Raw genomic sequence first — 55562 nt, 5'->3', positions numbered from 1 at the left:
CATACGACAGCGCCATCACCGAGGCGCGGGCGAGGTTCTCGCGGGCGGTCTCGTCGTCGATGTCGAGCAGCGGCTCGTAGCCCCAGATCGGGGCGAGCATGGCCAGGCCAGCCTGCACGTCGACGCGCACATCGCCGGTGTGCACCGGCAGCGGGAACGGCTCGGCGGGCGGCAGGCCGCGGCCGAACTCGCCGTCGACCAGCAGGGCCCACACGTCGCCGAAAGTCACCTGGTCGGTGACCAGATCCTGGATGTCGACGCCGCGATATCGCAGCGCGCCACCGTCCTTGTCCGGCTCGGCGATGTCGGTGGTGAAGGCCACCACGCCTTCCAATCCGCTGACGAAATCCTGTGGTACCGAGCTGGTAGTCATGGTGACTCTCCTTGCAGGGGCATGCCGATATTTCTGAACCCTAGACCCGGTCGTACCGCGGAGTAATCTCGCCCCTATGCGTGACCTGGACCCCGCCGCGACCACCGCGCCCGACCTCGCCGCGATGCGTGTCGACTACGGCAATCCCCTGATCGTCGCCGCCACCGAACCCGATCTCGACGAGACCTGGGTGGCCGGTGGCTGGGAACCGTTGCTGCGCAGCTGGATCGAGCAGGCGCGAGGCGCCGGCGTCGCCGAACCCAACGCGATGGTGCTGGCCACGGTCTCGCTGACCGGCCCCGCGCCGCGACCGGTGGCGCGCACGGTCCTGTGCAAAGGACTCTCGCCCGAGGGCGTCACCTTCTATACGAACTACGACTCGGCCAAGGGCACCCAGCTCGCCGCCGATCCGTACGCGGCGGCGAGCTTCGTCTGGCCCGCGCTGGCCAGGCAGGTGCATGTGCGCGGCGTGACCGAGCGGGTCTCGGCCGAGGTGACCGCGGCCTATTGGGCGGCGCGGCCACGGGAGTCACGGCTGGGTGCGTGGGCTTCACAGCAGTCGCGGCCGGTGTCCTCGCGAGCCGAACTCGATCGCGTGCTGGCTGAGACGACGGCGCGATTCGCCGAGGTCGACGACATCCCCGTGCCCCCGTTCTGGGGCGGTTACCTGCTGCGCCCCGACGAGGTGGAGTTCTGGCAGGGCAGGCACGGCAGGTTGCACAACCGGATCGTCGTGCGGATCGACGGGCAGACCACAGCGATCGAGCGCCTGCAGCCGTAACCGGTGGTGGCCGATGTCACTGCGCGCAAACATGGGATGACCGTGCCGCAGTGGCTAATCTGCGCCGAGTGAAGCTGCTCGCCGATACCGAACCCCTGCGTAATCGCGACTATCGCAGGTTGTGGACGACCAATATCGTCACCGTCATCGGCGCGCAGCTCTCGGTGGTCGCGGTACCGCAGCAGCTGTTCCAGATCACCGGCAGCTCCGGCTACGTGGGCCTGGCCGGCTTGTTCGGCCTGATTCCGCTGGTGGTGTTCGGACTCTGGGGCGGTGCGCTCGCCGATGTGATGGACCGGCGCACCCTGCTCGTCTTCACCACGGCGGGCACCGGTCTGACGGCGGTCGCGTTCTGGGCGCAGGCCGCGCTCGGCCTGAACAATGTGTGGCTGGTGCTCGGGCTCTTCGCCACCCAGCAGGCGTTCTTCGCGGTCAACCAGCCCACCCGCAGCGCCCTCATCGCCCGATTGTTGCCGCCGGAGCAGATGGCATCGGCCAGTTCGCTGAGCATGACCGTGCAGAACGTCGGCATGATCGCGGGGCCGGTGCTGGCCGGTGTACTGATCCCCGTGATCGGCCTGCCGATGCTGTATCTGATCGATTCGAGCGCCCTGCTCGCGACGCTGTGGGCGGTGTGGCGACTGCCGCCCTTCCCGCCGACCGGCGAGCAGCGCCGGGCCGGGCTGCGCGCCGTACTCGACGGTTTCCGCTATCTCGGGGGCCAGCGCATCCTGCTCGCCTCGTTCGTCGTCGACATCATCGCCATGGTGTTCGGCATGCCGCGCGCGCTGTTCCCGCAGATCGCGCACGAGACCTTCCACGATCCGGCCGAGGGCGGGGTGGCGCTCGGCCTGCTTTTCGCGGCCATCGCGGCGGGTTCGGTGATCGGCGGGGTGTTCTCCGGGTGGATACCGCGGGTGCGCAGGCAGGGGCTGGCGGTGATCGTGTGCATCGCGCTGTGGGGTGTGGCGATGGTCGGCTTCGGGCTCGCGGTGGGGTTGGCCGGGCACTGGTTCGGACTGGGTGTGTGGCTGTGGATCGCCGTGGCCTTCCTGGCGTTCGGCGGCGCGGTCGACATGGTCTCGGCGGCGTTCCGCACGGCCATGTTGCTCAACGTGTCCACCGACGAGATGCGGGGACGGTTGCAGGGCGTGTTCATCGTGGTCGTCGCAGGTGGGCCGCGAATCGGTGACGTTGCCCACGGTTTCGCGGCGGCCAGCATGGGTACTGCTGTAGCGGCTGCCGGTGGCGGCGTCCTGGTGGTGATCGGAGTGGTGCTCGCCGCGCTGGCGTTCCCCGCCTTCGTTCGCTACCGCGTCACTCGCGCACCCTCCACTGTGGCCGCGAATTGACTTGTGCGGCAATCGGATTCGGGCATCGGATTCGCGCGCCAGGCAATCGTTCGACACCGCCGCGTCGAGGGTGCGGAAAACGGGATCGGCGCAGGTCCCCGGCTATGCGTCGACCTCACCGCCGCACGTGACCGGTGTGAGAACAGGACAGGACAACCCTGATTGCTCGTCCTGACCGAACAACAGCTAGCGTTAGCGCAAGCGCACCTGTGCCGACCGCACCGGTGCCTACGGTTCTAGCCTGAGAGGGATCCTTCCGTGCCCGCTGAGAACATCACCAACGTCACCGAAGACGCCAAGGCGGTACTCCAGTACCCCGGTGGCGAGTTCCCGATCTCGGTCACCAAGGCCGCGGAGGGTAACGACGGGCTCGACTTGGGCAAGCTGCTGGCCAGCACCGGTTACGTCACCTATGACCCCGGTTTCATGAACACCGCGTCGACCAAGTCGGCCATCACCTACATCGACGGTGAAGCGGGCATCCTGCGCTACCGCGGTTACCCGATCGACCAGCTGGCGGGCCGCTCGACCTTCATCGAGGTCAGCTACCTGCTCATCTACGGCGAGCTGCCGACCCAGGCCCAGCTCGACGACTTCACCGATCGCATCCGTCGCCACACCCTGCTGCACGAGGACCTGAAGCGGTTCTTCGACGGCTTCCCGCGCAACGCGCACCCCATGCCGGTGCTGTCGTCCGCGGTGAACGCGCTGTCGGCGTACTACCAGGACTCGCTGGATCCGCGCGATCCCGAGCAGGTCGAGCTGTCGACCATCCGCCTGCTGGCGAAGCTGCCGACCATCGCGGCGTACTCGTACAAGAAGTCGGTCGGTCAGCCGTTCCTCTACCCCGACAACTCGCTGTCGCTGGTCGAGAACTTCCTGCGGATGACCTTCGGCTTCCCGGCCGAGCCCTACGAGGTCGACCCCGAGGTCGCCGCCGCGCTCGACATGCTGCTGATCCTGCACGCCGACCACGAGCAGAACTGCTCCACCTCGACCGTGCGCCTAGTCGGCTCCTCCGACGCCAACCTGTTCACCTCGGTGTCCGGTGGCATCAACGCGCTCTGGGGCCCGCTGCACGGCGGCGCGAACCAGGCCGTGCTCGAGATGCTCGACGAGATCAAGGCCAGCGGCGGCGACGTCAAGGAATTCATCCGCAAGGTCAAGAACAAGGAAGACGGCGTGAAGCTCATGGGCTTCGGGCACCGCGTCTACCGCAACTACGACCCGCGCGCGACGCTGGTCAAGCAGGCCGCCGACAAGATCCTGTCGAAGATCGGTGGCGACGACCAGCTGCTCGATATCGCCAAGCAGCTCGAAGAGGCCGCCCTCACCGACGACTACTTCGTGTCGCGTCGTCTGTACCCGAACGTCGACTTCTACACCGGCGTCATCTACCGCGCCATGGGCTTCCCCACCCGCATGTTCACCGTGCTGTTCGCGATGGGTCGCCTGCCGGGCTGGATCGCGCACTGGCGTGAGATGCACTCCGAGCCGCTGAAGATCGGCCGCCCGCGTCAGATCTACACCGGCTACGGTGAACGCGACTATCGTGCGATCGACAACCGCTAGTTTCGAACCAGCTGTTGTTGGCAAACTTGTTGGGTACAGCAATCTATCGAAGGGGATAGCCCGCATGACCAAGCCGGAGATCGAATTCCAGGAGGGCCCCGCGCCCACCGAGCTCGTCATCACCGACCTCATCGAGGGCGAAGGCAAGGAAGCGGTGCCCGGTGGCACCGTCGAGGTGCACTACGTCGGCGTCGAGTTCGATAACGGTGAGCAGTTCGACTCCTCCTGGGATCGCGGCGAATCCATCACCTTCCCGTTGCGCGGCCTGATCCAGGGCTGGCAGGACGGCATCCCCGGCATGAAGGTCGGCGGCCGTCGTCAGCTGGTCATCCCGCCGGAGCTCGCCTACGGCGGCGCCGGCTCGGGCCACGCCCTCTCCGGCAAGACCCTGGTCTTCGTGATCGACCTGCTCAACGCGAACTGAATCCAGTTCTTCGGCCCGTGTCTCCCCAGGGAGACACGGGCCGTTGCTGTTTCAGGGGTAGGAGATCGGCCTCTCGATCCGCCGGGTAATGTGCCCCGCGTATGACGGAGCCCCGATGGCTCCCGTGTGATTCGTTTCCAATGCGTTGTCCATGACAGTGACTTGTTCGATTCGCCCGGGGCCGGGTTCTTCGGGAGTTTCGGGAGGGAGATTCTCGATCATGTTCCAACACAAGGTTGTTCGCCGCGCGCTGGCTGTGGCGCTGCCCGTCGCGGTGGCGGTGAGTCTGGCCGGCGTCTCGTCCGCGGAGGTCGATCAGCAGACGCGGTACGCGGCGGGATTGTCGAGTGCGGGGGAGGGCTATCGCACCACGGTCGCGCCGGACCTGCGCACCGTTTCCGCCTCGGTCGACGAGGGCCGGTTCCTGCTCGCACCCGACCGGGGCCGGGTCATCGTCGAGTCGGCGACCGGCGATCCGATCGGGGAGGTCCCCACCTCGTTCACCACGGTCAGCGGCAATGTGATCGCCATGGCGACCGAGATCGCGGCCGACGGGCGAAGCATGACGGTGACGCCGCGGCCCACCTCGGAGGCGAGCGACGAACTGAAGACCATCGCGACCACCCCCACCGCGAAATTCCCCGACCCGGTCCAGAACGCCGCCGCCGTCGGCGCCGGCGTCGGCGCGCTCATCGCCGCCGTCGTCTGCATCCCGATGATCACCACGATGATCCTCTACCTGCCGTGCGTCGGCCTGGTGGGTCTCCCGAACGCGTTGATCGGCGCGTTGATCGGCGCGGTGGTCGGAATGGCCGCGCCGAACATCATCCCGCAGGTCCTGCCCTGACCCTGAAAACCACTGCGGCCCGGTCGGATCCACCGACCGGGCCGCAGTGTTTTCACTCCCGGACGACTTCGACGGGGTCGGTGAGGGCCAGAGCCAGGGCGGATTGTTGGGACTGGCCTCGTGGGGGGAGGGCTTCGAGGGCCTTGCCGGTTTGGGTGTTGAGGTTGCCGACGATGTTCTGGAGGGCGCCTACGCCGCCGGTGAGTTGTTCCACGGCCGAGAGGAGTTGGGCGCCGCCCTGTTCGGCGAGGGTGGGCAGGCCCTTGGCGAGTTCGGCGCCCTGGGTGAGCTGGTCGCGGGCGCTGTTGAGGCGGGCGACGACGGTGCGCAGGAGGGTGCCCAGGTCGGTGTTGGGATCGACTGCGGCGCCCGTCAATTCGCTGAGGCCGTCCAGTTGGGTGCCTGCCTGGTTCGACACTCCTCGTAGTGCTTCGAGTTTGGTGATGATGTCGGCGAGTTGGGGGTCGCCCGCGAAGGGGAGGGCCTTCAGCAGCGGCAGGATCTGGTCGAGGCCGGAGCCCATGGCCGTCGCGCCGGCTTGGACGCCGGCGATGGTGACGCCGGTGGCGCCGAGAGCATCGGCGAGCTGGGTGGCCTGCTTGGCGGCGCCGTCGACGGTCTGGTTCAGCAGCTCGATGGCCGAAGTGAGTTGGCCCGCGCCCTCTTTCGCATAGTCGAGGAACCCGAGCATCTGTTCCGCACCGCCACTGAACTGGCTCGCGCCGTCGGCGGCGGCGTTCACGCCCGCACTGAGCAGCTGCGCGGTGAACTGGACGGAGGTCATCTGGTTGCGTGCCTGCGAGACCGCGGCCAGCGCGGCGTCGACGCCGGACGCGCCGATCCGGTGGGTCACCACGTCCACCGCGCCGTTCACGATGTTCGCGTCGGCGCCCTCGTGGCTGGTGACGGTGACCTTGGCGCGCTTGGGTTCCGGGGTGGCGAGGGTGGCCATCGACGCGGTGAGATCGGCGGGCAGGGTGATCACGGCGGCGAAATCGTCTTCGTCGATCTCTCCGGGCTTCGCGACCGTCCATTCGTAGCCGCCCGCGTCCTGCACGGCCTTGGCCACACGCTCCCCGGTGGGCCCGGAATCGGCGTTGACGAGCGCCATCCCGGTCGGCGTCGCCTCCTCGCCCGTGCAGGCGACGGCACCGACCGCCAGCGCGAGAGTGGTGGCAAGACAGAGCAGACGCGCACGTTTGTCGATCACATCGGTGAAGGTATCCCCGGATTCCGGTGCCGGAGGTGGGAGATGTCTGAGAGTTCTTTGAGGAAGGGCTGGTTGCGGGTAGCTGTCGGTGTGCCGGCCGAGCGGGGTGAGCGGTCGCTCATCGATAGCTGACTTTTCAAACTATGCCTTGTGTCACAACGGGTTACGCAATCCTGTGGTGGTTCGGTACAACTCTCGAGTCAATCGACATCGAGATTTTTTCGATTCGTCCGGGGGGTTCGGGGATTCTTCGGAAGCATCGGGAGGGAGCACCGAATCATGTTCAAGCACACCATCACTCGCGCCGGTCGCCGCGCGGTCTTCGCCGCGCTGCCGCTGGCCGTCGCCGCCTCGCTCGTCACCACGGGCACTGCGGCCGCCGACGTCACCGTCGAGCGTCAGGGCGAGATCGCGACCACGCTCGGTAGCGAGGGCGTTTCCGAGGGCGTCGGCTACAAGACCGTCGTCTCGCCGGACCTGCGCACCATCTCCGCGACCGTCGACAACGGCACCTTCGTGCTCTCGCCCGACTCCGCCAACGTCGCCGTCATCTCCGCCACGGGCGCCAAGGTCAGCGAGTTTCCGCTGACGCTGGCCACCGCGGGCGGCAACAACGTCGCGCTTGCTTCGGTCATCTCCGAGGACGGTCGCACCCTGCAGATCGCCCCGCAGCTGTCCGCCGCCACCACCGACGAGCTGAAGAGCATCGCCACCAATCCCGAGGCCGGTAACCACGACCCCGTCCAGAACGGTGCGGCCGCCGGTGCCACCGTCGGCTTCCTGACCGCGGCGATCCTGTGCATCCCCGCACTGGCCGCGTTCATCATCGGCTACTTCGTCTGCGCGTTCACCTCGGGCGTGTCCATGGCGATCACCGGTGCGGTGCTCGGCGCGGTCATCGGTCTGGTCATCCCGGACGCGATCCCGCAGGTTCTGCCCTGATAAAAGCTTCAGTCGCTGCGCGTTAACTGTGCGGTATTCTCGCGAGTATCTTCACCCGTGCCGGGTCAGGCGCGGAACTCACGAGAGTGGAGGTTCGATGTCCGACACCGACGATGCCAAAGCCAAGGCCAAGGCCGAGGGCGAGAAGATCGAGGCGGAAGCGAAGAAGGCAGCGGCCAACGTGAAGGCTGCTGCCGAGCGCGCGGCGGGCAGAGTGAAGGACGCTTTCAAGAGCGACAAGTAGTAGCGAGCTCGGCCCCGCACCCACCATCAGGATGGGTGCGGGGCTTTCGTGTTTCTACCGGGCCGGGCGAGCGGGCAGGTCGATGACGAGGCGGGCGCCGCCGAGCGGACTGTCCTCGAAGTACGCCAGCCCACCGTGCAACTGAGCCTGCTGGGCGACCAGCGCGAGGCCCAGACCCGAACCGCCCTTGGCGGCGTTGGTGCCACGGGCGAACCGTGCGAAGACCGCCGCGCGTTCTTCCGGCGCCACGCCGGTGCCGTTGTCGTCGACGGCGATGACGATCCGACCGTGCGGAGTGCGGTGCGCCGACACGGCGGCGGCGGTGGCGCCACCGTGCTTCACCGAGTTGGTGAGCGCGTTGTCGACGGCGAGGCGCAGGCCGGCGGGCAGGCCGCGGGTCACCAGTTCGGCATCGGTGTCGATGCGCACCGACAGGCCGGGGTTGTGGCGCATGGCGTCGTGGGCGGCCTGGTCGCACAGGTCGGCGACATCGGTGGGGACGTGATCGGTTTCGGCGGTGAGATCGCCACGGGCGAGCCGTTCGAGCGCCGACAGGGTTGTTTCCACCCTGGTCTCGTTGCGGGCGAGGTCGTCGAGGATCTCGCGGCGCTGTTCGTCGGTGAGGTCGAGGGTGCGCAGGACCTCGAGGTCGGTGCGGATCGCGGTGAGCGGGGTGCGCAGTTCGTGGGCGGAGACGGCGGCGAAATCGCGGGCCGTCTCCAGCGCGGCGGCGGTCTCGGCCTGTGCCTGGTCGACGCGGGCCAGCATGGTGTTCACCGCGTCGGCCAGCTTCACCGCCTCGTCGACACCGGAGCCGTCGACCGGTCGATCGTGCGCGTCCGGCTCGCCGCCCGCGCTGCGGGCCGACACCTGCCTGGTCAGCTTCACGATCGGGCCGACCGCGCGCCCCGCGAGCAACCAGCCCAGCGCCGCCGCGGCCGCCACCGCGATCGCCGCACCCGCGAGGACCCAGCGCTGCTGGTCGTCGGTCGCCTTGGTGGCCTCGGTGGTCGGAATCGCCAGCGAGACAGTGCGGCCCGCTGGCTGGTTCTCGGTGGTGGTCAGCACCCGATAGGGCTGGCCGTGCAGCTCGACGGTCTGCGAGCCGGGGGGCAGGTCCGGCAGTTGGGTGGAGCTCGACGCGGTCACCTGGCCGTCGTCGCGCACCGTGAGCGCCATGGTGTTCTGCAGGCCGGTCAGGTTGACGAAACCGGTTGCCAGCACCGGCTCGATCAGCACGATGCGCGAAGCGATTTCCAGTTGCTGATCGGTTTGGGTCACATTATTGCGTTCGATTGCTTGGAATCCCACGAAAGCGGCGATCGTGACGATGATGACCGCGCCTGCCGCAGCCGCTCCGGCGACTCTGGTCCGGAGCGAAAACGATTGTCTGCGACGACGTTTCGGTGGTTCGGGGATCATTTCGATTCCCGGAGTACGAAACCCACCCCGCGAATCGTGTGCAAAATCCTTGGCGTGTCATCTATTTCGAGTTTCCTGCGCAGGTATCCGACGAACACATCGACCACATTCGTATCTGCTATGAAATCGTAACCCCACACCAATTCCAGCAGTCGCTCGCGCGTCAACACCACACCGGCATTCCGGGCGAGCGTGGACAGCAATTCGAATTCCCTTTTGGTGAGCTCGATTTCGCGACCGCGCAGGAGAGCGCGATATCCCGCGACATCGACCAGCAGCGGGCCGACGGTCAGCGCACCGGGCGCTACGGGGTCGGGCGTGTCGGTGCGACGGCGCAGCAGGGCCTTGATCCTCGCCACCAGTTCGGCGAGCTCGAACGGCTTCACCAGATAGTCGTCGGCGCCGGATTCGAGGCCCGCGATCCGGTCGTCCACCGAGGCGCGGGCGCTGAGCACGCAGATGGGTACGTCGTTGCCCATCGCACGCAGAGCGGTGACGACGCCCGCACCGTCGAGGACCGGCATGTTCATGTCGAGGACCACCGCGTCGGGCGCCTGCTCGGCGACGGCTCGCAGCGCGGCGCCGCCGTCGCGCGCGACCAGCACCCGGAACCCGGACAGTCGCAGGCCACGTTCGACCGAGGCGAGAACGTCCTCGTCGTCATCGACGACGAGGACCGTAGATGAAGTCACGAGGGTGATCTTAGGTGGTCACGGGGCCGGGGAAACCGGGTCGTTGTCCTGTTCAGGGGTGGCGGTTGTGGTGATGCTGCCGAGTGGGGGGTTGGCGAGGATGCGGTCGGCGAGGGCCGTCAGGACGTGGGGATCCTCGATGGTCGCCGGGGTTTCGACGTGTTCGCCCGCGGTGAGCTGACGGATCGTCTTGCGCAGGATCTTGCCCGAGCGGGTCTTGGGCAGGCCGGTGACGATGATCGAGTCGTGCAGGGTGGCGATCGCACCGATCTGGGCGCGGACCCGGTCGTCGAGTTCGGCGCGCAGTTGCTGCTGGTCGATGTCGACGCCCTGCTTGAGCACCACATACGCCAGCGGCAGGCTGCCCTTGAGCTCGTCGGGCATGCCGATCACCGCGCATTCGGCGACGGCCTCGTGCCCGGCGATGGCGGCCTCGATGCTGCCCGCCGACAGTCGGTGCCCGGCGATGTTGATCACGTCGTCGCTGCGGCCCAGGACGTAGAGGTAGCCGTCTTCGTCGAAGTAGCCGGAGTCGCCGGTGAGGTAGTGGCCGGGGAAGGCCGACAGGTACGAGCGGATGAAGCGTTCCCGGTCGCGCCACAACCCGGTCAGGCAGCCGGGCGGCAGCGGCAGCCCGATGACGATGTTGCCCTCGGTTCCGGTGGGCACCGCGTTGCCGTTCGCGTCGAGTACCCGCAGCCGGTAGCCGGGCACCGGCACACTCGCCGAACCCGGCTTGACGGGCAGTTCCTGCAGGCCGAGCGGGTCGGCGCAGATCGGCCAGCCGGTCTCGGTCTGCCACCAGTGATCGATCACCGGGGTGTCGGGATGCTCGGCGAGCAGGGTGTTCGTCGCCCATTCGAGGGTGGCCGGATCGAGGCGCTCGCCCGCGCAGAACAGCGCGCGCAGCCGGGACAGGTCGTAGCGGTTGGCCGCGGTGGCGTCGGGGTCGGCACGGCGGATCGCGCGCAACGCGGTGGGCGCGGTGAACAGCACCCGCACGTCGTGCTCGTCGATGATCCGCCAGTACGCGCCCGCGTCGGGGGTGCCGACGGGCTTGCCCTCGTAGAGCACCGTCGTCGCGCCGACCAGCAGGGGCGCGTAGACGATGTAGGAGTGGCCGACGACCCAGCCCACATCGGAGGCGGCCCAGAACACCTGACCAGGGCCGACGTCGTAGATATTGCGCATCGACCAGGCCAGCGCTACCGCGTGTCCGCCGTTGTCGCGCACCACGCCCTTCGGCTTTCCCGTGGTGCCCGAGGTGTAGAGGATGTAGAGCGGATCGGTGGCGGCCACCGAGACCGGATCGGCGGGCGCGACGCCGTCGACGCAGGCATCCCAATCGACCCAGCGGGCGGCGACGGTCTGCTCCGAGGACGGCAACACGTCGGTGGCGGGCAGGGCGGCGGGAAACTCGATCGTGGTGAACTCGGGTCGCTGCTTCACGATCACCGTGCGCACCGACGCGGTCTCGGCGAGGTCGAGCGCGGCCATCACGATCGGCGGGTAGTCGATCCGGCGATGGGGTTCGTGCCCGCCCGAGGCGGTGACGATCAGGACCGGCTCGGCGTCGTCGATGCGGGCGGCGAGTTCGGGCGCGGCGAACCCGCCGAACACCACCGAGTGCACCGCGCCGATGCGGGCACACGCCAGCATCGAGATCACCGCTTCGGGGATCATCGGCAGATAGATCACCACTCGATCACCGGCCACCACACCGAGATCGCGCATGGCCCCGGCGAACTCGGCCACTTTGTCGAGCAATTCGGCGTAGGTGTAAATCGTGGTGGTGTCCGTCATAGCGGAGACATATATGAGGGCGGGTCGATCAGCGTGTCCACCCTCGTCGACAGTGCCCCCTCGGACGTGGCGGTCGAGGGCGTTCACACAGGTATTGAGGCGGGCGTCGGGGAACCATCGAGACGATCGCTTATCGGCGGCATCGACGATCTGCTGGGGTTCGACATCCCACTCGATGCTCTGAGCTGCGGCGGACCAGAAGTCGGCTGGGTCGACCAGGCTGGTCTGATAGACCGGCCGGTACTCGTGTTCGGTGTCCAACCCCGTGACTCCCTAGCCTCGCTTCGATGCCCGCTCGATAGATCCAGATGATTGTGGCAGACTTCACGCGACACCCGAGGGGGTGCCGCGACCTTTGGTTTTGCCTACAACGGGCTGGTCATGGAGCGGACCTCGACCGGGAGTCAGCCAAGAAGTTATTGATCCGTTAGAATCCGATGTCACTTATTCGGGCAGTCGTAGACGCAATTTCTCGGCCAGCCGTAGTTCTCGGCCAGCAGCCACTGGCGAGCCACCATCGCGCCTGTGGAGGTTCGCCTCAGGCGTACGGTACGAGGCCAGTTTGGAAAGTGAGTGGGAGATGCGTGACGCCGCTAGGTCCGGCAGTAAACGCTGGGCGCTCGGCAACTGGGACCTGCGTTGGAAGGTTACGGCCGTGCTTGCCGTGCCACTCGCGGTCGCGGTCGGGCTCGGCGTGTCGAGAATTACCTCGGAGTTCTCGGAAGCCAACCGGCTGTCGAGCATCAATGAGCAGATCGACACGATTCCTGCGGTCACCGCGCTGAGCGCGAGCACCGCGAAGGTCGCAGGCAGCCAGATTGTGCCCGCAGGCCCGGGAATCAGCTTGGTCACCGAGAAGGACCTCACCGAGCTCGACGCCGCCATCGCTGCAGCCGAAGTCGCCCACGGCAAGTTGATCGATCTGCCGAAGGCGCACTCCGCGCTGGAACGGATGATCACCCAGGCCAAGACGGTGCGTGGGCAGGGCACGGCGTTGACCACGTCGGCCGAGCCCGCGCTGGCCTCGGTCGAGCAGATGCGTAAGGAAAGCGTCGACATCGTCGAGACGACCGTGGCGCAGGTGAGCGATCCAGTGATGGATACGGCCAAGCTGCGACTGGTCGACTCTCTCAACACCCGCTCGCTCCTCGTCGACGAGCTCGCCGGGCTCTCCGAGATGCTGCGTGGTCTGCCGACCGGATCGCAGAATTTTCTCACCGGCGTCAGCACCGAGAACCACCTGCTCGAAGTGCTCGCCATCCGCTTCCCGGCCGGTGACCGGGTCATCGCCGACCTGAAGGCACAGGCCGACGTCCGGAAGAACCTGATCAGCAGTCCCGAAGTGCAGGCAGGCAAGTTGCCCGTCAGCGACCTGCGCACTTCGCTGTACACCAGCCTCATCGGCTACGAGGGCGTCGTCAACGAGGCCACCAAGGCGATCGAGTCCTCGATGGACGAGCTTGCCGGCGCGGCCGCCACCGGGGCGTGGACCTATACCGCGGTCGTCATCGCGACGATCCTGGCCGCGTTGCTGCTGGCCGTGTTCGTCGCCCGCTCGATGATCGTGCCGCTGCACCGCCTTCGTCTGGCCGCGCTGCGCGTCGCCGAGTCCGATCTGCCGCACGAGGTCGCCCAGCTCCGCAACGGTGCCGCGCCCGAGGACGTGCCGCTGGAGCCGATGCCGGTGCGCTCCGACGAGGAGATCGGCCAGCTCGCTCGCGCCGTCGACGATATCCACGGTCAGGCGCTGCGTCTGGCCAGTGATCAGGCGCAGATGCGTTCGCAGGTCAACGACATGTTCGAGACCCTGGCCCGGCGCTCCAAGTCGCTCGTCGACCATCAGCTCACCCTCATCGAGGCGATGGAGTACGACGAGAAGGACCCGCGCCTGCTCGAGAACCTCTTCCGGCTCGACCACCTCGCCGCGCGCATGCGCCGCAACGGTGACAACCTGCTGATTCTGGCCGGTACCAAGCAGCGCCGGACGAAGTCGGCTCCGGTCGAGATCGCCGACGTGCTGCGCGCCGCGATCTCCGAGGTCGAGGACTACGAGCGGGTCAAGCTCGGCGCCACGCCGCGCGGCTCGCTGGTCGAACCGGCAGCCTCCGATATGGCGCACCTGTTCGCCGAGTTGCTCGACAACGCGCTGCGGGCCTCCCCGCCCGAGACCGACGTCAAGTTCACCTTCGCCCAGGCGCACGACCAGGGTCTGCTGATCGAGGTCGCCGACCGCGGTATCGGTATGCCGCCCGCGGAGATGTCGGAGATCAACCACCGGCTCGGGCAGACCGCCGAGCCCGGTCCCGACACCGCCCGCCACATGGGTCTGTTCGTGGTGGGCCGACTAGCCGAGCGCCACGGTCTCACCGTGCGACTTCGCCCGACCTTCGATACCGCCCGCGATCCCGGCGTCACCGTCACCGTGCACGTGCCGGTCGGCCTGATCGTCGCGGTGGCAGGCGGCACCGTGATCCCGCCGCAGCAGTTGCAGAAGCAGCAGCCGAGTCCGCAGACACCGCCTCAGCAGCAGCAGCCGAACCCGCAGCAGCAGCCGAGCACCATGCAGACCCGCGCGATCACCCGCACCCCGGGTGGCAACGTGATGGTCACCGTGGATCCCGGCGTCAGCGGGCCGAGCCCGGCGGGTGCCGGTGGTGGGTTGCCGCAGCGTCAGCCGGGTAACTCGATGGCTGCGGGCGCTGCCCAGGACGCGACCGAGCAGTCGTCGCCGTCGCTGCGGCCGCCCGCGCCGGGACAGACGAACGTGCCGCAGCGCGGCAAGCTCGCCGCGGCGAATCTGCCCAAGCGCAATCTGGCACCGGGTGGCCCGCCGCGTCCGCCCGCCGGGCCGGGTCAGCATGGTCCGGCCGAGCAGAAGCTCGGTGGATCGCCGCAGGCCGGTGGTGGGTTGCCGCAGCGTCAGCCGGGTGCCAACGGTGCGCCGTCGCGCGACTCCGCGCAGCCGCAGGCTCAGTCGCCGCGTGATTCGGCACCGCCTCAGCGCGATCCGGCACAGACGCAGCGGGGGAGCACCCCTGGTGGTCTGCCGCAGCGTTCGCCGGGCGCCAACGGCGCCCCGCAGCGTGATCCTTCGGTCGGGCTGCCGCAGCGCGACCAGGCACCGCGGCCGCCGCAGCGTGAGCAGACCGGTGGTCTGCCGCAGCGTGACCCGTCGACCGGCCTCCCACAGCGTGAGCCGACCGGTGGTCTGCCGCAGCGTGATCCGGCAACGGGTCTGCCGCAGCGTGACCCCGCGAGTGCGCAGCGTGATCCATCGCAGTCGACCGGATTGCCGCAGCGTGGTCAGGCAAGCGCCGCGCCGCAGCGTGATTCCACGCCGCCGCAGCGTGATCCGTCGACCGGTCTTCCGCAGCGTGGCAATCCCGCAGGCGGTCTGCCGCAGCGCGATCCCGCGCCGCGTCTGCCGAGTCGGGATCAGTCCGGTGGGTTGCCCAGGCTCGATCAGACCGGTGGTCTGCCGCAGCGTGAGCCGACCGGCGGTCTGCCCCAACGTGACCCGTCGACCGGCCTCCCGCAGCGTGAGCCGACCGGTGGTCTTCCACCGCGTGATCCGGCCAACGGCCTGCCGCAGCGTGAGCCGACCGGCGGTCTGCCCCAACGTGATCCGGCCAACGGACTGCCGCAGCGGGCCCAGCCCGCCCGTCCGGCCAACGGCCTGCCGCAGCGCGCAACCCCTGCGCCGCAGCAGGATCCGGCCGGCAACGGTCTGCCGCAGCGCGCCCCGGCCGCGGGTCAACCGCAGCGGGACGCACCCAACGGACTGCCTCAACGTGCGGCTGCGCCGAATGGGCTGCCGCAGCGCGATCCCGGGGCTAGTGTTGTACCGCAGGCGACCGCCGGGCCAGGAGTGGCTCTGCCGCAACGGGATCGGGACCCTGCGGGGCCGGATAACGCTGCGTCGGCAGGGCGTGATCCGGGTCGGCACAGCTTCCGGTCCAATCCGGTCAAGGCTGCGTCGTTCTTCCAGACCAGGTTGCAGCCGGCACCGGAAGGTGATTCCGTGATGGGCGGAACACCGATCTTCGCGGAGATGATGTCGTCGTGGCTCACGGACGAGAATTCCGACCGGAACCAGATGGCCGCGTCCTTCGAATCACCCGGTGATGACGGCTGGGAGGCTGCTCGCGCGGCGAGCGAAGCCCAGTCCGAGGTGCGTACCGCCGCCGGCTTGCCTCAGCGCAGTCCGGGCGGGAGGCTTGTGCCGGGTGGTGTGAGCGGCACCGCCGATCGCACTCCGCAGCAACGCGATCCCGCCACGATCCGCAACAGCCTGAGTCGTCACCAGCAGGGCGTCCGGGATGGCCGCGCAATGAAGGCAATGAACCTAACCGGAGATAAAGGAGACCGATGAACCCCGATCTAGGTGGTACGAACCGTCAGCTGGATTGGCTGGTTTCGAACTTCGCCAACGAGGTTCCTGGCGTAGCCCATGCCGTCCTGGTCTCGGCTGACGGACTGTTGATGGCCGCGAGCGCTCAGCTCCCGGTCGACCGCGCCGAGCAGCTCTCCGCTGTGACCGCCGGACTTGCCAGCCTGTCCGTCGGCGTGTCGAATCTGTTCGAAGGCGGTACGGTACTCCAGTCCGTCGTCGAGATGGAGCACGGATACCTGCTGCTCATGGCAGTCGGCGACGGCTCATATCTAGCGGTCCTGACCAACACCTCGTGTGACATCGGTCAGGTCGGCTACGAAATGGCACTTCTGGTCGAGCGCGTTGGCCAGACGGTCCAGGCCACGCCTCGCGTCACGATGGGTTCCTGATGGTGGGATGGACATAGACGATCACCGCATGGGGAGCGCCGAGCCCAGCCTCGTTCGCCCGTACTCCTTGACTGCCGGCCGCACCAGGCCGGCGGTCGAGTTGGCGCTGGAGGCACTCGTCGCATCGCATCCGGTCGCCATGGAGCGGCAGTACGAACTGAACAACCTCGAAACGTCCATCGTGGAGTTGTGCAGGCAATCGCCGTCCGTTGCCGAGATAGCTGCCCAGCTGTACATCCCGATCGGGGTGGCCCGGGTACTCGTAGCCGACCTGATCGAGGCCGGTCATGTCCGGGTTTCGGCAACATTGAAAGACGATTCCAGCGACGATGAACGTCGCGAGCTGATCGAAAGGGTTCTCAGTGGACTCCGGCGTATTTGATTCGACGGCGCAGGTCGACACCCGCACGGCCAAGCCGACTTCGGCGAAGATTGTGGTCGCCGGCGGCTTCGGCGTGGGTAAGACCACGATGGTCGGCGCGGTGTCGGAGATCGTTCCGCTGCGCACCGAGGCGTTGGTCACCAACGCCAGTACCGGAATCGACAACCTGACCGGTATTCCGCAGAAATCGACCACCACGGTGGCGATGGACTTCGGTCGCATCAGCCTCGCCGACGACCTGGTCCTGTACCTGTTCGGTACGCCGGGCCAGTATCGGTTCTGGTTCATGTGGGACGACCTGATCCGCGGCGCCATCGGCGCCGTGGTGTTGGTCGACACCCGCAGGCTCGAAGACAGCTTCGCCGCTGTCGACTACTTCGAGGCCCGCGGGCTGCCGTTCCTGGTGGCGCTCAACGAGTTCGACGACGCGCCGAAGTACCCGCTCGAGGACATCCGCCAGGCCCTCGCGGTTCCCGCCGACGTGCCGATCATGTCGATCGACGCCCGTCGCCGGGAACCGGCCAAGCAGGCCCTGGTCGCCTTGACCGAGTACGCGTTGCGCAAGGTCATGCAGGGCTACTGACGTGAGACGGGGCTGCCGCGATGAAGGCCGCAGCCCCGCCCTCGTTCGGGCCGTGCTCGGTCAGGACTCTGGTTCGGGATCGGGCCGGGTCCAGCCGAGGATCATCGCCGGTGCACAGCCGCCTGCCATGATCGTGGCCAGCATCATCAGTCCGCCCGCGTAGGCGATGTTGTAGGCGTCGGCCTCCGGCGCGAACGTGCTGCCGAAGATCAGGTACGCCAGTGGCGGCATGGTCAGCGACTGGGTGAGCGCGAGCCCCACCGAACGTGCCTTGTTGCGTTCGGTGATCTCCAGTTCGTCGAGCATCTGGTCGGGTGCGTGGTCCTGCCCGCCCGACGCGATCCGCAACATCGTCCAGCTGGGCAGGAACAGCAGCGCCGAGACGAGCGCGATCACGGGCGCGCCGGACAGGTCCAGCGCGCGGATCACCCCCGCGCCCGCGAGCCCGAGCAGCGCGATCGTCACGACGACGACGAGAATCCGCCGCCGACGCAGCGGTCGCCAGCTTCTCAGCATCCCCGAGGTCTGCTGCTCCTGGGCCAGCCAGCGCCGGACGCGGTAATTCTGGTAGCGGTCGATGAGCGTGCTGGTCATGGCATCTCGCCTTTCGTGCGTGGGTAGAGCTCGGCCGACAACGGCCCGAATTCCTTGCGGGAGAACACGACTTCGACCGGCAGCGCGAACACATCGCAGATGCGCATCGCCAGATCGAGGCTCGGATAGTGATCGCCACGCTCGAGCGCGCCGATCGTCTGGACATTGACGTTGACGGCCTCGGCAAGCGCCGCCCTGCTCATCCGATGCTCCGCGCGCAACACGGCGATGCGATTGAAGATCGGCAGGGTTTCCCCTCGTCTGACTGGGCTCACCTAACAAAGTGTTGTAAAAACACAACAGAAAGTCAAGGTGTGGCAACGCGACGCCACGATTGTGTGAACCACTCGAACCCGGTCCGGCTACGCTCACAGCGTGCATATGTCGGCCGATGACCTGCTCGAACAGTTGCTCGACGCGGACTCTTTCGTGAGCTGGGATCGTGCGCCGATCGAGCCTGTGATGTCGCCGCGTTATCGGCAGGAGCTCGTCGCCGCGGCCGAACGGGCAGGTACCGATGAGGCGGTGTTGACGGGGGAGGGGTTGTTGCGGGGGCGCCGGGTCGCGGTGATCGCCTGTGAGTTCGCGTTTCTGGCCGGGTCGATCGGGGTGGCCGCGTCGGAGCGAATCGTGCGCGCGGTCGAGCGAGCTACCGAACTCGGGCTGCCGCTGATCGCCTCGCCGACCTCCGGCGGCACTCGGATGCAGGAGGGGACAGTCGCTTTCGTGCAGATGGTGAAGATCGCGGGCGCGGTGGCTGTGCACAAGGCGGCGGGCCATCCGTATCTGGTGTACCTACGCGATCCGACGATGGGTGGAGTGTTCGCCTCGTGGGGTTCGTTGGGACACATCACCTTCGCCGCGCCCGGCGCGCTCATCGGCTTCCTCGGACCGCGCGTGTACGAGGCGTTGTACGGCAGGGCTTTTCCGCCCGGCGTGCAGACCGCGGAGAACCTCTATCGCAACGGTGTGATCGACGGAGTGGTGACGGTGGAGATCTTTCGCCGCATCGCGCACCGGGCGATGAGCGTCGCTGGCGGAGCGGTTGTTCCGGTGACGACCGAGCCGGGTTGGGCTGCGCCGGTGCGTAGTCCGGCGACGCCGGCGAATCCGACTGCGAGCGCCTGGGATTCGGTGCTCAGCTCGCGCAGGCCGGGCAGACCGGGCATTCGGGACCTGCTTCGCCATACGACGCAACGGGTTCCGCTCAGCGGCACCGGCCGTGGCGAGTCCGATCGCACGGTGCTGCTCGCCCTCGCCCGCTTCGCCGGACAACCGTGCGTCGTCTTCGGACACGACCGATCCGGTCAGGAGGGCGAGCACACCATGGGCCCGGCCGCCCTGCGCGAGGCGCGGCGCGCGATGGTCCTGGCGCGTGAATTGCGGTTGCCGCTGGTGCTCGTCATCGACACCGTCGGCGCTGCTCTGTCCAAAGAAGCCGAGGAACGCGGCCTCGCTCCCGAAATCGCCCGCTGCCTGGCCGATCTCGTCACCCTCGACACCCCGACGGTCTCCGTGCTGCTCGGTCAGGGCACCGGCGGCGGCGCGCTCGCGCTGTTGCCCGCCGACCGGGTGCTCGCCGCCAGGCACGGCTGGCTCGCCCCGCTGCCGCCGGAAGGCGCGAGCGCCATCGTGTTCCGCGACACCACTCACGCGCCGGAAATGGCTGCGGCGCAGGGCATCAGATCGGCGGACCTGCTCGAAGACGGTGTGGTGGACCAGATCGTCGAGGAGTATCCCGACGCCGCCGACGAACCCGTCGCCTTCGCTCGCCGCACGGTTCTCGCGATCGCCGCGGAACTGGCAGCGCTGGGCACCCACGAGCCCGCCGAACTGCGCACGATGCGGCAGGCCCGGTACCGGCGAATCGGACTTGCCGGAGCCGGGTACTGAACCGGGGGCGATCCCCTGACCAGCGCCCCGCTACCAGCGAGGGGGAAACACGCGACGCGCCGTCGTTGACGCCACACCGAAGCACTTCTACCTTCGAGAGGGTGACCTTCCGCAGCGAGAGCAGCCCTGTCCCCACCATCGTGCTCAATGACGGGAACGTGATCCCACAGCTCGGCTTCGGTGTGTTCCAGGTGCCCGCGGAAGACGTCACCGGGGTGGTGGCCGAGGCGTTGAAGGTCGGCTACCGCAGTATCGATACGGCCGCGGTCTACGGAAACGAGGAAGGCGTAGGCCGCGCCGTCGGTGAATCGGGGATTCCCCGCGACGAACTCTTCATCACCACCAAGCTGTGGAACGCCGACCAGGGCTACGACAGCACCCTGCGCGCCTTCGATACCAGCATGCAGCGCCTCGGCCTGGACTATCTCGACCTGTATCTGATCCACTGGCCGGTCCCGTCCGCCGGACGCTACGTCGACACGTTCCGCGCGTTCCAGGCGCTGAAGGCGCAGGGCCGGATCGGCTCGATCGGTGTCTCCAACTTCCGGGTGATCGACCTGGAGACGCTGATCGCCGACGCGGGCGAGGTCCCCACGGTGAACCAGATCGAATTGCATCCCACGTTTGCCCAGCGTGACCTGCGCCAGTACGGCGCCAATCACGCGATCGCCACCGAGGCGTGGAGCCCGCTCGGGCAGGGCGCGCTGCTCGACAACCCGACCATCGTCGGCATCGCGAAGGAACTCGAGCGCACGCCCGCGCAGGTCATCATCCGGTGGCACCTGCAACTGGGCAATATCGTCATCCCGAAGTCGGTCACGCCGTCGCGGATCGCCGAGAACTTCGACGTGTTCACCTTCGAGCTCGATGCCGAGGCGATGGAGTCGATCAGCCGCCTCGACGCGGGCAAGCGGGTCGGCGGCGATCCGGCGACGTTCAGCGTCGGTCTGGACTGATCCCGAGGTAGTCGGTCAGTTCGCGCGCCGCTGCCCGGCCCGCCCGGTTGGCGCCGATCGTGCTGGCCGACGGTCCGTAGCCGATGAGATGGATGCGCGGGTCGACGGCCACCTGGGTCGCCAATCGCCCGGTCATGGTGATCCCGCCGCCGGGTCCGCGCAGCCGCAGCGGCGCCAAGTGATCCAGTGCGCTGCGGAAACCGGTCGCCCACAGGATGACGTCCGCGGCCTGGAAACTGCCGTCCGCCCATCGCACGCCGGTGGGCTCGATCCGCTCGAACATCGGCAACCGCCGCAGCGCACCCCGCTCGCGCGCGGCCCGCAATCGCTCGTCGAGTGGCAGTCCGGTCACCGACACGACCGAGCCGGGCGGCAGTCCCGCGCGTACGCGGTCCTCCACCAAGGCCACCGCGTCGCGCCCGTCCTGCTCGGCGAACGGCGTCTCCCGCCACCGTGGCTCCGACCTGGTAACCCATGTGGTGGAACTCACGAGCGAGATTTCGTCGAGCAACTGCACCGCCGAGATTCCCCCACCGACGACGACCACATGTTTGCCCGCGAACTCGTCGGCTGTGCGGTAGTCGCGGGTATGCAGTTGGCGGCCCGCGAAGGTATCGGCGCCCGGATAGCGGGGGATGAACGGGTGCTCCCAGGTGCCGGTGCCGTTGATCAGCCCCCGCACCCGCAGGGTGCCCGCCCCCTCGGTTTCGACCTGTAGTACCTCGCCGCGGCCCGCGCAGCTCTTGCCGTCAGCGGTCCGATCGCACACTACTTTCACCGTCACCTGTCGTTGAACCCGCAGGTCGAAGCGCTTTTCGTAGAGCTCGTAGTAGTGCGGCACCGCGGTGGCCGCTCGCGCCGACTCCGATCCGGCGGGCAGTGTCTCGGCGAACGACATCCCCGGCAGATCGTGCACTCGGTTCACCGTCGTCAGGGTCAGCGACGGCCATCGGAACTGCCAGGCACCCCCTGGCCCCGGTGCGTGGTCGACGATGCGGAAATCGCGTTCGGGCGCCAGACCCAGCTTGCGCAGGTGGTAACCGGCGGACAGTCCCGCCTGACCCGCACCGATCACCAGGATGTCTGGGGCAGAATAGTCATCGACCACAGCGGTCGATGCTATCGCCTTGCGGGGCGTTGTCGGCGGGCTGTGGCAGAGTGTGAACATCCACGAAATCCGCTGATTCTGGGGAGGATGCATGCTCGGCGTGACTCGCGATGGTGATGTGGTCACCATCGAACTGCAGCGCGAGGAACGGCGCAACGCGCTCAACGACGACCTGGTCGGCCAGTTGCGCGCCGCGGTACTCGACGCGGTGGCGCAAGGTGCGCGCGCCATCGTGCTCACCGGCCGCGGGCCGATCTTCAGCGCGGGCGCCGACCTGTCGGGGGTGTACTCGGAGTCGTTCCTCGGCGGTCTGCTCGACATGCTGCACACCATCGAATCCGTTCCGGTTCCGGTGATCTCGGCGATCAACGGCGGCGCGCTCGGCGCGGGTGTGCAATTGGCGCTGGCCTCGGACCTCCGGGTGATCGAGCCCGACGCCTACATCGCGGTGCCCGCGGCCAAGCTCGGCATCTCGGTGGATCGCTGGACGGTATCGCGGCTGGCGGCCCTGATCGGTGGCGGCCCCGCCCGCACGATCCTGCTCGGCGCCGAATCCGTTTCCGCCGCAGACGCTTACGCCTACGGCTTCGCCAACAAGCTCGGCACGCTCGCCGATGCCAAGGACTGGGCCAAGTCCATCGCGGCACTCGCGCCGCTGTCGCTGCAAGCCATGAAACTGATGCTCAACGACGACGGCACCGGCGATCCGGCGAGCGATCAGCAGCGGGCCGCGCTGGAAGCCGCGTGGAGCAGCGACGATGCCAAAGAGGGCCGCCTGGCCCGACAGGAGAAGCGCCCGGCGAAGTTCGTGGGCCGCTGATGCGCATCACACGCCTGGCGGGTTCGGTGGCGAGCACCTTCGGTCTCGCCTGGGTGGCACGCGCGGTCTGGGGTCTGCCCACCTCGATCGGCGCGAGTCCGTCGGCGATCGCGCCGACCGCGATCGGCAAGTCCTCCTACCGCGACGGCCGTTTCCACAACACCGAGCCGAGCTCCATGCTCGCCGCCGGTGCCGCACCGTCGCTGATCTGGTCGGGGCTCACCAAGGGCAGTATCGGCCGCCCGGCGAACCCTGTCCCACTGATCACCCCCGCCGTTCCGGAGCAGGCCGCCGACCTGGCGGTCACCTGGTACGGGCATGCGAGCGCGCTGGTCGAACTCGACGGCTACCGCGTGCTGGCCGACCCGGTGTGGAGCGAACGGGTATCCCCGTCCCCGGTGGTCGGCCCGGCCCGTCTGCACCCGGTCCCCGGCGAGCTGTCGCAGGTGCCGCAGGTCGACGCGGTGATCATCTCCCACGATCACTACGACCACCTCGACAAAGCCACCGTCGACGAGCTCGTCCGCACCCAGCTCGCGCCGTTCGTCGTGCCCACCGGCATCGGCGCGCACCTGCGCCAGTGGGGCGTGCCCGAATACCGGATCATCGAGCTCGACTGGGGTGGCTCGGTCTCGCTCGGCCATGACGCCGACGACCGCGGGCTCACCATCACCTGTGCCGAGGCCAGGCATTTCTCCGGCCGCGGCCTGGTCCGCAACACCACGCTATGGGCGTCGTGGGCGCTGTCGGGCCCGACCAAGCGGGTCTACTTCGGCGGCGACACCGGCTATACGAAGGCGTTTTCCCAGGCGGGCGCGGTGCTCGGCCCCTTCGATCTCACACTGCTGCCCATCGGCGCCTACGACGAGCGCTGGACCGATGTGCACATGAACCCCGAAGAGGCGGTGCGCGCGCACGCCGACCTGTGCCTTGGCGACGCTTCCTACGGACTGCTGGTCCCGATTCACTGGGCCACGTTCAATCTGGCTTTCCACGGTTGGTCCGAACCGGTCCGACGCTTTGTGTCGGCCGCCGCCGACGCGGGTACTCCGGTAGTAGTGCCCAAGCCGGGCCAGAGGGTGGTTCCGAATGACCTCCCACCACGGGATTCGTGGTGGGAAGATGTGGAGTGACCGTTGCCTGTGGTGAGCGAACACGAGTGATGCTCCATCAGGCAGCCGCACCTTGCGGTGAAGCGGTCCCCGCCGAATCCAGCTCACGCTGCGTCGGGGTAGACGTTTCACAGCCTGCTGGCGCCGACTCGGACTTGCGGATGGCTCCACGTCCTGGCACCGACCCACTGTCGGCGCAACCCTGTTCACCCACCATCAAGAGGTGGGTCTCGCCGAGTCTCCGCCCACCACGGCGCGTGCTCGTGCTCGTGCTTACGCTGATTCCAGATTTTGCGGAGTCCGGGTAGTGACCAGCCGATCGACGGGGTAGTTCCGTCTCGGAGACCCCGTAGCTGCGTTCAGCGGTGCGTTGATCGATTACCGCTTTGACGAAGGCGAGCATGTGGTTGAAAGCGAACCTGGATGCACCGCAATGCGATCGGAGTACCCGTTGTTGTCGCGGGGTGGGGTCGAGCGCGAATCGGTAGGCCTGCATCGTCCATCCGTCAGGGATGTCGAACCTCGACATCAGCGATCAACTCCTTCCCGCTGGGTCTCGTTGCTGCTCACCTATAGCGGCTACGATGTCATAGCGGTGAGACATATTTCGATCCATGTCGGCCGTCGGGCCACGACAGTGCTGATGTGTGCTTACGTTCGATCAGATTTGCTGATGAAACACCGAGCGGCACAGAATCTCCTCTTGAAAGGAACACGGTCAGATGAGTCTCGTGGATACGCTGAAGGGCTTGCTCGGTAAGGGCAAGGTAGCGGTCGAACAGAACGCCGACAAGATCAATGAGGCGGTCGACAAGGCCGGCACCTTCATCGATGACAAAACCAAGGGCAAGTACAGCGACAAGATCGAGAAGGGTAAGGACGCGGCCAAGAAGGTCGTGCCCCCGCAGGCAGGCCCCGGCACTACCAACGGCGGCCCCGCTCCGACAGATCCCGGACCCAAGGCCTGATTCGGTGCGCGGGGACCGCTAGCGGTCCCCGCCACTGGCGATCACGTCGATGGTCCGCCGCGATTTTCGGGGTGCACCGGGTGAACCGGACATCGAGGTTGAGCTCAGCAACCTCGACAAGGTGCTGTACCCGGAGACCGGTACCACGAAAGGCGAAGTGATCGCCTACTATTCGGCGATCACCGCGGCGGCGCTGCCGCATCTCGTCGGTCGCCCTGTCACCAGGAAACGGTGGCCCAACGGCGTCGACCATTCCGATTTCTTCGAGAAGAACCTGCCCGAACACGCGCCCGCGTGGATCCACCGCGCCGCGATCGAGCATTCCAGCCGCCGGGTGGTGTACCCGCTGATCGATTCCGAGGCTGGCATGGCCTGGCTCGCACAGCAGGCGGCGCTGGAAATCCATGTGCCGCAATGGCGTTTCGACGCGAACGACCGCGGTCCGGCCACCAGGATCGTGTTCGATCTCGACCCCGGTTCCGGTGCCGGGCTGGCCGAATGCGCGCGGGTCGCGCTGGCCGTGCGGGAGATGGTCGCCGATATCGGCATGCGGGCGTTCCCGGTAACCAGCGGCAGCAAGGGCATTCACGTCTACGTGCCGCTGGATCGGCCGCTGAGTTCGCGTGGCGCGTCCACCGTCGCCAAGCAGGTGGCCGCCAATCTCGAAGCGCTGCACCCGGATCTGGTGACGGCGACCATGGCGAAGGTGGCCCGTCGAGGCAAGGTGTTCCTGGACTGGAGCCAGAACAACGCCGCCAAGACCACCATCGCCCCCTATTCGCTGCGCGGTCGCGCCGAACCCAATGCCGCCGCCCCGCGCGCCTGGGCCGAGATCGAAGACGCGGATACGTTGCGCCAGTTACGTTTCGACGAGGTACTCGCCCGCTGGAATGCCGACGGCGACCTGCTGGCCGATCTAGATCCGCCACTACCCGCCCGCCCCGACTCGCTGACCAAGTACCGCAGCATGCGCGACCCGAAGCGCACGCCCGAGCCGGTCCCCGAGGCCGCGCCGGAACCGGGCCCCGGCAATCGCTTCGTCATCCAGGAACATCACGCCCGTCGCCTCCACTGGGATGTGCGCCTCGAGCACGACGGAGTCCTCGCCTCCTGGGCGGTGCCGAAGGGCCCGCCCACGGAACCGAAACACAATCGCCTGGCCGTGCGCACCGAGGACCATCCGCTCGAGTACCTGCACTTCCACGGCGCGATTCCCAAGGGCGAATACGGCGCGGGGGAGATGACGATCTGGGATTCGGGCACCTATGTCACCGAGAAGTGGCGCTCCGACGAGGTGATCGTCGAACTCGACGGAGAGCGTGTGTCCGGCCGCTACGCGTTCATCCAGACCAAGGGCGACCAGTGGCTCATGCACCTGATGCGCGATCAAGTACGTTGGGAACCCTTGGTGGACAAAGGTTTCCCACGAGGATTGTCGCCGATGCTGGCCACCGCGGGCGATGTCGAATCGCTGACTCCCACGGATTGGGCCTTCGAAACCAAGTGGGACGGCTTCCGCGTGATCGTCGAGATCGACGACGGCGCGGTCATCGTCCGCAGTCGCGCGGGCAACACGGTGACCGCTCGGTATCCGCGCCTGGCTGTTCTCGGCGATGAACTGGCCGGGCACCGGGTGGTGCTGGACGGCGAAGCGGTGGTGCTCGATGATGACGGACTCTCGGATATCTCGGCGCTGCAGGCGGATTCGGCCCGTGCGGTGTTCGTCGCGTTCGACGTGCTCTACCTCGACGGCACCTCCCTGCTGCGCAAGAAGTACACCGACCGTCGCGCCGTGCTCGAGGCGCTGGGCGAACTGTCGCCATCGATGAATGTCACTGCGCTGCTGGATGGTTCGGGGTCCGAGGCGATGAAGGCCAGTCGCGAGCAGGGGCAGGAGGGGGTCGTCGCCAAGCGGCGGGAATCGGTGTATCAGCCGGGCAAGCGCAGCCAGACCTGGCTCAAACAGCGCAACTGGCGCTCGCGTGAGGTGGTGGTCGGCGGGTGGCGGCGCAGCGACAAGCGGCCGTTCAAGTCGCTGCTGCTCGGGATGCCGCACGAGGACGGCCTCATCTACGTCGGCCGGGTGGGTACCGGATTCGGTGACGAACAGGCGCGGCGGATCGCTGCCGAGCTGGCCGGGCTGCGGCGCGCGACTTCTCCGTTCACCAACGAGATGACCGCCGACGAACGCCATGACGCGCAATGGGTCACCCCCGAGCTCACCGGCACGGTCCGCTTCCAGGCATGGACGGACACGGGACGCCTGTGGCACCCCGTGTGGGACGGTGTGACGAGTTCGCCACGATGATGCTCACCCGCGAAATCCGCGATGTTGCTACGGTAATCGCGTTGTACCCGGTGTCGAATCAACGAGGAGTACGCGGTGGATTTCAAGAACCTGGCCGGCAAGGCGATGGACCTGGCCGCCCAGCATGCGGACAAGGTCGACGGCGTCATCGACAAGGCCGGTGACGTGGTGGACGAGAAGACCGGCGGCAAGTTCAGCGGCCAGGTGGATTCCGCCCAGGACGCGGCCAAGAACGCCCTGCGCGAGAAGGCCTGATCGTCTCGGCGGGCCGATGATCACCGGCCCGCCGAATCCGCGCGCTGACTGTTTGCCGCGCTGTCAGCTTCCGGCCATCAGGCCGGAGATCGTGTCGATATCGGTGACCAGCGCATTGCCCTGGAACGCGAAGTCGTCGTAGGCCCGCGCCATCGCCTCCTTGTCACGACCGCCGCAGGCGTCAGCGATCACCACGGGCACGAAACCCAGATCGGTGGAGTGGGTGACGGTGGGCGCGATCCCGATTTCGAGCGCGACCCCGGCGATGGCGTAGGAGCCGATCTTCAGATCGCGCAGCAGAGTGGCGAGCGGTGTGCCCTCGAACGCCGACATCGACATCTTGTCGAAGACCAGCTCGTCCTCGCGCGGCACCAGCTCCGGCACCAGCTCGAACGCGGGCGTATCGCGTTGCAGAATGAAGGCCACGTCGTCGACGGATTCGGCGTTCTGCCAGCTCATCAGTAGCCGCATCCCGTACACGCCGGTCAGTCGCCGCGGCGGGAAGAAGTGCCGCAGGAAGATCACCGGATAGCCGCCGCGCCGGGCGGCTTCGACCACTCGCACGACTCGATCGGTGATCTCCTGCCCGTCGGGCAGCTGACCGAGGACACCGACCTGCATGTCGTAGACGATCAGCGCCATCCGGTCGGGCGCGCACAGATCGCCGAGGGTTTCGGGAATGTCGAGTCCGTTTCCTTGTCGCACCGACGCCAGTGTAGGCGTCGGTGCGACGGAAGAATCAGACTGTGGCGCAGACTATTTGGTCTGCGTGGCCCACTGTGTGGAGCCTGCCGGCGCCTGCAGGGTGTTGATCAGATCCATCCCGGCGATGACCAGCGCGGGTCCGCCGACAATGAGCGTGCCGATGATGCCGCCGACGCTGGCGCCGGTGACGAAGCCCGGAATCGCGCCGACGCCGGGGATGAGAACACCGCCGACGACCAGGCCGATCACCGCGCCGAGGCCCATGCCGACGAAGCTGCCGACGGCCGTGGCCAGGCCGAAGGTCGACGCGAAATTCGCCTGTGCCGCGTAGTTCTCGGCGGGCGAGGCGATCGGCGTGAGGTTGGGCTTCGCCGCGGCGACGTCCTTCACCGCGGTCAGCTCGAGTACGTGGCCCTCTTCGCGAACCGTATGCGGCAGCGGGTATTCGAACTTGCCGTCGCGGACCGACAGCGGCATCGAGACCAGGGTGGCGCCCGCTTCGTCGCGGATGTCGACCGCGCCGCCGGTGACGGTGAAGGTGCCGTGCGTCAGGGTCGTGATGAGGGTGTTGCCGACGACCTCGGTGCGGTACTCGACGTTCGGCGTCACCGGGTCGGCACCGGCTACTCCGGTTCCCACCAGGGCGGCAGCGAGCATCGGGATGGCGGCCGCGGCGATCTTGCGGATGATCATATGAACATTTCCCATCTGGAGTTCATCAGGTGTGAGTGTTCGAACAAGCGCCGTGGCGTGTTTCCCCCCGAGAAAGCTCGTGACCGGCGCGTGAAGCTGCCTAGCTCGATTTCGTGACGAACCATATCTCGCCATAGGGTTTCGGGGCAGTGAATTCGGGGTATTGCGGAGTGCCTCAGCCGATGACGTTGCTGAGCAGCACCGCGCCCGCGCAGACCGCGACCACGAGGGTGAGGGCGATCGCGTCCCGACGGTGCGGTGCGCTCGGGTGCGCTGTCAGCATCCCCGTGCCGCCACGTGCGGTGATCGCCTCGCCGAGTTCGCCCGCCCGCCGCGACGACACCGCCATGCACGCGGTGAGGATGTCGATGAGCGGGTTGTCGGCGGCGCGGTGCAGCAGGTTGTCCTTGGGCCGCAGCTTGCGTGCGGCGCGCAGTACCCGGATCTCGTCCAACAGCAGCGGCAATCCGCGCAGCGTCAGTGCCACCACGACGGCCCACTCGTCGATGGGCAGCCGCAATCTACGTAACGGCGCACCGAGTTTCGCGAGCGCGGGGGCGATCTCGCCCATCGGGGTGGTGAACGCGATCAGGAACGAGGCGGCCACCAGGACCAGTCCGAACACGAAGATCTGGATGTAGCCGAGCACCGCCTTCATCCCGATCGGCGCGTTGATCAGACCGCCCAGCACGACAAGTCCCCAGAACCACCACGGCAGTCGGGGAATCGCGCCGAGCGGCAGCCGCGCGAGCACCCAGATGAGGACCAGGAAAGCCGTGATCACGCCGAGTACCGGCCAGGACGGCAGGAACATCAGCAGCAGGCTGATCAGGAACGCCGCGATCATCTTCGTGCCTGCCCACAGGCGGTGCACGACGCTGTCGACCGGTACTTCACGCAGCAGCACTGTGCTCATGGGGTGGTGCCTTTCGGTGCGCTGGTGTGTGCCGTCGCGCCTTCGTCACCACGACGGCCGAGGGGCAGACCGGCCACGAAAGGCGATTTCTCCAGTGCGCGTTCGGTTCTCGGGATCGCGTGGCCGTCCGCCGAGACCACGACGCCGCCGTCCAGGTGCACCGTGCGGTCGCAGACCATGGACATCTCGGCGACGTCGTGGGAGATGATGACCAATGTCAGACCCGAATCTCGCAGCCGGGCAAGCAGTTCCACGATCTCTGCGCGACCCTGTGGATCCAGGCCCGCCAGTGGTTCGTCGAGGACGACCACCTGCGGACGACTCGCCACCATGGCGGCCAGGACCACCCGCTTCGCCTGCCCGCCGCTGAGTTCCTCGACGGAACGAGCGGCGAGGCGGCGATCCAGGCCCACCGCGTCCAGCGCCTGTCCGACCGCGCCCGACCCGGTCGCCCGTCCACCCCAGTCGGCGATCTCGGCGCCGACGGTCTGCTTCTGTAGTTGCAACCGGGAGTGCTGGAAGGCCAGCGCGACCCCGCCGACCTGCTTGTCGACCGGGGTGCCGCGCAGTTCACAACGTCCCGAGCTCGGCGCGATCAGTCCCGCGATGATCCAGGCCAGCGTCGACTTGCCCGACCCGTTGCCGCCGACGATCAGGAGTGCCTCGCCCTTGTGGACCGACAGGTCGACGCCGTGCAGGGCCGGTGCTTCCCACGGCGTGCCGCGGTTGTAGGTGTGGTGCACGTCGGTGAGTTCGAGCACGTGGGCGCCCATCGGCCTGCGGCGCTGGTCGCGGGCGGGGTGTGGCCAGCTCGCGAGATGGTCGACCATGCGCCCGTCGGCGAGGTGGATCACCCGATCGGCGGCGGTCGCGTCGGCTTCGTGGTGGGTCACCAGGACCACGGCGGTGCCGTGTCGGCGCGGGAGTTCGGCCAGCAACGCGACGAGTTCGCGACGGCCGTCGGGGTCGATCATCGAGGTGGCTTCGTCGGCGATGAGCAGAGCCGGGCGGCGGGCGAGCGCGGCGGCCACGGCCAGACGCTGTTGCTGGCCGCCGGAGAGGGTGGCGGTTTCGTGGGCGCCCATGTCGGCGAGGCCGACCTCGGCGAGCAGCGCGTCGACGTCGACCTCCGCGGCCGATTCCGCCGACAGTCCCCACACGACATCGTCGGCGACCGAGACGCCGAGAGTTTGGCTCTCGGGACGTTGCAGGACCAGCGCGGTCCCACCGAGCGCGCCCAGGCCCGCCGAACCCGGGCGGTCCACCGCGCCCGATGTCGGCGGCCTGCCTGCCAGAACTCTGGTCAGCGTCGACTTGCCGGATCCGTTGTGCCCGACGACGGCGACGAACTCGCCCGGCCGGATGGTGAGATCGATATCGGCCAACGCATCGATATCGGTGCCTTCGTACCGGTAGCCGACCCCGTGCAGAGACACCGGCAGCGGTCCCACCGGCCGATCGTCGGGCGGCGCGTCGAGCCGATCGCTGCCCGGCAGCCATGCCAGTCGATCGAGTACCGCCCCGAGAACGAACCAGGAGATCACCGTGCTGACCAGCACGCCGAGCGCCACCGTGGTGCCGATGTAGATCCACCACCAGCGCAGCACCACGTCGATGGCCTCGGCGGCCATGCGGCCGAGCGGCTCCAGCGCAGGCGTCCGGCCCGCCAGATTCTCGATGCCCTTGGCGGTGTTACGGAACGCTTCGAAGAACAGGTCCCTGGTTCGCGAGAAGACCAGCAGACTGCCGACGGAGAACACTCCCCAGCCCACGCCCGCGACGACTCCGAGAGCGAGCACCGCGGGGAATCCGCCGCCACGGCGTTTCACCGTTCCGATGATTCCGGCCATGGTGGCCGCGCCCATGACGCCGAGCGCCGGCATCACACCGGCGGCCACGAAGGTGACCAGCGTCGCCGCGATAGTGGCGGTGACCAGCGCTCGCAATCGATACCGCTGGGCGAGCAGGCCCAAGGGCACTGCCGCGACGAGCTGGAGGGCGGCAGCCATGGGAACCAGTGAGCCGACGGTGATGAGGCCGACGGTGAGTCCGGCCATCACCGCGCCACTTGCCAGTTCGATCGGGCGCAGGGGACCGCTGGGCAGACCCACGGGCTTGTCTCTCACGTGTCCAGTCTGCCAGGGGGTCGCGGTTGCGGGTGTGGGGCTGATGTGGAGATTGTGTAGATTGTGTGGTTTGCCGGTAGATGGCAGCGGTGGCTACCGATACGCCGGGGCCGCGCCGTCCGGGCGTATCGGTGCGGTCTGTGGGCGTCGGTGGAACATACTCGGCCGCAAACGGGCGATCGCGACGCCGGTCAGGCACAGTGCGCCACCGAGCAGTGCGGTGAGGGTGGGGACCTCGGCGAGGAAGATCCATGACATCACGATTGCGAGCGCGGGGACGGCGTAGCTCGATGAGGCAGTCACTCCCGCAGGGGTGTGGGCCAGGGCGTAGGCCCACAGCAGGAAGGCGAGGGCGGTCGAGACCAGGCCCAGGTAGACCACGCCGACCGTGGCGGAGAGGGGCGCTTCGGCCAGTTCGTGTGCCATTTTCGGTGCCCACGGCAGCAAGACGGCGGCACCGGCCACCGCGCCGAGGGCCGTCGCGGTCAGCGGGTCGGTGGAGCGCAGGACGAGTTTCTGCGCCACCACGCTGATCCCGTAGAGCAGGGCGGCGGCCACCGCGAGCAGCACGCCGACGCGGTCGCGCTGCCCCGGTCCGGTGAACGCGATGATCGCGGCGCCGCTGAAGCTGACGGCGATTCCCACCACGAGCAGCGGCGGGAAGCCTTCGTTCAAGAACAAGCCCGCCAGCACCGCGACCACGATGGGCGCGATATTCACGAGGAGTGCGGTGGTGCCCGCGTCGAGATGCTGTTCGGCGGCGTTCACCAGCACCGTGTACAGCCCGAACCACAGTGCGCCGTAAGCCATCGTGAGCCACAGCGCCAGGCCGCGCGGCATCCGGCCGCCGCGAAACACCAGCACCAGCACCAGCACGATCGCACCGACGAGCAGTCGACCGGACGCCATCGCCGCGGGCGAAACGTAGGGCGCGATGCCGCGGATGATCACGAACGACGATGCCCAGGCCAGCATCACAGCGACCAGGGCGAGAGCGGGCAGGTGTGACTTCATGCCTCTACGGTGGACCCGTGAAGAGGTAAGCACAAGCGGGTATTCGCCATCTAATATTCAGTAGAACTGAATCGAGGAGTCCCATGATCGACACGCACCGCTTGATGATCTTCCGCTCGGTGGTCGCGACCGGCTCGGTGGCCGCAGCGGCGGCCACGCTGGGCTATTCCCCGTCGGCGATCTCCCAGCACCTCACCGCGCTCCAGCGGGAAACCGGTTTGCGGTTGCTGGAACGAGTGGGTCGCGGTGTGGAGCCGACTCCGGCGGGGCGGGTGATCGCGGGCGAGGCCGCCAAGGTGCTCGACGAGTTGACCGCGCTCGGGTCGACGGTGTCGGACCTGCGGGCGGGCAAGGCCGCCCGGATCACGATCAACTCGTTCAGTTCGGCGGGCACCAACTGGATGCCCGACGTGGTCGCCACCCTCACCCACGAATTCCCCGACACCAGGGTCCGGCTCCGGATCGTCGACGAACTGGCCGCGATAGCGGACAACCGCCCCGACATCGCCCTTACGGTGCGCCTGGACAAACCCACCCAGGTCTCCGGCTACTCCCACCGCGACCTGATCACCGAGCCGTACGTGGTGGTGGTCCCCGGCGACCACGAGCTCGCGGCACGCACCACCGTCGACGTCGCCGAACTCGAGCAGTACCGCTGGATCGACAACGACACCAGCCACGGACCCTGCCGGCAGGCGATGCTGAATGCCTGCGCCGCAGCGGGTTTCACCCCCCGATTCGTCGTGGAGACCACCGACTACCCGTCCGCGCTGCGATTCGTGGCGCGCGGTGTCGGCCTCACCGTTGTCCCTCGCCTCGGCGCCACTGATCTGCCGTCCGGTGCCTTTGCGCTGGAGCTGACCAACCCGACTCCACGTCGCACGATCTGCGCGCACATCAAGGACTCCGAGTCGTACAACCCGGTCGTCACCAGGACGATGGAGTTGCTGCGGGCAGCCGCTGTCGACGGCCGATCAGGCGGGCGGGGGCTCGGCTAGCCAGCCGCCCATCGCCACCGTGCGGAAATGCGTTGTGAGGCCGAAGTTCTCATCGATGACGTGCAGGGCGATGGCCGGGTCCGGGGCATAGTCCATGACGCGGTGGGGTGGTGTCAGTTCCCATTCGCCGCCGAGGACCGAGGCGGTGCTGGGGCCGGTGATCATGGGTTTGCCCGCGAAGGTCGTCGCGATGGGGGAGTGGGCGTGGCCGGTGAGGATGCCGACAACGCGTGGATCGCCTGCCACGACAGCGGCCAGTCGGCCGGGATCGGCGAGCGCGATGACATCGACCACGGGACTGAACACCCGCTTGGGCGGGTGGTGCAGGGCCACCAGGATGGGGCCGTCGGGCGCCTCGGCGAGCGTCGCGCGCAGCCAGTCGAAGGTGTCCTCGCCCAGCAGGCCGGCCGGTTCGCCGGGGATGCTCGAGTCGAGCATGATGACGGTGAGCGGGCCGACGCGGTGGACGCTGTTGACAGGGGTGGTCGAGGCGGGCTCTCCCAGCAGGACGGTGCGGAAGTTCACGCGGTCGTCGTGGTTGCCGGGCAGCAGGTACACGGGGATGTCGCCGCCCTGCAGGGCCAGGCGTGCTTGCGCGTACTGCTCCGGCGTGCCGGAATCGGTGATATCGCCGGTCACCAGGATGACGTCGGGCCTGCGTGGCAGGTCCGCCAGGTACCCCATCACCGCCTCCACCCGTTCGGTGTTGCGCGCGCTGAGGTCGAAGTGGGTATCGCTGAGCTGAGCCGCCAGGATCATCGGCAGTCGCTTTCTTCTCTGGGATCGCTCCGTTGCGTCAGAGTGCGCCGGTATGACTCATCGACACCTCTCCAGGCTAGATGACCTGCGATTCTTCGTCTTCATGAGCCGTACCACGGCCGAAAACCTGTTCAGTGGTCTGTGTCACCTTTCACGCCCGCGGATCCGGCCGTTCCGGCGTGCGTCGCGCGCCGATGCACTAGCGGGAAACCTGCGCGCGCATTCTTGTGCGTTCGAGGCTCGACGTTGCGTAACTTTGTCTATGTGTCCAACACTGATGCTGTGCGTCATCCCAGTACCCGAGTCGTACTGAGTGCCTTGTCGGTTCCGTTGACGCTCGCCCTATTCGGATGCAATGCGTCGGTCTCGATCGGCGGCCCGGATTACGGGGCGCTGGAGAAGAACATCACGACGGAGCTCGACAACGCCTACGCGTCGATGTCGCGCAAGGTCTCCTCGGTGAAATGTCCACGACTGGCCGACGATCCGAAGGCCGGCGACACCTTCGTCTGCGTCGCCGACCTCGGCGGCAACGACGTACGCGTCGATGTGACGGTCGAAGACGACGAGGGCGCAGTGAAGTTCACGACCCGTGACGTCGTGTTCGACCTCGCCGTGACCGCGAACGGACTCACCACCGATGTCGCGAGCCAGGTGGGCTTTCCGGTGACGGTGGACTGCGGGCAGGGACTGAAGATCGTCGAGGTCGGCAGCACCTTCACCTGCACAGCACTCGATGCGCAGGGCGACTCGGGCACGATCGAGGTGACCGCCCGCAACGCGGGTGACAGCGACTGGCGACTCGTGCAATAGCCCCCGGCGGTCGAGGTCAGCCGCCGATGAGCTGCCGCGCGGTGTCGAGTAGTCGCGCGGCCTCGTCGGGGTCGCGCGTAACCGGCGCCCAGAAGTCGGGTCCGGGGGTGGCCTCGAGGTCGAGGACCGGTGGGTCCAGCCAGGCGGCGTCGAGGCCGAGTCGCCAGGAATGCAGGTGGGTGCGGGGGAGCGCGGCGGTGCGGTCGAACAGCGGGTCACCCAGGATCGGATGACCGATCCAGGCCAGCTGCACGCGAATCTGATGGCGTCGCCCGGTCACCGGCCGCACGGCGAGCAGCGCGTGATCGCCGTGCCGGGCGACGGTGCTGAACAAGGTCCGCGACGGATAGTTCTTCGCAGGCAGCAGGTCTGCCTCTTCGATGAACCACCGATCACCCTCGCGCTTGATCGCCTCCCTCGGCGCCGCGATCCGCACCCGATTCTTGCGCCCCACGCTCAACGGCAGATCGATCTCGCCGCGATCGGGCAGCTCGGCGCCCGACACGATCGCCAGATACGCCTTACGCGCGGTCTGATTGTTGAACTGCCTGGTCAGCGGTCCGTGCGCGGCCAGATCGGTAGCCAGCAGCACCAGCCCGGAGGTTACTTTGTCGATCCGGTGCACCGGATACAGCTGCGTCCCCGCCGCCTGCGCCAACTCCACCAGATCGGTGTCGTGGCGCTCGCCGGTCACCGAGATCCCCGACGGCTTGTTCAACGCGAGCACCGCGTCATCGGCGAACACGGTGTAGTCCTCGCGCACGCTGCGCCAATCCAAGTCCACTACGACACCCTAGGCAATGGTGTGCCCGCTCTGCTCGACGGCTGGTCAGCGAGCCGCGGCGCAACGTCGCACGGGCCGATCATGCCTGCCGCAGGCGGTGGGGGCGTAGGCGGTTGAAGCCGCGCACGCGCACACTGCGCAGGTGGCGGATGGAGAAATCGGGGTGGCTGTCGAGGGCGTCCGCGGCGGCGTCGTCGATGAGGATGTTGCCCGGTCGGGCGACGCCGGTGAGGCGGGCGGCGATATTGACCACCGAGCCGTAGAGGTCACCGAAGCGCTGCAGCACCTCGCCGTAGGCGAAGGCGACGCGCAGTTCCGGGGTGCCGCCGACGAGCATGGTTGACTCCTGGATGGCCAGCGCGATGTGGCCGGCGGCGGTCGCGGTCTCGGCGGCGAACATCACCTCGTCGCCGACGTTCTTGATCACCCAGCCACCGTTGTCGGTGATCGCCGAGGTGGTGGTCGACTCGAAAGCTTCGAGGAGCGTGGACAATTCGTCGTGGTGCAGGTGTCTGGTAAGCCTGGTGTAGCCGACCATGTCGGCGAATCCCACCGCCAGCGTCCGCAACGAGCCTTCGCCCTGCGTCTCGCTCGACCTGGCGACCGCTGCCGCCAGGTGCCTGCGCCACACATACGACTGCAACTGATCGATGCTCGCCATGGTGGATTCCGTTGCGGCACCGACCCGTTCCGCCAGTGGAATCGCAGGATCGCCCGCGACGACGCGCGCCTTGATCTCGGCCAGCACCAGGTCGGCCTGCCACTCCGCCAGCCGCGCCATGCTCTGACCGATGGTCCGGGCAGCTGCGGCCTGCTGCCGAATATTCGACGCGGGAACAACTTTCATGCTCCGAAAGTTGGTGACCGCCGTGATGTCGAGCTGGGTGAAGTCGACCTGGTCGTCCTCATTGGCCGGAAATCCCAGCGCCGTCCACAGCCGCCGCGACTCCGCCTCCGGCACCCCCGACTGCTCGGCCACCTGCGTGCGCGTATACCGCCGCGGGCCACCGAGCAGCGCCTCTTCGACGCTGCGCTGCACCAACTCGGTCATCTCGGGGTCCGACATACCCAGACTCTACGACTGCGCGGCGCGAGCGATAGGCATCCTCGTCTTCGCATTGGCAACGTTCATAAATCCGGACACCGCTTCCCCGCCGGTGACACCAGGCACAATCGCCGGCGGGCATAGCGCGCAAAGTGTCACCGCGGTGATCGAGCAGTTGAAGACGCGTCAGCGCAGAACGCTGTAGGTAGCCGACAGGGTGAAGCCGTGCTCGCCGACCTCGCAGCTCACCGTCCCCTGGTACCCGACGCCGCAGGTGGTGTTCTCCCGGGTGATCCGGTGACCTTCGGGGAGCGCCTTCGCGGCCGGGCGGGTGAAAGTCGGGCTGTCGGCGTCGACGAAGTGCGCCGCTTCGAGGATTCCCACCCGGAGCTGGTCGGTGCCCGCCGGCGCGTCGATCGGGACGGCGTCACACCCGGCCGGGCCGTTGTTCCAGTAGATGGCGCAGTGCCGTCCGTCGGGCGTGGTGAAGAAGACGCTGCCCGCGTATTCGGGTTCGCTGACCTGGTACTCGACGGGGTCGACCGGCGTGTAATCGCCGAGTCCCGATTGGGCGGCGGCCTGCCCGCCTGCCAGGAATCCGGCTGCCAGCGCGGCCCCGGAGATGATGGTGAGTGCGGATCGAATCAACACTTCGGCGTCCTCCCTCGACGTGGTGTTACCTGGTATTTCGCCGCCCCGCCACACCTCGTTAACCGGTCGAACAAATCCCTTCGCAAGATGCGATGCACGCGAGCCCGCATCTACCTTCTACGCTGGCTGCCATGTCGTCACCCGCTCTCGGCGAGTTCCTTCGGACCCGGCGCGCCCGCATCCAACCCGCCGCCGTCGGACTGAGCGAATACGGTCGCCGCAGGATGGTCGGACTACGACGCGAGGAAGTCGCCCAGCTGGCCGGAATGAGCGTGGATTACTACACCCGGCTGGAGCGGGGGCGCGGCGAGGACTTCCCCGATTCGGTGCTCGACTCCGTCGCCCGCGCCCTGCGTCTCGACGCTGCCGAGCGCGACCACCTCTACACGCTGGTCCGCCCCGCCGACCCCGACTACAACTACGCCCCGACGATCCGCTCCGGCACCAGACTGCTGCTCGACTCGATCACGACGCCCGCGTTCGTGCTCGGCCGCCACATGGAAGCACTGGCCTGGAATGCCATGGGCGACAAGGTATTCGGTTTCGCGGCCGCCGAATCCGAACGTAATCTGGCTCGCTTCACGGTCCTGCACCCCGCCGCTGGCATCTTCTATCCCGACTGGGAGCCGGTCGCCGCGGAGACCGCCGCCTACCTGCGTCGCCAGGTGACCCGCTGCCCGCGCGATCGCCGACTGACCTCGCTCATCGACGAACTCACCGCGGGCAATCCGGTGTTCCACCGCATCTGGTCGATCCAACCCCCGGCGGGTAATTCGCACGGCAACAGACTGATTCACCATCCAGTGGTCGGCCGGATCGAATTCGGATACGAGACATTGAACCTGCCAGGTGATGCGGATCAGATGCTGGTGGTGTACACGGTGGATCCGGGATCGGCCGCCCGCGACGCCGTCGACGCGCTGTCCGCGCGGGAGCTGGTCGGCGTCAGCTGATCGGTTCTTGGAGCAGGCCGCGTCCGGATGAGACGCTCGAGGCATGACAATCGAGGAAATCATCGAGTACGTGACCGGCCTCGGCGGGGTACTGGCCATGCAGCCGACCGAGGGGAGCGAGGCCCCCGAGATCGCCTGGGGCGACACCTTCTTCTACTACGCGCCCGACGGTGTCGTCCCCGCCGGTCAGCCCTTCGCCACCATCGTGACCAAGGACTACCCCGGCGACGAGACCTCCGACCTGAACCGCCCCGGCAGCTTCCGCGTCAACATCGCCGTGAGCAAGACGACCTTCACCGACGCGGCCGCCCCGACCGACGCGAGTCTCGAAGACGCCGTCGTCGCCCACCCCCTCTACGCTGCCGCGAACTGGCTCGCGGTGGTGAATCCGGGGGCTGCTACCGACGCGTCAATCCGTGAGATGTTGCGTGAAGCCCACGACCGGGCCCGGGCGCGATCCGAGCGTCGCGCGGCCGAATAGGCCCGCCGACCGCTGACATTTTCGGTCGCTATTAATTTGCTGATATCGATTTACGCGACGGCTGGTCTTATGGCGGCGGTTATTCCATTCGGCGCGGTACCTTTCAGATACCAACGAAAGGGGAGGTCATGTCAGTACCTATCCGGCCGATGCGGTCATTAGTCGATGTCAGACTCGACTCCGTCGAATTGGTCACCGGTGGATTGCTGTCGATAGCCGCGGCGCTGGCAATGATCGGACCCCTGGTCGCTGCCCTGCTGATCCGCCGCAGCGGCGCAGGCCGAACCGACGCCATGGCCACCGTCCCCTTGGTCCTGCTGGCCCTCGCCGTAACCCTGGCCCTCGCCGCCGGCTTCACCATGTTCGCCGTCGCTCGTCGTCGTAGAGGTTCGGAAACCGATGGGGCATAACCGGATCGGCTATCCTGGTGGCGATCAGGGAGGCCACTCATGCCCATCAAGTTCCGTCAACGCAAATCCTTCGGTCCGCTGAAGTTCAACTTCACCCAAGCGGGCCTGTCGTCCTGGGGCATCAAAATCGGCCCATGGTCCTGGAACTCCCGCACCCGAAAGAACAGCGTCGACCTCCCCGGCCCGCTGAGCTGGCGCCAACGCTGACCCGGTCCGATCGGTTGACACTCACCGCGACCCACACGGTCGCGGTTATGTCCCGTCGGCTGTAACATTCGCCAGTTGTCATCAGCGCGGCACCGCCGCACATGCATGGGGGAACTGGTTCTGTGTGGAAGTTTTTGATAGAGAGCGCATTCGGGCCCGTGTTCGCGATCGCGGGCGCGGGCCTGATCCTGCTCGTCTTCGCGGCGTATCTATGGGACGTGGTCGCCGCTGCGGTGCACCGGGTTCGTGATCGTTTCGGGGGAGGCGATCGAGCGGAGGCCGCCGAGCCGATCCGCGAACACGAATCGACCAACCCCCGTCGAACCGCTGAAAGCCGCGATCGTCGTGCGGCTCGCGCCGCCGCACGCCGCAGCGCCATCCACGCAAAGCACGCGACAGCTGTAGACGTCGACGGCTAGCGACGTGCGGAGTGGGGCGAACCAGCCATGGTTCAAGGCTCCAGCTCGGCGCGCAGGCGATCGAATGCTCTGCTCGTGCTACTTCGGGCGAGGAACGCCGTGTCGGTTTCGTCCAAGACAGGGTGGGGGAGGGTTCCCTAGGCTGACCGCAGGCAGTTTCCGACGCTCGTATTCAGGAGGATTGTGATGGCACGCGAACTGGTTTACACGGGGTTCATGTCGCTCGATGGTGTGGTTGACTCGCCCGGCGGGAAGGTCGAGGGGCATCGCAGTGGCGGGTGGGTGATGGAGACCGAGTTCGTGCCGGAGGCGTTTTCGCTCAAGGGGGAGGAGCTCGCCGATACCACCGCGCTGATGTTCGGCCGTCGCAGCTACGAGGCGTTCGCCCCGATCTGGCGCGATTCCGAGGATCACGCCGCCTACAAGGAATTGCCCAAATATGTTGTCTCCTCGTCGCTGACCGACGACGCGCTGATCGACGGCTGGGGCGAGATCACCCTCCTGCGCTCGACCGAGGACATCGAAAAGCTCAAGCAGACCGAGGGCGGGCCGATCTACATCCACGGCAGCGCCGCGCTGGCAGAAAGTCTTTCGGACGCTGACCTGATCGATCGATACAACCTGCTCGTGTTCCCGGTGCTGCTCGGCGCGGGCAAGAGCCTGTTCGGCCGGGCGGATCGACCCAAACAGCAACTGCGCCTGCGCGACTCGGCGACCTACTCCAACGGCGTCGCCAAGCTCGTCTACGACGTCGTGCGCTGAGTGAGATCCAGCGCGATCACACCACTGCCGCCCTCGCGCAGCTGCCGCGCCGTCCGGCCGACGAATCGGCGCAGCGCGCGGGCGAGGTGGGGCTCGTCGTAGTAGCCGAGCTTGTCGACGACATCGCCCGGCATCTCACCCGCACTCAGCAGTAGCGCCGCGGTGCGCGCCCGCTCGATCTGACGCACCGCGCCCTGGGTGAGCCCAGTCGCCGCCCGGAAGCGACGTTCGAGCGTGCGTTCGGTGATCGCCGGCGCCATGCCGCGCAGTGCGTCGGCGACCAGGGCATCGCGGACCACGACCTCGTGGTCGACGAGCCGCTGGACCAGCGCCTCCGCGTCGTCGACGTGCGGAGTCTCCCAGTGGGCGCCGTCCAGCCAGAAACTCCGGTCGGTGACGTCGGGCAGGACGATCCCGCTGTCGACCAGCGTCGTGGCGGTCACCGCGCGCAGCGAGGTACCGACCGCGAACTGGATGCCGACGAAGTCCGCCCCCTCGGGGACGGGTGCGGTGCCGGTGGCGACTTCGGGTCCGGTGACCGCCGCACAGGGGACGCCCTGCTCCTCCCAGAACACCAATCCCCAGGTCTCGGTCGCCACGGAGGTCATCTCCGCGACCTGCTCACTCCGACAGGTCCAGACCGACTCCACCCACGGCGAATCCGACCGTCGGGTCTCGAACACCAATCCCACCGCCACGATCCTAATCGCTGCTACGACCATTCGAGCTGATACCAGGGGCGATCGAAATCGGTACCGAGGCGACTGCGATGCAGTACCGCGGGGTGATGTCGCGCAGCGTGGGCCGTCGATAGGTTGCGGATTGTGCGAAAGGGGCGCCCGATGCGATCGGCGATGACGGCCGTAGCGCTTGCTCTGGTCTTGGTAGTCGGTGGCTGTGGCGCCGAGCCCGACACCCTGCAACGCGACGTCGATGCGATAGCGGCGCTCGGCACCACCGGAGTGCAGGCCAGAGTTGTGGATGTCGCGGCTGGTACCGATCGGTCCCGGGTGGCGGGGCAGTCGGATGTCGTTACTTCGGAACAGGTGTCACCAGTTGGCCATTTCCGGATCGGCAGTCTGACCAAGACGATGGTCGCGACCGTGGTCCTCATGCTGGTCGGTGAGGGACGTCTCACGCTCGATGGCACCGTTCAGCATTGGCTCCCGGATACGTTGCACGGCAACGGGAACGACGGAGCCGGGATCACAGTCCGTCAACTTCTTCAGCACACCAGCGGTATTCATGAAAGCGCGCCCGAAATGGCTACCGCCGACGACTATTACCGGCTTCGCTATCAGGTGCGCGACCCGCGCGAGACCGTGGCATCGGCCATGCGGCACCCACCCGATTTCGCACCGGCAACGGGGTGGTCCTACTCCAACGTCGGCTACGTCCTGTTGGGCATGATCATCGAGCGGGTGGTCGACCGTCCCTGGTACGACGAGATCCGTGCGCGAATCCTCGAACCGCTCGGGCTGCGAGATACCCACTGGCCCGGTGACACGGCCGTACTGCCCATCCCGCACGCGAGGAGCTACCAGCAGTTCGAGGTCGACGGGCCGCTGATCGACGTCACCGAATTGGTGGACGCCGATGCCTCCGCAGGCTATCTCCCCACCACCGCCGACGTGGGCACGTTCTATCGAAGCCTCTTCGGCGGCACGCTGTTACGACCCGAGGAACTGGCGCAGATGCGGAAAACGGTCCCGGTCGACGGTGTGATCGGACAGGTCTGGGGTTCGCGCAACTGCGCGCTGCGGAAGAATTGGTGGACCACGCGCTCTGCGAAAACCGAGGCGGGTCTGGCGCCGGGCGGTGATCGGGAGCACAGTGGGTGCGAACGAGAGGATCGCCAATGAACGTCCGTACTCGCAGATTCGGCCTTGCCGTGGTGTTCGGTGCCGTGCCGACCATGATCATGGCCGCGCCGCACGCGACCGCCGCGGTCACCGGAGTGAGCGTGGAGCAGCCGGCCGAAGGACTACGTACCGGGTGCGCCTATACGGTGACCGTCGGGGTCGACGCACCGGTTTCCGAGGCAGGTGAGGTGACTGTCGGCATCAGCGGTGGTTCGGTCCCCGGCAACGGTGAGCGGCTCGGGGTTGCCGTCTATCACCCGGAGAACGGCACCGCGACCTTCGAGTGGACCCCGGTGTACTCCGGTAGCCAAAACGTCTTCGCCCAGCAGTTCAAACCGGGGCAGGTCACCTCGACGGGGTACGTGACGGTCGAGGTCGTTGGGCGCGGTCTGAACACCGGAAGCTCCTGCCTACCGCTCCCGTAGGCGGGCCTCGATTGCCTGTGGTGCCCTCGGCAGGACACTCGAAACAAGGGCCACAGCGATCCGGTAGTATGCATTTCGTTGGGTAATAGCCAACTAAATGCACACTCTTCGGGAGGTGGCGCTGATGGCTGAGCATCGCAGCACCGTGCTGCCCAATGAGCTCTGGCGGGCACCGCTTCGCACCCTGCGGCCGCAGGACTTGGCAGGCATCTACGCCCAACCGCGGCCCGAGATCGCGCGGCTCGTCGATCGGGGCGTGCTGCACCGCGTTGCTCACGGCTACTACATCATCGTCCCGCCGGACTATGTCGGCCGGACCTGGCTGCCTGGCCTCGAGGCAGCCGCCGCGGGTATTGCATCTTCGATTTACGGGCCGGATCAGGCCATTGTCATGGGAATCAGCGCGGCCCGCGTGCTGGGAGCTGTACCTCGTGCACTGGCGACCGCGGTTGTCGCGGTTCCGGGCCAGCACCGGCCGATTGCACTGACCGACCGCTCGGCACAGGTTCGGTTCGTCCGCCGCGATACCGAAGCACTCGACGCGGAGCGGGTCGAAACGCAGCTGGGGCCGGTGCTGGTCACGACGCCGGAGCAGACCGTGCTCGATCTTGCCCGGCGCCCGGAACTGGGCAACGCTGAGGCAGAGGTCCGTCCGGCGATCGAGACGCTCTACCGTCGTAGTGATTCGGCGAGACTTGCACAGCTCGCTACGGACCAGCGGCGGGGTGCGGCGCTTCGACGTGCGGAAAGTTGGGTGGGATATGAGCATCGACGAACGTGACGGTGTCGCGGTTCAATTCGGAGTTCCGCCGGAGCAGGTCGAGCGCGACCATCTGATCTCCCATCTGCTAGCGGCAATCAGCCGCGGGTTCGGCGACCGACTGTATTTCATCGGTGGAACTGCTCTTGCCCGTACATATCTGGCGAGCGGCAGGCTCAGCGAGGACATCGATCTGGTTGCGCTGGACAACCGAACGGCGCTGGCAGCCGAACTCGACGCTGCTTTGCCGCGATCGGTCGCGCGGACCTACGGTCGGCTGGAATGGGCACCGTCGTTGAGCAATGTCCCGGATACCGGCGCCGCCCACCTTCGTTCCGCATCCGGTGTGTCTGTCAAGATCCAGCTGCTGTCGGCACGTGGCAGACCGGTGTGGCCGACTGAACTCCGCGACCTCGAGCAGCGCTACAGCGATGTGCCACCGGCCGAACTTCTCGTGCCCACATTGCCCGCGTTTGTTGCCGGGAAGACCGCAACATGGCACGACAGGCGCGCATCACGCGACCTGTGGGATCTTTGGGCGCTGAACGACATCGGCGCGATCGACGGCGCTGCGGGAGCGTTGTACCGGAGGTACGGCCCGACCAACCGGCTCCCCACCCCGCAATTGTTCGATCGGGCACCGGACGAGGACGACTGGAACGCGCAATTGGCCGGGCAGACTCGACTGGAGATCAGCGCCGAGACCGCGCTGTCCGCGGTTCGAGATGCCTGGGCACGTATTACGGAGTGATTGTGAAGCGTCGCGCCTCGCGTTCACCCCGTCCCGAATTCAGCATGGCCATCAAGTGTGTTTCGCGCCACCTCCGCCTCCTCATGGGCGGACCGCACTCGACTAGCCGATGAGTGGTAGCCGAGCTGCTCGACATTTGCGGCGGCTCATTACCCGCCTGTGCTCATTTACGGTTCGTCTGCGGGATGGCAGATCACGCGCGAGACGATCACTGAGATCCGCACCAGCACAAACGATGTCGTCGGTGTAGCGGTTCCGTAGCCTGGCTCGCCGAACGGTGTAGTGCGGGTGCTGTCGCGTGAGCCGGGGCTGGATCCCGAACAGGTGCTCCCCACTGATGCGAAAATATGGCGGTGTTTTGCCCGCGCCGACGGCGGGTTGCGCACCGCGCAGGTTGCTGCCGAACTCGGAATGCTCGGGATCGGCCGGGAACTGAGGCATTGCGTATGCGCCTCGCGGGAGAAGGCTGGCTCACCCGCCACCAGCCCACCGCAGTCTTCATCCTCGCCGACGAGGTCGGGAGTCGCCAGTGATCGACGCCGACGTGCACCCGTTTCACGTACGCCCATGGCCCGTAGTGGCCCCCAGAGCGCGGAACTGCTGGTAGCGGACGTCGCGTCAAAGCTCGACACTGCTCGGACGGAATTGCTGCTGCGCACTCTCTGCGTGCCGGATTGCTTGGAAGGGCTTTCGACCTGCGAAAGAACTCAGTCTGACCTGCGCAGACTGTGGTGCCCTCGGCAGGATTCGAACTTGCGACCTACCCTTTAGGGCATCGGGCGGGGCCTCGATCGCTTGTGGTGCCCTCGGCAGGATTCGAACCTGCGACCTACCCTTTAGGAGAGGGTTGCTCTATCCCCTGAGCTACGAAGGCGTGGCAGCCTCAGCTGGCCGAGCTGAGTATAGCGTGGGGCCGGGCTCGGTGGAGTAGGCCCGTTGGGTGGAGATCAGAAGGCGTCGAAACCGCCGCCGCCGCTGTCGAAGCCACTGCCGCTGTCGAAACCGCCTGAGCTGTCGAAACCGGTATCGGAGTTGCCGGGTTCGTATCCGCCCTGGTCGTATCCGGGATCGGCGGCGACGTCGCCGGTGCCGTCCTCGAATGCCTGCGCGTCGTAGCCGACCCCGCCCATTCCGGCGAACATCGTCGTGAACAGCAGGGCCGAACCCGCACCCCAGGCTCCCGCGATCAGCGCGGGCTTCCACCACGGCTCGGAGTACCACCCGGCCGGGACGGGGCGACCCGCCACGCGACCGCCGGGGAAGTAGTTCGGGGTGCCCGCCGAGGGGGAGGGCGAAGCGGTGACCGTGCGGCCGTTGTGGGCGACGGTGCGCTTCTCGTCGACCTGGCCTGCGATGTCCTGGCCTGCGATGGCCGGGATCGGCGGGCCCGGGTCCATGTCCATCGCGGTGCGGGCGGCGCGAATGTAGTAGAGGCCCTCCAGGGCGGACTGCTTGGCCAGTTGGGCTTGCACGGGCAAGCTCGCGCGGTCGATCTGGCTGCCTGCGGCGTTGTACCGCTCGGACGCGTCGGCCAACGCCTGACGGGCCGCTTCGTTGCTCGGCGACAGCTGGTAGACCTGCCCGCCGAGCCGCTCGATAGTCGCCCTCGCGTCGGCCTGTGCCTCCTCGAGCTCGCGCGCGTTGCGCTTGTTCTGTTCGGCACGCAGGTACAGCAGAGCGCCCACCGACACGATCACGATCACGATCAACCACCACAGCATCGCGCGCCTCATTTCGTCGAGGTCTCGAGATGCTGTTCAGTTTACTGATCAGTTGCCCAAACGCGCTAACCGGCGATGATCAGTGCATTACAGATTAGCTACCCTGCCAGATGTCGAGCGATGACCAGACGCTGGATCTGATTGGTCCCTTCGAAGATCTGCATGACCTTGGCTTCGCGCATGTAGCGCTCGACCGGGAAGTCCTGGGTGTAGCCGTAGCCACCGAAGACCTGGACCGCGTCGGTGGTCACCTTCATGGCCGCATCGGTGGCGACGAGTTTGGCGACCGAGGCCTGCCGGGAGTAGGGCAGGCCCGCGTCGCGGCGGCGGGCGGCGTCGAGGTAGGTGGCGCGGGCGGTGTCGACGGCCGCCGCCATGTCGGCGAGGACGAAGCCGAGGCCCTGATGGTCGATGATCTTGCGGCCGAAGGCTTCTCGTTCCTTGGCGTAGGCCACCGCTTCGTCGAGCGCGCGCTGGGCGACACCGGTGGCGACGGCGGCGATGCCGAGGCGGCCCGCGTCGAGGGCGCTGAAGGCGATCGAAAGTCCCTGTCCCTCTTCGCCGATGCGACGTTGCGCGGGCAGGAAGGCGTCGTCGTAGGCGGCGGTGGTGGTGGGGATGCCGCGCAGGCCCATCTTCTCCTCGGGCTTGCCGAAGCTCAGACCCGCGGTGTCGGCGGGGACCAGGAAGCAGGAGATCCCGCGCGAACCCTCGCCGGTGCGGGCGAACAGGGTGTAGAAGTCGGCGCGGCCGCCGTTGGTGATCCAGGCCTTGGTTCCGTTGAGGTTGTAGCCGCCGTCGACGGGGGTGGCGCGGCAGCGCAGCGCGGCCGCGTCGGAACCGGCGTGGGCCTCGGAAAGGCTGTAGGCGCCGATGGTTTCACCCGAGAGCATGCCGTCGAGCCACTGCTGCTTCTGCTCGTCGGTGCCGTAGGTGAACAGCGGATGGCAGGACAGCCCGTGCACGCTCACCGCCACGGCGACGGCGGCCCAGCGGCTCGCGATTTCCTCGAGCACCTGGAGGTACACCTCGTACGGCTGCGCGCCGCCGCCGAATTCCTCCGGGTACGGCAGGCTGAGCAACCCGGCCGCGCCGAGCGCCGGGAACACGCCGTCCGGGAAGACTCCGGTCTTCTCGCTGTCGGTGACACGCGGCTCGAGCACCTTGTCGGCGATGTCGCGGGTCAGTTCGATCAGCTCACGTGCCTCGTCGGTGGGCAACATCCGGTCTACAGCCATGCTGATGACAGTACGCTTTGCACTGAATTGCGTGCAACGTGACATGTAATTTTGTAGCCCTATACTGGAGTTATGTCTGCGCTGCCACCGAACAAGCATCAGGAGAAGAGTCTGCGGACCCGGACGCTGCTGCTCGATGCCGCCATCGAGAGTCTGGCCGAGGTCGGCTACGCGGGCGCCTCCATCGCCGACATCACGGCCAGGGCCGGCGTGACGCGTGGTGCGCAGCTGCATCAGTTCCACACGCGCGGTGAACTCTTCGCCCAGGCCATCGGCCATCTCACCGATCGTCAGCGAGAAGCCATGATGCGCAAGGCGAAAGCGGTGCCGGACGGCACGTCGGCGGGCGCTGTGCTGGTGGAGTTGGTGACCGCTACCTTCGCGGGCAAGCTCGGTCGGGCCGCGGTGGAGCTGTATGTGGGAATCGCCAACGACGCGGCGCTGCGCCGCGAAATGCTGCGGGTGCAGCACGAACTCACCGTCGAGCTGCTCGACCGCTGTGCCGGGCTGATCGACCCCGCCATCACCGGTGAGCGCTTGGAGAGCACCTTCTGGCTCACCATCAACCTGGTCCGTGGCGCCACTCTCGACGAGATGGTCGGACGTGACCGCGTTCGTCGCAAACAAGTGCTGGCCGACTGGACCGCGCTCGCCGAGATCGCTTTGCGCTGAGCGGATCCGGTCGTGACGGGGCGATCACGCAGGTAACTAATCGCCGGTGGGCAGCGACTCGGCGTAGGTCCTGAGCATGTCTTCGATCAAGGTGAGGATCGAGGCATCCAGGTCCGGGCGGGCGTAGACGGGGCGGACGATCGCCTCGCCCGAAAACAGGTGCAGGAGCAAGAAGAAGACGGACTCTCGAAGCTTGTCGGGGAACTGGCTCAGTACGCCGGTCTGCTCGACGCCGTCGACCATCGCGGCGTAGTAGCTCGCCACCGTCGGCTCGATGCGCGCGCGCAATTCGGCATCGGAGCGGGCGGCGAGATAGATCTCACGCAGCGCGTGGGTGATGTTGGAGGATTGGGCCTCGCGCAGGAATCGCAGGGCGGTGTCGAGCGAATCCTCTTGTGCGCCCAGGTGTTCCATCACCGCTCGGAACGCGGCGAGTTGGCGAGCGAAGACTTCGTCCGCGGTCCGCACGATCAGGTCCAGCCTGCTGTCGAACTGGCGGAACATCGCGCCGACGGACAGTCCGGCGCGCCCGCAGATTTCTTGGACGGTAGTGCGCTGGTACCCCAGCTCGCCGATCGCCGCGATCGTCGCGTCGACGAGTTTGGCCACCGTCGCGGCACGGCGTTGCTCCTGAGTGCGGCGTGGGCGTGGGGTAGCGGCGGTCATGGCCGATCATCCTGCCGTTCCGGCGGCCGTCGGCGATCCCCGGGGGACGTGATCGTTGACACAGTGGCTCTCCTCGTCCTACAGTCGTCCCACTTAGGAAACAATCACTCTCTTTTATGGTTGGCACACGCCGCCACCTGGGGATTCGAGGAGCCGAATATGAAGATCGCCACCACAGGCAGCACCGGCAGGGTGCTCGCCGGGGCATGCCTGGCGCTGATCGCCGGGCTCACGGTCGCGACCTGCCCCGCCGTGGCGAGTCCGGCCGTGGCCGATCCGGTGCCGGTGGCCCCGCCGCTGCCGTTCCCGGTGCCGCCCGCACCGCCGTTCCTCGACCCCGCCTTCTACAACCCGGACCCGGCGCGGGTGGCCGCGGCCGCACCCGGCGACATTCTGTCCGCGCGACAGGTGAACCTGGCCAACTTCTGGTTGATACCGCTCGACGTGCGCGCCTGGCAGTTGTCCTACCGCAGCACCGATACACGCGGCGAGGCGATTCCCGCCGTCGCGACGGTGCTCGTGCCGCATCGGCCCGCGCCGACGGGGGAGCGCAGTCTGGTCTCCTTCCAGTTCGCCGAGGATTCGTTGTCGCGGAACTGCGCGCCGTCCTACGCCCTGCAGATGGGATCGCTGCCGAATCCGCTCAACAGCGTGATCGGGCTGGAATTCATCGAAGTCCAATCGATGCTGCAACTTGGGCACGCGGTCGTGGTGCCCGATCATCAGGGCCCCGACGCGGCCTACGCCGTCGGTCCACTCGGCGGCCGGATCACCCTCGACGGAATTCGCGCCGCGCAGAACTTCGATCGAGCCGGGTTGTCCGGTGCGGCGACCCGCACCGCGATGTGGGGATACTCCGGCGGTGCGATTCCCACCGCGCATGCCGCCGAACTACAGCCGGAATACGCGCCCGAACTGAACCTGGTCGGCTCGGCGACCGGCGGCCTGCTCGCCGATATCCGGGCCGCCGTGGACTACAACAACGCGACGTCGACCTTCGGCGGCGCGGTGCTCGGCGGGCTGTTCGGTGTCGCTCGCGAATATCCCGAAGTCGACCGATTCATCGAGCGGTACATGAACCCGCTCGGCAAGGGTCTGCGAGTGGTGCACGAAGAGCAATGTGTCGCGGTGCAATTCGCGGCGTTCCCGTTCGTGAACATCAAGGGCCTCTTCGACTATCCCGGCGATCCGATGCGCGCTCCCGAAATGCAGACGGTGCTCGACGAACTGACCCTCGGAAACCGTGGCACCCCCACCGCCCCGCTCTACATTTACCAGGCGCCGCTGGACGAGGCGATGCCGATCAACGCCGTCAACAAGCTCTACGACACCTACTGCCAGGATCCGGCCGCGACGGTCTCCTACACCCGCGACCTGTTCAGCGAACACGGCATCGCGGCCGTCTCGGGCGCGGGCTCGGTCGCGATGTGGCTGAACGACCGACTCAACGGCGTGCCTGCGCCGGCAGGCTGCCATAACCGCGATGTATACAGCCAGATTCTCGATCCCGATGCCTTCGACGCGTTCGTCGGCGCCCTCGGCCAGACGCTCGCCTCGGCACTGGGCATGCCGGTCTGACGAACCTCGGATCGGTGGTTACGGGGGACCGCGGTCGGCGATCTATTATCTGCGCATGAATGCAGATGACCGCTCGCCGCTGGCCGAAGATCAGGTGGGCTTGGTGGTCGAGGTGTTTCGTATGCTGGCCGACCCGACTCGGGTCCAGGTCCTGTGGGCCCTGGCCGACAATGAACTCTCGGTGAACGAACTGGCGAACCGGGTCGGCAAGCCGGGGCCCTCGGTGTCCCAGCATCTGGCGAAACTGCGCATGGCCCGTCTCGTGCGAACCCGACGAGAGGGCACGACCATCTTCTACAGCCTCGACAACGACCACGTCCGCAGGCTGGTAGTCGACGCTGTGCACAACGCCGAACACGCAGGCCCGGGCGTGCCGTCGCACCATAGTGGCCCCGATGGTCAGCCGCCCCATGAAGCGCCCCCTGGTTCGCGATGACCAGCCGACCTGCAGGAATGTTGTCGGACGAAACGATTGCGACGTTCAAACCTTTCGGTAACATCCGGTTGTGACGTGGCTCATGCCACGGCAGGGACTTGAAGGAGCACCGATGCTGAGCACCATGCAGGACGACCAGCTCTCGCTGGCCAAACTGCTCAACTATGCCGCAACTTTCCAGGGCGATTCGACTGTGTCCACATGGACCGGTGACGGTGTTCGCACCATGACCTACCGCGAGCTGGGTGCGGATTCGGCTCGGCTGGCCAACGCGCTGCGTGGGCTCGGCATCGAAGAGGGCGACCGCGTCGGCACCTTCATGTGGAACAACAACGAGCACATGGTCGCCTACATCGCGGTGCCCGCGATGGGCTCGGTGTTGCACGCGCTCAACATCCGGCTGTTCCCCGAGCAGTTGGTCTTCGTCGCCAATCATGCCGAGGACAAGGTGGTGCTCGTCGACGGCACGCTGCTACCGCTGTTCGCGCAATACCTACCGAACCTGAAGACCGTGAAGCACGTGATCGTCGTCAACGGCGATGCTGCCGCGCTCACCGCGCCCGACGGCGTGACGGTGCACTCCTACCGTGAGCTGCTCGACGCCCAGTCCGCCGACTTCGACTTCCCGGTCGTCGACGAACGCTCCGCTGCCGCAATGTGTTACACCTCCGGCACCACGGGCGACCCTAAGGGCGTCGTCTACTCGCACCGCTCCAACTGGCTGCACGCCATGCAGGTGAACTCGCCCAACGGCATGGGTTTCCAGGGTTCGGACTACGTGCTGGCGATCGTGCCGCTGTTCCACGCCAACGCGTGGGGCCTGCCGTACGCGGCGCTGATGTCGGGCGCGAACGTCCTGATGCCGGACCGCTTCCTGCAGCCCGGCCCGCTGCTGGAGATGATGGCGGCCGAGAAGCCGACCTTCGCCGCCGCGGTGCCTACGATCTGGGGCGGCGTGCTGGCCACGCTGGCCGTCGCGCCGCAGGACATCTCGCACCTTCGCACCGCCGTGGTCGGCGGTTCCGCGGTGCCGCCCGCGATGATGCGCGCGTTCGAGGAGAAGCACGGCGTGCGCATCCTGCACGCGTGGGGCATGACCGAGACCTCCCCGCTGGGCAGCGTCGCGCACGCGCCCTCCGGTGTCGGCGAGGACGAGGCCTGGGAATACCGCTACACCCAGGGCCGCTTCCCGGCCAACGTCGAGGCCCGTCTGGTCGGCGACGACGGCAAGGTCGTGCCGAACGACGGTGAGTCCCTCGGCGAGCTCGAGGTCCGCGGCGCGTGGATCACCGGCTCCTACTACTCGCCCACCGGCGCGGAGATCGACCCGGACAAGTTCGACGACGGCTGGTTGCGCACCGGCGATGTCGGCAAGATCAGCCCCAACGGCTACCTCACCCTGGTCGACCGCTCCAAGGACGTCATCAAGTCCGGCGGCGAGTGGATCTCCTCGGTGGACCTGGAGAACTCGGTGATGGGCCACCCGGCCGTCGCCGAGGCCGCCGTCATCGGTGTGCCCGACGAGAAGTGGGACGAGCGTCCGCTGGTCGCCATCGTGCTCGCCGAAGGCGCTGCCGCCGAGGCGACCGAACTGCGTGACTACCTGGCCGACAAGTTCGCCAAGTGGCAGCTGCCCGAGCGCTGGACCTTCATCGCCGAGGTCCCGAAGACCAGCGTCGGCAAGTTCGACAAGAAGCGCCTGCGCGCCCAGTACGCCGAGGGCGAGCTAGACGTCGTCACGGTGTAATCGGAGCGCTGGCGCGCTCGAGTCGCGGCCCTTCGGGCCCCGATGAAGTAGCAGCAAGAAAGGCGGGCGTGGAATCGCTTCCACGCCCGCCTTTGTGCTGCAGTAGCAGCCGCCGAAAAATCAGCAGTTGCGCAGCTCGGGGCTCTGGTTCAAGAGCTGGGCGCGCGGGCTGATGTAGCGGGTGTAGGTCTCCCCGCCGACGGCCGACAGCGGGAACGCCGCGACCCGGTGGCAGTTCTGGAAGGCCAGCTTCACACCGAAATGCCGCTCTAATCCACCACGAATGGCATCGGAGGCCAGGGCGCGCAGGAGCTGACCGCGGGCCACCTCGTCCGGCGGCGGCACCCGATTGTCGGCGTACTCATCGGTGCCGGTGCGCAGGTCGTCCGCAACCCGGCTCACCACCTCCCACGCGTAAGGCAGTGACGTACGGACACATTCGACGAATTCGGCGTCGTCGATATCGCCCTGTTCGGCGCGTTCGAGTAGTGCGGCGGGAACATCGAGGGACATGGCGCTCTCCTCCTGCTTGGGGGGTGGTCGGCGGGATGCGATGCCAGGTCCGAGTCTAAACGAAATTCGTTGTCAATAACCCTGAATTCGTTCCGAAAGTGCTTTTCGGAGTGCGCTTTTCGCGTCGGCGGCTAGGTCGGCGACCAGTTCGCTTGCCGGTTGCCCGGTGCTCAGCGAATGAGCTTGCCCCGCCCACAGATTCACTTCGTCGGTGTTGCCGCCCGCTCGCGCGGCGGCCCGCAACGGGGCAGTGGCGTAATGAATTTCGGGATAGGCGGCCGGTGCGTCGGCGGTGTGTTCGACGAGGAAACGGTTGCGGATCCCGCGGGCGCGACGTCCGGTGAACGCGCGCGTCAGCATCGTCGGTTCCGGCGTGCCGATCGCACCGCGGTGCACGGCGTTGGTGCCCGCTTCGGGGCAGCGCAGCAGCGCGGTGCCGATCTGCGCCGCCGACGCACCGGCCGCCAGTACCCCGGCCACGCCGGCGCCCGTGGCGATCCCGCCCGCCGCGACGAGCGGACGTGAGGTGACGGCGGTGAGCAACTGGATCAGGGTCAGCAGACCGGGCGGGTCGATGGGGTCGTCGGCGGGGTCGTCGAGGAAGGTCGCGCGATGCCCGCCCGCCTCGGCGCCCTGGGCGATCAACACATCGGCGCCCGCGTCGACGGCGATCAGTGCCTCGGCGGGCGAGGTGACCGTCACCCACACCTCCGAGCCGACCGCGTGCAGCCGGTCCACCTCCACCGCGGTGGGGCAGCCGAAGGTCGTCGAGACCACCGCTACCGGATCGGCCACCAGCAGATCGAGCTTGTCGGCCCATCCGTCGGTGTCGTGTTCGGGGGTGCCGAGCGGGAACTCGGCGCCGAGTTCGGCGAGGTAGGTGGCATAGACAGCCGGATCTGCCACCGCCCCTGGCGCGAACAGATTCACGCCGAACGGCGCCGCGGTGGCAGCTCTCGTCGCCTCGATCTGCGCGGCCACCGCCTCGGTGCCGAGGTATCCGGCGGCTAACTGTCCGAACCCGCCCGCGGCCGCCACGGCGACCACCAACTCGGGTGTGGACGGGCCGCCGGCCATGGGCGCGGCAACGATGGGGGCAGTCAAGGTCTCGATCACCATGGGTCGAGTCTGGTCCGTCGGGGCCGTGTTCAGGCCCGGTGACAGCGTGTGTGATGGGTCGGACACCGTGATTGTTACTGTGCGGCACGTCATCTACCTGCGTTTTCGTGACAGAAGGTTGCGGAATGGTCACGGCCGGGTAGAGTTCCCGTCACAACGTATGCCGAACCGTTACACATAGTTCGACAGTGGAGAACGCCCAGGTGGTCTCCGGGCCGGTCGCAGACCGGCTTCGTTTCCTTGTTGTCGGACGCTAGGACGAGATCTTGTCGCAGCACCGTGTGGGTCCCGAATCCATCTCCGTGCAGGCCCTGCTTGCACACGCGGATGGCCGGAGCCCGAGCAGGAGCAGGCATCGCGCCGAGGCATCGCGTTCGGATCGTGTGCGCGTCGCCGCGAGTGCCGCGGTCGCCGCCGGCGCGCTGGTCGGTGTCACCGCTCAGATCGCCCCGGCCCTGGCCTTCGCCGCGCCGCTGCTGCCGACCCACGACGACAGCGTCGCGGAATCGGTCGCCCCCGAGTCGGCGCGCCAGGATGTCGACCTGGTCGCCGCGCAGGAAGTCGCCGCGCATGTCGAGACCGCCCCGGTGAGCGCGATCGCCGCGCCGATCGCCGCCCCCGTGGCCGCGCCCTTCGGCATCGGCAACCTGCCTCCCGAGATCTCCGGCCCGCTGTCGCAGGTCGAGGACATCCTGCAGGGCATCCAGCACCAGGTCGCGCCGCCGCAGGCCGCACGCCCGGTCGCCGGCCCGATCAGCTCCGGCTTCGGCGCCCGCTGGGGCGCCATGCACTACGGCCTCGACTTCGCCGACTCGATCGGCGCCCCGATCAAGTCCGTGTCCAGCGGCACCGTGATCGAGGCGGGCCCGGCGTCGGGCTTCGGCCTGTGGGTGCGGGTGCTGCACGACGACGGCA

At 67.4% G+C, this 55562-nt stretch carries 59 protein-coding genes and 1 tRNA gene (2 of these 60 running past the window's edge); 35 read left to right on the top strand and 25 right to left on the bottom strand.

The window, feature by feature from the left end; translation table 11 throughout:
* Positions 1 to 373 carry the beginning of a citrate synthase 2 gene (locus NS1_RS06395; RefSeq protein ID WP_056818598.1) on the bottom strand. It extends 752 nt beyond the left edge of the window, so 373 of the gene's 1125 nt are visible here — the first part of the coding sequence; it begins with the start codon at positions 371 to 373; its stop codon lies beyond the left edge, outside the window.
* 76 nt (positions 374 to 449) lie between these two features.
* Here NS1_RS06395 and pdxH point away from each other — a divergent pair, with 76 nt between their 5' ends.
* From pdxH to NS1_RS06370, 5 genes are all read left to right on the top strand, one after another.
* Positions 450 to 1154, top strand: a complete 705-nt coding sequence (gene pdxH / locus NS1_RS06390) for a pyridoxamine 5'-phosphate oxidase (protein WP_062982549.1) — start codon at positions 450 to 452, stop codon at positions 1152 to 1154.
* Positions 1155 to 1222: 68 nt separating this feature from the next.
* Positions 1223 to 2506 carry an MFS transporter gene (locus NS1_RS06385; protein WP_373864330.1) on the top strand — a complete coding sequence of 428 codons (1284 nt, stop codon included), beginning with the start codon at positions 1223 to 1225 and terminating at the stop codon, positions 2504 to 2506.
* Between the two features lie 258 nt (positions 2507 to 2764).
* Positions 2765 to 4078, top strand: a complete 1314-nt coding sequence (locus NS1_RS06380; RefSeq protein WP_082843607.1) for a citrate synthase — start codon at positions 2765 to 2767, stop codon at positions 4076 to 4078.
* A 64-nt stretch (positions 4079 to 4142) separates the two neighbouring features.
* Entirely contained in the window at positions 4143 to 4502 is a 360-nt protein-coding gene (locus tag NS1_RS06375) for an FKBP-type peptidyl-prolyl cis-trans isomerase (RefSeq protein ID WP_056818595.1), read from the top strand.
* Between the two features lie 220 nt (positions 4503 to 4722).
* Positions 4723 to 5349: a DUF8020 domain-containing protein gene (locus tag NS1_RS06370; RefSeq protein ID WP_062982547.1), complete on the top strand. Its 627-nt coding sequence runs from the start codon at positions 4723 to 4725 to the stop codon at positions 5347 to 5349.
* 52 nt (positions 5350 to 5401) lie between these two features.
* On the opposite strand, the gene NS1_RS40740 is transcribed toward NS1_RS06370, so the two are convergent.
* Positions 5402 to 6559, bottom strand: a complete 1158-nt coding sequence (locus NS1_RS40740) for a YhgE/Pip domain-containing protein (RefSeq protein WP_062982545.1) — start codon at positions 6557 to 6559, stop codon at positions 5402 to 5404.
* A 279-nt stretch (positions 6560 to 6838) separates the two neighbouring features.
* Between NS1_RS40740 and NS1_RS06360 the strand changes: the two genes are divergently transcribed.
* Positions 6839 to 7501, top strand: coding sequence for a DUF8020 domain-containing protein (locus NS1_RS06360; RefSeq protein WP_062982543.1), 663 nt, complete (start codon positions 6839 to 6841; stop codon positions 7499 to 7501).
* 97 nt (positions 7502 to 7598) lie between these two features.
* A complete protein-coding gene (locus tag NS1_RS39885; RefSeq protein ID WP_156677508.1) occupies positions 7599 to 7745 on the top strand; it encodes a hypothetical protein in 147 nt (48 codons plus the stop codon).
* A 54-nt stretch (positions 7746 to 7799) separates the two neighbouring features.
* Here the strand turns inward: NS1_RS39885 and NS1_RS06355 are convergent, their stop codons facing one another.
* The 3 genes from NS1_RS06355 to NS1_RS06345 form a co-directional block, all read right to left on the bottom strand.
* Positions 7800 to 9026, bottom strand: coding sequence for a sensor histidine kinase (locus NS1_RS06355; protein WP_307618688.1), 1227 nt, complete (start codon positions 9024 to 9026; stop codon positions 7800 to 7802).
* Positions 9027 to 9163: 137 nt separating this feature from the next.
* A complete protein-coding gene (locus NS1_RS06350) occupies positions 9164 to 9859 on the bottom strand; it encodes a response regulator transcription factor (RefSeq protein WP_056818585.1) in 696 nt (231 codons plus the stop codon).
* A gap of 18 nt (positions 9860 to 9877) precedes the next feature.
* Positions 9878 to 11923 carry an AMP-binding protein gene (locus tag NS1_RS06345; protein ID WP_084503550.1) on the bottom strand — a complete coding sequence of 682 codons (2046 nt, stop codon included), beginning with the start codon at positions 11921 to 11923 and terminating at the stop codon, positions 9878 to 9880.
* 319 nt (positions 11924 to 12242) lie between these two features.
* Between NS1_RS06345 and NS1_RS06340 the strand changes: the two genes are divergently transcribed.
* Genes NS1_RS06340 through NS1_RS06325 form a run of 4 tightly spaced genes read left to right on the top strand, consistent with a single transcriptional unit; the run spans position 12243 to position 17409 of the window.
* Positions 12243 to 16034: a sensor histidine kinase gene (locus NS1_RS06340; protein ID WP_084503549.1), complete on the top strand. Its 3792-nt coding sequence runs from the start codon at positions 12243 to 12245 to the stop codon at positions 16032 to 16034.
* The gene (locus NS1_RS06335) at positions 16031 to 16444 is read left to right on the top strand and encodes a roadblock/LC7 domain-containing protein (protein WP_011207200.1); all 414 of its coding nucleotides are present in this window, start codon (positions 16031 to 16033) and stop codon (positions 16442 to 16444) included. The genes NS1_RS06340 and NS1_RS06335 overlap by 4 nt, the downstream gene beginning before the upstream one ends.
* Before the next feature lie 7 nt (positions 16445 to 16451).
* On the top strand, positions 16452 to 16826 hold the full coding sequence (locus NS1_RS06330; RefSeq protein ID WP_056818578.1) for a DUF742 domain-containing protein: 375 nt from the start codon (positions 16452 to 16454) through the stop codon (positions 16824 to 16826).
* Entirely contained in the window at positions 16807 to 17409 is a 603-nt protein-coding gene (locus NS1_RS06325) for a GTP-binding protein (protein WP_174551063.1), read from the top strand. Before NS1_RS06330 ends, NS1_RS06325 begins: the two co-directional genes overlap by 20 nt.
* Positions 17410 to 17469: 60 nt before the next feature.
* Here the strand turns inward: NS1_RS06325 and NS1_RS06320 are convergent, their stop codons facing one another.
* Positions 17470 to 18003, bottom strand: a complete 534-nt coding sequence (locus NS1_RS06320) for a hypothetical protein (RefSeq protein ID WP_062982538.1) — start codon at positions 18001 to 18003, stop codon at positions 17470 to 17472.
* Positions 18000 to 18278 (bottom strand): helix-turn-helix transcriptional regulator, encoded by a 279-nt coding sequence (locus NS1_RS06315; RefSeq protein WP_056818574.1) that lies wholly within the window; start codon positions 18276 to 18278, stop codon positions 18000 to 18002. Before NS1_RS06315 ends, NS1_RS06320 begins: the two co-directional genes overlap by 4 nt.
* 106 nt (positions 18279 to 18384) lie before the next feature.
* Here NS1_RS06315 and NS1_RS06310 point away from each other — a divergent pair, with 106 nt between their 5' ends.
* Together NS1_RS06310 and NS1_RS06305 are read left to right on the top strand one after the other, a co-directional pair.
* Complete coding sequence (locus tag NS1_RS06310) at positions 18385 to 19896, top strand: carboxyl transferase domain-containing protein (RefSeq protein WP_084503548.1); 1512 nt, start codon at positions 18385 to 18387, stop codon at positions 19894 to 19896.
* A gap of 101 nt (positions 19897 to 19997) precedes the next feature.
* Entirely contained in the window at positions 19998 to 20852 is an 855-nt protein-coding gene (locus tag NS1_RS06305; protein ID WP_062982534.1) for an aldo/keto reductase, read from the top strand.
* Here NS1_RS06305 and NS1_RS06300 read toward each other — a convergent pair.
* Positions 20833 to 21960, bottom strand: a complete 1128-nt coding sequence (locus NS1_RS06300; protein ID WP_062982533.1) for an NAD(P)-binding domain-containing protein — start codon at positions 21958 to 21960, stop codon at positions 20833 to 20835. The genes NS1_RS06305 and NS1_RS06300 overlap by 20 nt on opposite strands.
* 91 nt (positions 21961 to 22051) lie before the next feature.
* Here NS1_RS06300 and NS1_RS06295 point away from each other — a divergent pair, with 91 nt between their 5' ends.
* Together NS1_RS06295 and NS1_RS06290 are read left to right on the top strand one after the other, a co-directional pair.
* Positions 22052 to 22780 (top strand): enoyl-CoA hydratase, encoded by a 729-nt coding sequence (locus NS1_RS06295; protein ID WP_056818567.1) that lies wholly within the window; start codon positions 22052 to 22054, stop codon positions 22778 to 22780.
* Positions 22780 to 23913, top strand: coding sequence for an MBL fold metallo-hydrolase (locus NS1_RS06290; RefSeq protein WP_062982531.1), 1134 nt, complete (start codon positions 22780 to 22782; stop codon positions 23911 to 23913). The genes NS1_RS06295 and NS1_RS06290 overlap by 1 nt, the downstream gene beginning before the upstream one ends.
* 37 nt (positions 23914 to 23950) lie before the next feature.
* On the opposite strand, the gene NS1_RS38885 is transcribed toward NS1_RS06290, so the two are convergent.
* Positions 23951 to 24388 (bottom strand): helix-turn-helix domain-containing protein, encoded by a 438-nt coding sequence (locus tag NS1_RS38885; protein WP_255284451.1) that lies wholly within the window; start codon positions 24386 to 24388, stop codon positions 23951 to 23953.
* 226 nt (positions 24389 to 24614) lie between these two features.
* Between NS1_RS38885 and NS1_RS06285 the strand changes: the two genes are divergently transcribed.
* From NS1_RS06285 to NS1_RS06275, 3 genes are all read left to right on the top strand, one after another.
* Positions 24615 to 24860: an antitoxin gene (locus NS1_RS06285; RefSeq protein ID WP_056818564.1), complete on the top strand. Its 246-nt coding sequence runs from the start codon at positions 24615 to 24617 to the stop codon at positions 24858 to 24860.
* Between the two features lie 49 nt (positions 24861 to 24909).
* The gene (locus NS1_RS06280) at positions 24910 to 27168 is read left to right on the top strand and encodes an ATP-dependent DNA ligase (protein ID WP_062982530.1); all 2259 of its coding nucleotides are present in this window, start codon (positions 24910 to 24912) and stop codon (positions 27166 to 27168) included.
* Positions 27169 to 27243: 75 nt separating this feature from the next.
* On the top strand, positions 27244 to 27423 hold the full coding sequence (locus NS1_RS06275; protein WP_056818562.1) for an antitoxin: 180 nt from the start codon (positions 27244 to 27246) through the stop codon (positions 27421 to 27423).
* A gap of 63 nt (positions 27424 to 27486) precedes the next feature.
* Here the strand turns inward: NS1_RS06275 and NS1_RS06270 are convergent, their stop codons facing one another.
* The 5 genes from NS1_RS06270 to NS1_RS06250 form a co-directional block, all read right to left on the bottom strand.
* The gene (locus NS1_RS06270) at positions 27487 to 28128 is read right to left on the bottom strand and encodes a cysteine hydrolase family protein (RefSeq protein ID WP_063816084.1); all 642 of its coding nucleotides are present in this window, start codon (positions 28126 to 28128) and stop codon (positions 27487 to 27489) included.
* A gap of 51 nt (positions 28129 to 28179) precedes the next feature.
* Positions 28180 to 28836 carry a DUF8020 domain-containing protein gene (locus NS1_RS06265; RefSeq protein ID WP_255284442.1) on the bottom strand — a complete coding sequence of 219 codons (657 nt, stop codon included), beginning with the start codon at positions 28834 to 28836 and terminating at the stop codon, positions 28180 to 28182.
* Between the two features lie 160 nt (positions 28837 to 28996).
* Positions 28997 to 29737 (bottom strand): energy-coupling factor transporter transmembrane component T family protein, encoded by a 741-nt coding sequence (locus tag NS1_RS06260; protein ID WP_056818560.1) that lies wholly within the window; start codon positions 29735 to 29737, stop codon positions 28997 to 28999.
* The gene (locus NS1_RS06255) at positions 29734 to 31863 is read right to left on the bottom strand and encodes an ABC transporter ATP-binding protein (protein ID WP_062982529.1); all 2130 of its coding nucleotides are present in this window, start codon (positions 31861 to 31863) and stop codon (positions 29734 to 29736) included. Before NS1_RS06255 ends, NS1_RS06260 begins: the two co-directional genes overlap by 4 nt.
* Positions 31864 to 31956: 93 nt before the next feature.
* The gene (locus tag NS1_RS06250; RefSeq protein WP_084503545.1) at positions 31957 to 32877 is read right to left on the bottom strand and encodes a DMT family transporter; all 921 of its coding nucleotides are present in this window, start codon (positions 32875 to 32877) and stop codon (positions 31957 to 31959) included.
* A gap of 83 nt (positions 32878 to 32960) precedes the next feature.
* Here NS1_RS06250 and NS1_RS06245 point away from each other — a divergent pair, with 83 nt between their 5' ends.
* Positions 32961 to 33875: a LysR family transcriptional regulator gene (locus NS1_RS06245; protein ID WP_062982528.1), complete on the top strand. Its 915-nt coding sequence runs from the start codon at positions 32961 to 32963 to the stop codon at positions 33873 to 33875.
* Here the strand turns inward: NS1_RS06245 and NS1_RS06240 are convergent.
* Positions 33852 to 34634: a phosphodiesterase gene (locus NS1_RS06240; protein WP_062982527.1), complete on the bottom strand. Its 783-nt coding sequence runs from the start codon at positions 34632 to 34634 to the stop codon at positions 33852 to 33854. The two genes, NS1_RS06245 and NS1_RS06240, sit on opposite strands and share 24 nt — an antisense overlap.
* 264 nt (positions 34635 to 34898) lie before the next feature.
* Here NS1_RS06240 and NS1_RS06235 point away from each other — a divergent pair, with 264 nt between their 5' ends.
* A complete protein-coding gene (locus tag NS1_RS06235) occupies positions 34899 to 35447 on the top strand; it encodes a DUF4333 domain-containing protein (RefSeq protein ID WP_255284441.1) in 549 nt (182 codons plus the stop codon).
* A 16-nt stretch (positions 35448 to 35463) separates the two neighbouring features.
* Here NS1_RS06235 and NS1_RS06230 read toward each other — a convergent pair whose 3' ends face one another.
* The 3 genes from NS1_RS06230 to NS1_RS06220 form a co-directional block, all read right to left on the bottom strand.
* Complete coding sequence (locus NS1_RS06230) at positions 35464 to 36231, bottom strand: RluA family pseudouridine synthase (protein WP_062982525.1); 768 nt, start codon at positions 36229 to 36231, stop codon at positions 35464 to 35466.
* 79 nt (positions 36232 to 36310) lie between these two features.
* Positions 36311 to 37297 (bottom strand): adenylate/guanylate cyclase domain-containing protein, encoded by a 987-nt coding sequence (locus NS1_RS06225; RefSeq protein ID WP_062982523.1) that lies wholly within the window; start codon positions 37295 to 37297, stop codon positions 36311 to 36313.
* Between the two features lie 165 nt (positions 37298 to 37462).
* Entirely contained in the window at positions 37463 to 37927 is a 465-nt protein-coding gene (locus tag NS1_RS06220; RefSeq protein ID WP_062982521.1) for a hypothetical protein, read from the bottom strand.
* Between the two features lie 131 nt (positions 37928 to 38058).
* On the opposite strand from NS1_RS06220, the gene NS1_RS06215 reads away from it, so the two are divergent.
* From NS1_RS06215 to NS1_RS06195, 6 genes are all read left to right on the top strand, one after another.
* Positions 38059 to 38880, top strand: coding sequence for a helix-turn-helix transcriptional regulator (locus NS1_RS06215; RefSeq protein WP_062982519.1), 822 nt, complete (start codon positions 38059 to 38061; stop codon positions 38878 to 38880).
* Positions 38881 to 38923: 43 nt separating this feature from the next.
* Positions 38924 to 39361 (top strand): DUF6194 family protein, encoded by a 438-nt coding sequence (locus tag NS1_RS06210; protein ID WP_062982517.1) that lies wholly within the window; start codon positions 38924 to 38926, stop codon positions 39359 to 39361.
* A 128-nt stretch (positions 39362 to 39489) separates the two neighbouring features.
* On the top strand, positions 39490 to 39771 hold the full coding sequence (locus tag NS1_RS06205) for a hypothetical protein (protein ID WP_157125115.1): 282 nt from the start codon (positions 39490 to 39492) through the stop codon (positions 39769 to 39771).
* Positions 39772 to 39810: 39 nt separating this feature from the next.
* On the top strand, positions 39811 to 39978 hold the full coding sequence (locus NS1_RS38880) for a DUF4236 domain-containing protein (protein WP_082843603.1): 168 nt from the start codon (positions 39811 to 39813) through the stop codon (positions 39976 to 39978).
* Between the two features lie 158 nt (positions 39979 to 40136).
* Positions 40137 to 40397 carry a hypothetical protein gene (locus NS1_RS06200; protein ID WP_062982513.1) on the top strand — a complete coding sequence of 87 codons (261 nt, stop codon included), beginning with the start codon at positions 40137 to 40139 and terminating at the stop codon, positions 40395 to 40397.
* A gap of 186 nt (positions 40398 to 40583) precedes the next feature.
* Positions 40584 to 41159, top strand: coding sequence for a dihydrofolate reductase family protein (locus NS1_RS06195; RefSeq protein ID WP_062982510.1), 576 nt, complete (start codon positions 40584 to 40586; stop codon positions 41157 to 41159).
* On the opposite strand, the gene NS1_RS06190 is transcribed toward NS1_RS06195, so the two are convergent.
* Positions 41141 to 41851 carry a helix-turn-helix domain-containing protein gene (locus NS1_RS06190; RefSeq protein WP_062982829.1) on the bottom strand — a complete coding sequence of 237 codons (711 nt, stop codon included), beginning with the start codon at positions 41849 to 41851 and terminating at the stop codon, positions 41141 to 41143. The genes NS1_RS06195 and NS1_RS06190 overlap by 19 nt on opposite strands.
* Positions 41852 to 42001: 150 nt before the next feature.
* On the opposite strand from NS1_RS06190, the gene NS1_RS06185 reads away from it, so the two are divergent.
* The 4 genes from NS1_RS06185 (at position 42002) to NS1_RS06170 (ending at position 44957) form a co-directional block, all read left to right on the top strand.
* The gene (locus NS1_RS06185; RefSeq protein WP_062982508.1) at positions 42002 to 43021 is read left to right on the top strand and encodes a serine hydrolase domain-containing protein; all 1020 of its coding nucleotides are present in this window, start codon (positions 42002 to 42004) and stop codon (positions 43019 to 43021) included.
* Positions 43018 to 43446 (top strand): hypothetical protein, encoded by a 429-nt coding sequence (locus NS1_RS06180; RefSeq protein ID WP_157125114.1) that lies wholly within the window; start codon positions 43018 to 43020, stop codon positions 43444 to 43446. The genes NS1_RS06185 and NS1_RS06180 overlap by 4 nt, the downstream gene beginning before the upstream one ends.
* A 124-nt stretch (positions 43447 to 43570) precedes the next feature.
* Positions 43571 to 44227 carry a type IV toxin-antitoxin system AbiEi family antitoxin domain-containing protein gene (locus NS1_RS06175; protein WP_062982826.1) on the top strand — a complete coding sequence of 219 codons (657 nt, stop codon included), beginning with the start codon at positions 43571 to 43573 and terminating at the stop codon, positions 44225 to 44227.
* Complete coding sequence (locus NS1_RS06170; RefSeq protein WP_062982504.1) at positions 44208 to 44957, top strand: nucleotidyl transferase AbiEii/AbiGii toxin family protein; 750 nt, start codon at positions 44208 to 44210, stop codon at positions 44955 to 44957. The genes NS1_RS06175 and NS1_RS06170 overlap by 20 nt, the downstream gene beginning before the upstream one ends.
* Before the next feature lie 798 nt (positions 44958 to 45755).
* Here NS1_RS06170 and NS1_RS06165 read toward each other — a convergent pair.
* From NS1_RS06165 to NS1_RS06155, 3 genes are all read right to left on the bottom strand, one after another.
* Positions 45756 to 45831, bottom strand: a tRNA-Arg gene (locus NS1_RS06165).
* Positions 45832 to 45904: 73 nt separating this feature from the next.
* Positions 45905 to 46678 (bottom strand): hypothetical protein, encoded by a 774-nt coding sequence (locus NS1_RS06160; RefSeq protein ID WP_062982502.1) that lies wholly within the window; start codon positions 46676 to 46678, stop codon positions 45905 to 45907.
* Between the two features lie 98 nt (positions 46679 to 46776).
* Positions 46777 to 47916: an acyl-CoA dehydrogenase family protein gene (locus NS1_RS06155; RefSeq protein ID WP_062982498.1), complete on the bottom strand. Its 1140-nt coding sequence runs from the start codon at positions 47914 to 47916 to the stop codon at positions 46777 to 46779.
* 72 nt (positions 47917 to 47988) lie between these two features.
* On the opposite strand from NS1_RS06155, the gene NS1_RS06150 reads away from it, so the two are divergent.
* Positions 47989 to 48588 carry a TetR/AcrR family transcriptional regulator gene (locus tag NS1_RS06150; RefSeq protein WP_062982496.1) on the top strand — a complete coding sequence of 200 codons (600 nt, stop codon included), beginning with the start codon at positions 47989 to 47991 and terminating at the stop codon, positions 48586 to 48588.
* Positions 48589 to 48624: 36 nt separating this feature from the next.
* Here the strand turns inward: NS1_RS06150 and NS1_RS06145 are convergent, their stop codons facing one another.
* Positions 48625 to 49254, bottom strand: coding sequence for a TetR/AcrR family transcriptional regulator (locus NS1_RS06145; RefSeq protein WP_062982494.1), 630 nt, complete (start codon positions 49252 to 49254; stop codon positions 48625 to 48627).
* Between the two features lie 159 nt (positions 49255 to 49413).
* On the opposite strand from NS1_RS06145, the gene NS1_RS06140 reads away from it, so the two are divergent.
* The 3 genes from NS1_RS06140 to NS1_RS06130 all read left to right on the top strand — a co-directional run bounded on the left by NS1_RS06140 (position 49414) and on the right by NS1_RS06130 (position 53015).
* Positions 49414 to 50832, top strand: coding sequence for a lipase family protein (locus NS1_RS06140; RefSeq protein ID WP_062982492.1), 1419 nt, complete (start codon positions 49414 to 49416; stop codon positions 50830 to 50832).
* Between the two features lie 55 nt (positions 50833 to 50887).
* Positions 50888 to 51268 (top strand): ArsR/SmtB family transcription factor, encoded by a 381-nt coding sequence (locus tag NS1_RS06135; protein ID WP_056818518.1) that lies wholly within the window; start codon positions 50888 to 50890, stop codon positions 51266 to 51268.
* A gap of 112 nt (positions 51269 to 51380) precedes the next feature.
* On the top strand, positions 51381 to 53015 hold the full coding sequence (locus NS1_RS06130; RefSeq protein WP_062982490.1) for a long-chain fatty acid--CoA ligase: 1635 nt from the start codon (positions 51381 to 51383) through the stop codon (positions 53013 to 53015).
* Between the two features lie 120 nt (positions 53016 to 53135).
* Here the strand turns inward: NS1_RS06130 and NS1_RS06125 are convergent, their stop codons facing one another.
* Complete coding sequence (locus NS1_RS06125) at positions 53136 to 53528, bottom strand: SCO5389 family protein (protein WP_062982488.1); 393 nt, start codon at positions 53526 to 53528, stop codon at positions 53136 to 53138.
* Between the two features lie 72 nt (positions 53529 to 53600).
* Positions 53601 to 54647 carry an NAD(P)H-dependent flavin oxidoreductase gene (locus NS1_RS06120; protein WP_082843602.1) on the bottom strand — a complete coding sequence of 349 codons (1047 nt, stop codon included), beginning with the start codon at positions 54645 to 54647 and terminating at the stop codon, positions 53601 to 53603.
* A 266-nt stretch (positions 54648 to 54913) separates the two neighbouring features.
* On the opposite strand from NS1_RS06120, the gene NS1_RS06115 reads away from it, so the two are divergent.
* On the top strand, positions 54914 to 55562 hold the 5' portion of the coding sequence (locus NS1_RS06115; RefSeq protein WP_245661600.1) for a M23 family metallopeptidase. 215 nt of this gene lie beyond the right edge of the window; 649 of the gene's 864 nt are visible here — the first part of the coding sequence; it begins with the start codon at positions 54914 to 54916; the stop codon falls past the right edge of the window.

The organism is Nocardia salmonicida NBRC 13393, assembly GCF_001613085.1.
Lineage (GTDB): Bacteria > Actinomycetota > Actinomycetes > Mycobacteriales > Mycobacteriaceae > Nocardia > Nocardia salmonicida.
This window is presented reverse-complemented; position numbering and strand designations above follow the sequence as displayed.

What these genes read in the sequence shown, in the direction of transcription:
- NS1_RS06170 (WP_062982504.1), top strand. Translation starts at nt 44,208, where the DNA reads ATGAGCATCGACGAACGTGACGGTGTCGCGGTTCAATTCGGAGTTCCG.
- NS1_RS06280 (WP_062982530.1), top strand. Translation starts at nt 24,910, where the DNA reads ATGGTCCGCCGCGATTTTCGGGGTGCACCGGGTGAACCGGACATCGAG.
- NS1_RS06240 (WP_062982527.1), bottom strand. Translation starts at nt 34,634, where the DNA reads ATGATCCTGGCGGCTCAGCTCAGCGATACCCACTTCGACCTCAGCGCG.
- NS1_RS06245 (WP_062982528.1), top strand. Translation starts at nt 32,961, where the DNA reads ATGATCGACACGCACCGCTTGATGATCTTCCGCTCGGTGGTCGCGACC.
- pdxH (WP_062982549.1), top strand. Translation starts at nt 450, where the DNA reads ATGCGTGACCTGGACCCCGCCGCGACCACCGCGCCCGACCTCGCCGCG.
- NS1_RS06285 (WP_056818564.1), top strand. Translation starts at nt 24,615, where the DNA reads ATGAGTCTCGTGGATACGCTGAAGGGCTTGCTCGGTAAGGGCAAGGTA.
- NS1_RS06310 (WP_084503548.1), top strand. Translation starts at nt 18,385, where the DNA reads ATGTCGGCCGATGACCTGCTCGAACAGTTGCTCGACGCGGACTCTTTC.
- NS1_RS06155 (WP_062982498.1), bottom strand. Translation starts at nt 47,916, where the DNA reads ATGGCTGTAGACCGGATGTTGCCCACCGACGAGGCACGTGAGCTGATC.
- NS1_RS06185 (WP_062982508.1), top strand. Translation starts at nt 42,002, where the DNA reads ATGCGATCGGCGATGACGGCCGTAGCGCTTGCTCTGGTCTTGGTAGTC.
- NS1_RS06215 (WP_062982519.1), top strand. Translation starts at nt 38,059, where the DNA reads ATGTCGTCACCCGCTCTCGGCGAGTTCCTTCGGACCCGGCGCGCCCGC.
- NS1_RS06175 (WP_062982826.1), top strand. Translation starts at nt 43,571, where the DNA reads ATGGCTGAGCATCGCAGCACCGTGCTGCCCAATGAGCTCTGGCGGGCA.
- NS1_RS06125 (WP_062982488.1), bottom strand. Translation starts at nt 53,528, where the DNA reads ATGTCCCTCGATGTTCCCGCCGCACTACTCGAACGCGCCGAACAGGGC.
- NS1_RS06320 (WP_062982538.1), bottom strand. Translation starts at nt 18,003, where the DNA reads ATGACCAGCACGCTCATCGACCGCTACCAGAATTACCGCGTCCGGCGC.
- NS1_RS38885 (WP_255284451.1), bottom strand. Translation starts at nt 24,388, where the DNA reads ATGCAGGCCTACCGATTCGCGCTCGACCCCACCCCGCGACAACAACGG.
- NS1_RS06360 (WP_062982543.1), top strand. Translation starts at nt 6,839, where the DNA reads ATGTTCAAGCACACCATCACTCGCGCCGGTCGCCGCGCGGTCTTCGCC.
- NS1_RS06205 (WP_157125115.1), top strand. Translation starts at nt 39,490, where the DNA reads ATGTCAGTACCTATCCGGCCGATGCGGTCATTAGTCGATGTCAGACTC.
- NS1_RS38880 (WP_082843603.1), top strand. Translation starts at nt 39,811, where the DNA reads ATGCCCATCAAGTTCCGTCAACGCAAATCCTTCGGTCCGCTGAAGTTC.
- NS1_RS06250 (WP_084503545.1), bottom strand. Translation starts at nt 32,877, where the DNA reads ATGAAGTCACACCTGCCCGCTCTCGCCCTGGTCGCTGTGATGCTGGCC.
- NS1_RS06260 (WP_056818560.1), bottom strand. Translation starts at nt 29,737, where the DNA reads ATGAGCACAGTGCTGCTGCGTGAAGTACCGGTCGACAGCGTCGTGCAC.
- NS1_RS06290 (WP_062982531.1), top strand. Translation starts at nt 22,780, where the DNA reads ATGCGCATCACACGCCTGGCGGGTTCGGTGGCGAGCACCTTCGGTCTC.
- NS1_RS39885 (WP_156677508.1), top strand. Translation starts at nt 7,599, where the DNA reads ATGTCCGACACCGACGATGCCAAAGCCAAGGCCAAGGCCGAGGGCGAG.
- NS1_RS06160 (WP_062982502.1), bottom strand. Translation starts at nt 46,678, where the DNA reads ATGCTGTGGTGGTTGATCGTGATCGTGATCGTGTCGGTGGGCGCTCTG.
- NS1_RS06140 (WP_062982492.1), top strand. Translation starts at nt 49,414, where the DNA reads ATGAAGATCGCCACCACAGGCAGCACCGGCAGGGTGCTCGCCGGGGCA.
- NS1_RS06340 (WP_084503549.1), top strand. Translation starts at nt 12,243, where the DNA reads ATGCGTGACGCCGCTAGGTCCGGCAGTAAACGCTGGGCGCTCGGCAAC.
- NS1_RS06150 (WP_062982496.1), top strand. Translation starts at nt 47,989, where the DNA reads ATGTCTGCGCTGCCACCGAACAAGCATCAGGAGAAGAGTCTGCGGACC.
- NS1_RS06370 (WP_062982547.1), top strand. Translation starts at nt 4,723, where the DNA reads ATGTTCCAACACAAGGTTGTTCGCCGCGCGCTGGCTGTGGCGCTGCCC.
- NS1_RS06130 (WP_062982490.1), top strand. Translation starts at nt 51,381, where the DNA reads ATGCTGAGCACCATGCAGGACGACCAGCTCTCGCTGGCCAAACTGCTC.
- NS1_RS06135 (WP_056818518.1), top strand. Translation starts at nt 50,888, where the DNA reads ATGAATGCAGATGACCGCTCGCCGCTGGCCGAAGATCAGGTGGGCTTG.
- NS1_RS06180 (WP_157125114.1), top strand. Translation starts at nt 43,018, where the DNA reads ATGAACGTCCGTACTCGCAGATTCGGCCTTGCCGTGGTGTTCGGTGCC.
- NS1_RS06330 (WP_056818578.1), top strand. Translation starts at nt 16,452, where the DNA reads ATGGACATAGACGATCACCGCATGGGGAGCGCCGAGCCCAGCCTCGTT.
- NS1_RS06210 (WP_062982517.1), top strand. Translation starts at nt 38,924, where the DNA reads ATGACAATCGAGGAAATCATCGAGTACGTGACCGGCCTCGGCGGGGTA.
- NS1_RS06295 (WP_056818567.1), top strand. Translation starts at nt 22,052, where the DNA reads ATGCTCGGCGTGACTCGCGATGGTGATGTGGTCACCATCGAACTGCAG.
- NS1_RS06225 (WP_062982523.1), bottom strand. Translation starts at nt 37,297, where the DNA reads ATGTCGGACCCCGAGATGACCGAGTTGGTGCAGCGCAGCGTCGAAGAG.
- NS1_RS06120 (WP_082843602.1), bottom strand. Translation starts at nt 54,647, where the DNA reads ATGGTGATCGAGACCTTGACTGCCCCCATCGTTGCCGCGCCCATGGCC.
- NS1_RS06375 (WP_056818595.1), top strand. Translation starts at nt 4,143, where the DNA reads ATGACCAAGCCGGAGATCGAATTCCAGGAGGGCCCCGCGCCCACCGAG.
- NS1_RS06265 (WP_255284442.1), bottom strand. Translation starts at nt 28,836, where the DNA reads ATGGGAAATGTTCATATGATCATCCGCAAGATCGCCGCGGCCGCCATC.
- NS1_RS06145 (WP_062982494.1), bottom strand. Translation starts at nt 49,254, where the DNA reads ATGACCGCCGCTACCCCACGCCCACGCCGCACTCAGGAGCAACGCCGT.
- NS1_RS06195 (WP_062982510.1), top strand. Translation starts at nt 40,584, where the DNA reads ATGGCACGCGAACTGGTTTACACGGGGTTCATGTCGCTCGATGGTGTG.
- NS1_RS06335 (WP_011207200.1), top strand. Translation starts at nt 16,031, where the DNA reads ATGAACCCCGATCTAGGTGGTACGAACCGTCAGCTGGATTGGCTGGTT.